Consider the following 56,530-nt stretch of genomic DNA (forward strand, 5'->3'; position numbering starts at 1 on the left):
GGGTGGGCGTGGTGGTCATCGTGCGGCTCCGGTCTCGGGGGTGGGGCTCGGGGTGGCGTCGGCGTCCGGCGCAGTGGTGCCGGAGTCGGCGCCCGGTGTGGAGTCCTGGACGCGGATCGACCCGCCCTCCTGGGCGATGCGGACCACGAACGGCTCGGCCTCGGGATCGCCGAAGGTCTGCGTCCACAGCTGACGGCCGTCGGCGGTGCGGACCTCGCGGGGCGCGTCGATCGCGCCTCCGTCGGCGTCCAGCACGAGGAGCTCGGTGTCCTCCGTGGTCGCCTCGAGGCGGACCGCCGTTCCCGCCATCGTGGCGACGGACACGTGCCCGTAGCCGATCCACAGGTCCAGCGGCTCGCCGGAGGTCTCGTAGCCGGGTGCGACCGTGACGCGCAGGTCGCTCGCCGCGAGCGTCGCGTAGCGGCCGGGAGCGGCGCTCGAGAAGCCGTAGGTGCCGAGCACGGGGAGCAGCTCGCGGTCGGTCGGCAGCACGGCGGCGCAGGCGGCGGTGACCAGCGCGACCGTCGCGAGGGCGATCAGCGCGATCGCGCGCCTCCGGAACAGGCCGGCGAGCACGATCACCACGGCGAGCACGAGTGCGGCCGAGGCGGCTCCGACGACGAGGGCCGTCGGTCCGGAGGCGGTGAGCGAGACCAGTGCGCCGGTCAGGGCGGCGGCGCCCAGGGCGAGCAGCGTGAGGCTCGCCCGCAGCCGGGGGTTCGCGGCGCGTCGGAGGCGCTGGCGCTCCAGGCGCGCGGCGGTGACGGCGGCGGCGGCGAGTCGCGCCTCCTCCGCCCGGGCGCGGGCCGTCTCGCGGGCCGTCGCGCTCTGCTGGGCGCGGAACGCCTCCCGCTCGGCCCGCCACGCCTCCTGGCGCTCGCGCCACTCGGCGACGGCCTCGGGGGACGAGGGGCGCTCGTCCTGCAGGCCGGGGTCGGGTGCGGGGTAGGCCGGAGCGGTGGTCGCGGGATACGGGAGCGTCGCGGAGGGATGTGCGGACGGGGAGGCCTGGGCCGGGTGGGCGGCCTCGTCGTCCGATCGCCGACTCCGCCGCACGATCCAGACCACGAAGGCCACCATCAGCCCGAGCACCACGAGCGACCACAGCGTCCGCCCGGTCGCGGGCGCCCAGGGCATCGCCCCGGTGTACGCGCCGCCGAGCGACCAGAAGCCCTGCGCCACCGGCAGCATCGAGGCGAGCACGAGGACGCCGATCCCGGCGTGCACCCGGTCGAGCGAGCCGCGGAGCAGCCGCTCCACCGGCAGGGCGCCGTCCTGGTCGGGCAGCAGCAGCCAGGCCGCGGCGTAGAGGAGGAGCGCGGGCCCGCCCAGCACCGCGACGACGAGCACGATCCCGCGCACGATCAGCGGGTCGATGCCGAGCCGGTCGGCGATCCCCGCGCAGACGCCGCCGATCCAGCCGGGACGGCGGGGCAGGTCGAGGCCGCGCAGCCAGAGCACGAAGCGGTTCTCGGGCGCGGGGGGCGGATCGGCGGGGCCGGAGGCTTCCGGGCCGGTGCTCTCGGGGCCTGTGCTGTCCGGGCCGGCGCTGTCGGGGCCGGCGGCTCCGGGATCCGTCCCGATCGGCGTCGTCGCTGTGCTCGCCGCCTCCGTGCCGTCCGGCTCCGCGGAGCTCGGCGGGGTCGTGCTCTGTCCTGTCATGCTGCGAGTCTCCCGTGCGCTCCACGGCCCGGACCATCGGGGGAACCCCTGATCCGACCCCGAGAGCACCCCCGATCGTGCGGCCGACCTGTTTGGATGCAGGGGTGAGCACAGTCCCCGGCACCGCCGTCCGCCCCCCGCTGCAGCGGCCGCGGACGATGCTGCTCGGCGGAGTGTGCACCGCGGTCGCCGACCACCTCGGCTGGAGCGAGCGGAGGACCCGCCTCCTGGCCGTCCTCACGACCGCGCTCGGTGGGGGCGGCGCGCTCCTCTACCTCTGGCTCTGGGCGCTGGTGCCCCTCGCGCCGCTCGAGTCGCGCGACGCGGATCCGGCTGTCCGCCGCTCCGCTCCCGTGGCCGGCCTGCTGACCCTCGCCGCCGCCGTCGCGGCGCTCGCCGTGCTGATCACCGTCGACAGCGGCGACGACGCCGACATCACGCGCGCGCTCGTCGCCGTCGGCCTGCTCGCGGGAGGAGCCGTCGGCTGGAGCCTCGGGCTCGACCGCGGCGACGCCGTCCGCCCCGCCCGGTACGGCTCCGCAGTGCGTCTCGCCTCCTGCGCGCTGCTGGTGCTCGCCGGAGCGGCCGTGCTCACCGGCCGCCCGAGCGCCCTCAACGCGGTCCTCGCCGTGGGCGTGCTGCTGATCGCCGCCGGTGTGCTGGCCGCGCCCCGGGTGGTGACCCTCTGGTCCGAGCTGATGGGCGAGCGCGCCGCCCGCGTGCGCGAGGAGCAGCGGGCCGAGATCGCCGCGCACCTGCACGACTCCGTGCTGCAGACCCTCGCGCTCATCCAGAACCGCGCCGGAGCCTCGAGCGAGGTCGCCCGCATCGCCCGCGCCCAGGAGCGGGAGCTGCGCGACTGGCTGTTCGAGCGCGACGTCCCGGTCGCCAACGACCTGGCCGCCGAGGTCCGGGCGATCGCCGCCGCCGTCGAGCTCGACTACCCCGTGCACCTCGAGGTGGTGGCCGTCGGAGCGTCCGTCCCCGGCGCCGCCGCGCTCCTCGCCGCGACCCGCGAGGCCGTGCTCAACGCGGCCCGGCACGCGGGCGGCGACGTCTCGGTGTACCTCGAGTCCTCCGTGCAGGGCGTCGACGTGTTCGTGCGCGACCGCGGCCCCGGCGTCGTCCTCGACGAGGTGCCCGGCGACCGCCTCGGCATCCGCGAGTCGATCATCGGCCGGATGGCGCGCGCGGGCGGCAGCGCGACCGTGCGTCCCGGGGTCGGCGGCACCGGCACCGAGGTGCATCTGCGGCTCCCCGCGGAGGTCGAGCGGTGACCCGCGTGCTGCTGGTCGACGACCACTCCATCTTCCGCTCCGGCCTGCGGGCCGACCTCGCCCCCGAGCTCGAGGTCGTCGGGGAGGCGGCCGACGTCGACTCCGCCGTCGGCCTGGTCGTCTCGCTCGCGCCCGAGGTGGTGCTGCTCGACGTGCACCTGCCGGGCGGTGCGGGCGGAGGCGGGGCCGAGGTGCTGCGGCGCAGCGCCGGGTCGTCGTCGCGCTTCCTGGCGCTGAGCGTCTCGGACGCCGCGGAGGACGTGGTCGGCGTGATCCGCGCCGGTGCCCGCGGCTACATCACCAAGGCCAGCTCCGGAGCCGAGGTCAGCCGGGCCGTGCTCGCGGTGGCGGGCGGGGACGCCGTGTTCTCGCCGCGCCTGGCCGGCTTCGTGCTCGACGCCTTCGGGGCGCTGGCGGGCGAGCAGGCGGAGTCGGGGGACGAGCTCGACCGGCTCTCGGCCCGCGAGCGCGAGGTGATGCGCCTGATCGCCCGCGGCTACGCCTACAAGGAGGCGGCCGCCGAGCTCTTCATCTCGGTCAAGACGGTCGAGTCCCACGTCTCCGCCGTCCTCCGCAAGCTGCAGCTCTCCTCCCGCTACGAGCTCACCGCCTGGGCCTCCGCGCGCCGCCTGCTCTGAGGCGCGCGCGAGCAGTCAACCCCGTCCCTCCTCCCGCTCCTGCCGTCCGACACTGTCGGGACACGACAGGAAAGGACGACCCGATGGTGACCACCACCCCCGCTCTCCCGACCCTGGCCGAGCTCCTCCGCGACTCCCGGCCCGTGTCGCAGCTCTACGTCGACCTCGCGATCGACTCCGGGGATCCGCCGGACATCTCGCTCGAGCGCGCCACGTCCCTCGGAGACGAGCTCGCCCGCCAGGGTGCGCCCCAGGCCGACATCCAGGCCCTCACCGCTCTGCTCGAGGGAGCCGGGCGCCCCCAGGGCGGCTGCTGCCTCTTCGCGGTCGCCGTGGACGGGAGGGTCGTGCTGAACGAGGTGCTGCCGGGTCGGCCGGTCGCGCCCGAGGGCGTCTCCTACAGCCCGCTCCCCGACATCGTGCCGCTGCTGCAGCACCGGCCCGACCTGCGCGTCCTCGTCGTCGAGACCTCGCGGGACGGCGGCGAGATCCGCCTGCACCGCCTGGGCGCGCAGCGACCCGAGGCCGAGCAGGCCGTGCAGGGCCGCACCGACACCCTCCACAAGGCGCAGGCCGGCGGCTGGCGGCACGACCGGTTCCACCACCACGCGGAGGAGATCTGGCGGCGCACGCAGGCCGAGCTCGCCGCCGCGGTGGACGAGCTCGTGCGCGTGCACCGGCCCTGCCTGCTGGTCGTGGCGGGGGACATCCACGCCCGGCAGCTGCTCGCGCAGCAGCTCTCGCCGAGCAGCGCCGCGATCCTGGCCGTCGAGCCCGTGAACACGCGGGCCGCCGGCAGCGAGGAGGGGGCGCTGGAGCGGTTCGTCGACGAGCAGCTCGACCGCATCCTGCTGCGCGAGAAGGAGGACGTGCTCGACGCCCTGCGCACCGGGGAGCCGCGCCGCACCGTCGAGTACTCGCTCGGCGCGATCGTCACGGCGCTGGCCTCGGCACAGGTCGAGACGCTGGTGCTCGACCCCGGCCGGCTGCGCGAGCGCGCTCTGCTGGCCCTCGCCGCGGAGCCGTGGGTCGCGTCGGCCCCGGAGGAGGCGCTGGGCGCCGAAGTGATCGACTCCGTCGACGCCGCCCTCGCGCTGGCCCGCGCCGCCGTGCTCACGGACGCGCGCGTGCTCGTCACCGACTCCCGCACCGCTCCGGAGGGGGTCGACGTGGTGACGCTGCCGCACGACGCCGACGCCGCGGCGATCCTCCGCTGGCGCACCGGCCCGCCGGTCCCGGGGGCCTGAGCGGCGGGTCCCCGAGCGTGGCAGGGCCCGGGCCCCGATCCTGTGATCGGTCCCGGGCCCTGTCCGGCCTCACGCCTGCTGGTCGTCCTCGCCCTCGGCGGCCGCGCGGCGGCGCGCTCCGAGTCCGAGCGCGGTGGCGCCCGCGGCCAGGAGCGCGGTGGCGCCCGCGATCAGGCCGACGCTCTCGACTCCGGTCGAGGCCAGCCCGCCGCCCGAGCCGCCGACGGGCAGCGGGGTGGGAGTGCCGGTCGGCGCGGTCGTGGGCATCGGGGACGGAGCAACGGTGGGCGCCGCGGTCGGCCCGGCGGTCGGTGCCGTGGTGGGAGTCGCCGTGGGCGCGGTGGTCGGCGGGGTCGTCGGTCCCGTGGTCGGCCCGGCGGTCGGCGTCGGAGTCGGCGCCACCACCTGCGACGCCGGCAGGATCTGCACGATGGTCGGACGCGGTGCCGCCACCGCTCCCGCCGCCGTCGATCCGTAGTCCGGGAAGAACGAGGTCGGCGCCTCGAAGGTGCCCTCCTCGCCCGGGTGCTGCACCGCCACGAACACGTGCTGGTCGAGGTCGTGGACGATCGGTCCGCAGGTCTCGGCGTCGCGGGGCACCGAGAGGAACTGCTCCACCCTGCCGCGCGTCGCGCCCTCGAGCGCGACCTTGAAGAGCCCGTCGTTGTAGCCGATGCCGCTCGGGGCGCCGTCGGTCGAGATCCAGAGGTTCCCGACCGAGTCGAAGGCCAGGTTGTCCGGGCACGAGATCGGCGAGACCTGGTCCGCCGGGAAGCCGGAGAAGTAGACGACGTCGCCCTGCGCCTGGTCGCCGCAGAGCATCAGCAGGTTCCAGGTGAAGGTGCGGCCGGTCTGGTCGCCGCCGTCCTCGATGATCTCGACGATGTGGCCGTCGCGGTTCTCGGTGCGCGGGTTGACCTCGGTCGCTCCCTCCTTGGCGCCCTCGGTGCCGCGGGCGGAGTTGTTGGTGCAGGCCACGTAGATCCGGCCGCTGACCAGGCTGGGCTGCACGTCCTCGCAGCGGTCCATCTTGGTCGCGCCCGCGGCGTCCGCCGCCTGGCGGGTGTGGACGAGCACCTCGGCGACGCTCATCCCGGCGATCGTCGAGGCGCCGTTCAGCACCAGGGGCAGCCACTCGCCGATGCCGTCGAAGCCGCCGTCCGAGGGGACCGCCCCGGTGCCGGTGATCTCGGCCACGGGGGAGTCGCCGGTGAAGCGGGCGACGTAGAGGTCGCCCTCCTCCAGCAGGGTCTTGTTGTGGGCGCGGTCGCCCTCGATGTAGCGCTTCGTCGAGACGAACTTGTAGAGGTAGTCGAAGCGCTCGTCGTCCCCCTGGTACGCGACCACGCGGCCGTCCGGGGCGATGATGACGTTCGCGCCCTCGTGCTTGAGCCGGCCGAGCGCCGTGTGCTTCTTCGGCGTGGAGTCGGGGTCGAAGGGGTCGAACTCCACGATCCAGCCGAAGCGGTTCGGCTCGTTCTCGTAGCCCGGGGTGCGGGCGTCGAAGCGGGGGTCGTCGAGCTCCCAGAGGCGCGAGGTCTCGGAGTCGGCGAGGCCGTAGCGCTTCTCGGCGTCGCTCGTGCCGACGGCGCGGAAGTAGCCGTTGAAGTTCTCCTCGCCCGAGAGGATCGTGCCCCACGGCGTCGTGCCTCCGGAGCAGTTGCCGAGCGTGCCGAGCACGGTGCGGCCCTCGGGGTCGGCGACCGTCTTCAGCAGGTCGGTGCCGGCGGCGGCGCCGGTCACCTCGTAGGGGGTGTCGAGCAGGTAGCGGCGGTTGCGCTCGCCCCCGCGGACGTAGGCCCACGGGCGGTCGACCGCGGTGCGGACCAGCTCGACGACGCTGAGGCCGTGGGCGGCGCGGCCGACGGCGCGCACGCGCTCCGGCTCCGCCTCGAGCTGCGCGGCCGGGAACATGATGCTCTCGTTCGTGTACTCGTGGTTCACGACGAGCAGGGCGCGGAGGCGCTTCGAGCCCGGGATCTCGACGATGTCGGTGTAGTCGTTGTTGTAGCCGAACTGCGCGGCCTGGGCGGCCTCCGTCTGGTCGGCGATGTCGAAGGCGGGGCTGTCGGCGAAGAGCGGGTCGCCCCAGCGGATGATCGGCTGCCAGGCGAAGCCCTCGGGGACGGTGAACCGGTCGACCGTGTACGGCACCGGAGCGATCGGAGTGAAGGCGAGCGGCGAGCCGTCGGCCGCGGTCGCCACGGCCGCCTCGGCGGTGGGCGCTCCTCCGGCGGAGGCGACGGCGACGGTGACCGCGCCGGCCAGGCCGAGGCCGAGGGCACTGCGGCGGGAGAGCTGCGACGAGACGATGTCGCGGAAGTAGCTGTTGTGCGACGTGTTGCAGGTCGCGGTGGAGCAGGCGTTGGCGCACTTCAGCGCGCAGGTGACGGGGCTGCGCTTGCCGCGCACGTGGCCGGCCATCGGGAGGAGGAGCGGGCGGCGGGCGGTGTCTGACATGGAGGTCCTTCGATCGCGAGCAGGAGACGCGATCGAGGCAAGCAGGGGGAGGGGGCGCCGATGCCGCCGGGTGGAGGCTCCTCCCTGAACGGAACGTGAACGTTCTCACAAGAAGGTGAGGCTCACCTTCCCTCCCGGCGGCCCTCCGAGCGCGCCTCCAGGACCGCCCCGACGTTCCCCGCGATCCATTCGACGACCGGCAGCAGACGCTCCGCCAGCTCCGCTCCCAGCGGCGTCAGCCGGTACTCGACGTGCGGCGGGACGACCGGCCGCGCCTCGCGGTGCACGAAGCCGTCCTCCTCCAGGATCCGCAGCGTCTGGGCGAGCATCTTCTCGCTGATCCCGCCGATCCGGCGCCGCAGAGCGCCCCAGCGCAGCGTGCCCGGAGCGAGCGCCGCGAGCACCAGGACGCCCCACTTGCTGGTGACGTGCCCGAAGACCTCGCGGCTCGGGCAGTCGGCGGAGTAGACGTCCCCGGCGAGCAGGGGGGAGTCGGCGATCGTCATGGGCGCTCCTCGAAACAGGGGTGATGACAGTACTAACGAAATAGTGGGTACTGCATTCCGGGAAGCAGGAGGAGGATGCGCCGGTTGCACCCTCCTGGCGGCGGACCCCGCCCGCCCCACCCGTCAGGAAGGACCCCTCATGACCCTCGTCGTCACCGGAGCCACCGGCCACCTCGGCCGTCTCGCCGTCGAGCACCTGCTCGCCCGCGGCACCGCCGCCTCCGACATCGTCGCCACCGGCCGCGACGCCGCGAAGCTCGAGGCGCTCGCCGCCGACCTCGGCGTCCGCACCGCCGTCGCGGACTTCGACGACCCCGCCTCGCTCGACGCCGCCTTCTCCGGCGCCGAGGCCGTCCTCCTCGTCTCGGGCTCCGAGGTCGGCAGGCGCGTCGCGCAGCACACCGCCGCGATCGACGCCGCCGTCCGCGCCGGCGCGCGCCTGGTCTACACGAGCGCCCCGAAGGCGACCACGAGCGCGCTCATCCTCGCCCCCGAGCACAAGGCCACGGAGGAGGCGATCGCCGCCAGCGGCGTCCCCGCCGTCGTCCTCCGCAACGGCTGGTACAACGAGAACTACGAGCAGACCGTCGCCGAGCTCGCCTCCACCGGCAGCACCCTCTCGAGCGCCGGCGAGGGCCGCGTCGCCAGCGCCGCGCGCACCGACTACGCCGAGGCCGCAGCGGTCGCCCTGACCGACCCGTCCCTGGTCGGCACCGTGCACGAGCTCTCCGGCGACACCGCCTGGAGCTTCGACGAGCTGGCCGCGATCGTCGCCGAGGTCGCCGGACGCGACGCCGCGATCAGCCACGTCTCCTCGGACGAGCACGCCCGCGTCCTCACCGGCGCCGGCGTCCCCGAGGGCGGAGTCGGCTTCGTCGTCGGCCTCGACGCGAACATCGCCGACGGCCTCCTCGGCGGGACCGACGGCTCGCTCGCCCGCCTGATCGGGCGGCCGACCACGCCGATCCGCGCGTACGTCGAGGAGCAGCTCGGGCGCTGACGCTCCGGCGTCCCCGTCGGCCGGGTCCGGCTCGCAGGAGCACCCCGCTCCCGCGAGCCGGACGGTGGCGCGCCCGGCCTCCCGCGGCGCCGCGCCGGTCACTCCCTTCCGCGGCTCCGCGCCCGCCCTCCGCGGCTCCGCGCCCGACCCGCCGCACCTCGCGCCCGACCCGCCGCACCTCGCGCCACCGTGTCGGCGCCCCGACGTAGGCTGTCCGCCATGACCTCGACGACGCCTCGCTCCGGTATCGACCGCTCCGAACTCGACCCCGCGACGCGCCCGCAGGACGACCTCTACCGGCACGTCAACGGGCTCTGGATCGACCGCACCGAGATCCCCGCCGACAAGGCGCGCTACGGCTCCTTCCACGTGCTCCAGGAGGAGGCGGAGAAGGCCGTGCGCGACATCATCGTCGAGGCGCAGACCGCGCAGCACGGCACCGAGGAGCGACTGTTCGGCGACCTCTACGCCTCCTTCATGGACGAGGAGCGGGCCGAGGAGCTCGGCGCCGCCCCGATCGCCGACGACCTCGCCGCCGTGCAGCGGGTCGACTCGATCCCCGGCCTGCTCCGCGCGGTCGGCGCCTTCGAGCGCACCGGCGTCCCGGGGCTCTTCGGCCTCTTCGTCGACAACGACCCGGGCAGCCCCGAGCGCTACCTCGTCTTCGTCAATCAGGGCGGCCTCGGCCTGCCGGACGAGAGCTACTACCGCGAGGAGGAGTTCGCCTCCGTCCGCGAGGCCTACACGCCGTTCGTCGCGCGGATGCTGGCCCTGGCCGGCATCGACGCCGCCGAGGCCCGCGCCGAGCGCATCGTCGCCCTCGAGACCGACCTGGCCGCCGCGCACTGGGACAAGGTCCGCAGCCGCGACAGCCAGGCGACCTACAACCTCCGCTCCTGGTCCGAGGTCGAGGAGCTCGCCGCGGGCGTCGACCTCGGCGTCTGGCTCACCGCGATGGGCGCTCCGGGGGGGGCGCTCGCCGAGGTGGTCGTCCGCCAGCCGAGCTTCCTCCAGGGTCTCGCGGGCCTGCTCACCGAGGACCGGCTCCCGGCCTGGCGCGACTGGCTGTCCTGGCAGGTGATCCGCGGAGCCGCGGCCTACCTGTCCAGCGGCTTCGTCGACGCCAACTTCGACTTCTACGGCCGCACCCTCACCGGCACCCCGCAGAAGCGGGAGCGCTGGAAGCGCGCCGTCTCGCTCGTCGAGGGGTCGCTCGGCGAGGCGGTCGGCCGCACCTACGTCGCCCGCCACTTCCCCGAGACGGCGAAGGCCGCGATGGACGTGCTGGTCGCGAACCTCATCGAGGCGTACCGCCGCTCCATCGTCGACCTGGAGTGGATGAGCCCCGCCACCCGCGAGCGCGCGCTCGAGAAGCTCGCGAAGTTCACGCCCAAGATCGGCTACCCGGTGCGCTGGCGCGACTACTCTGCCCTCTCGATCGACCCGGCCGACCTGCTCGGCAACGCCCGCCGCGTGGCCGAGTTCGAGTTCGCCCGCGAGCTCGGCAAGATCGGCCGCCCGCTCGACCGCGACGAGTGGTTCATGACCCCGCAGACGATCAACGCGTACTACAACCCGGGCTTCAACGAGATCGTCTTCCCGGCCGCGATCCTGCAGTTCCCCTTCTTCGACGAGGCCCGCGACCCCGCCGCGAACTACGGAGCGATCGGCGCCGTCATCGGTCACGAGATCGGCCACGGCTTCGACGACCAGGGCTCGCGCTTCGACGGCGACGGCCGCCTCACCGACTGGTGGACCGAGGAGGACCGGGCCGCGTTCGAGGAGCGGACGAAGGCGCTCATCGCGCAGTACGACGCGCTCGCTCCCGCGACCACGCCCGGGCACCACGTGAACGGCGCCCTGACCATCGGCGAGAACATCGGCGACCTCGGCGGTCTCGGCATCGCCTGGAAGGCATACCTGCTCTCGCTGGACGGCGAGGAGCCGCCCGTCGTGGACGGCCTGACCGGCGCCGAGCGCTTCTTCCTCTCCTGGGCGCAGGCCTGGCAGCAGAAGTCGCGCGACGAGGAGACGATCCGCCTCCTCGCCATCGATCCGCACGCTCCGGCCGAGTTCCGCTGCAACCAGATCGTCCGGAACATCGACGAGTTCTACGCTACTTTTGACGTCTCCGAAGGCGACGCCCTCTGGCTCTCCCCGAGCGAGCGCGTCACCATCTGGTAGTCGCCGACGACCACCTCCGCACCACGGACGAGGAGCCCCGGGCATCGAGAGCCGACCGATGCCGCGGGGTCGTCCGCCGATCGCGCGTCCTGCCGGCGCGTGAGGACCCAGGTCCCCCCTCCGCACGACCGCACTCCCGACCCGTAGAGGGGCCGTACCCGTGGTGATCCCCACCAGCGAGACCCGCCGTGAGAGCCGACGCAACCGCCGGGGGCGCCACAAGGGCGGCGGCGACCGCGAGAACTTCCAGCGCGGCTTCGACGCCCTCGGCCGTCTCGCGATCGACGGGGTCGTCGTCTCGGCGCGCGCCGTCGACCTGGCGACCGGCCGCACCCTGTTCGCGGTCGACGACTCCGTCTCGATGCCCACCGCCTCCCTCGGCACCGTCGTGCTGCTGATCGAGGTCGCCGCCCGGCTGGCGAACGAGCCGCAGGAGAACCTGCGCCTGGTCGACCGGACCGCGGCGGACGCGGTCTCGGGCTCAGGGCTCTGGCAGCACCTCCAGGTGCCGTCGATGCCGATCGCCGACCTCGCCGCCCTCGTCGGGGCCTCCAGCGACAACCTCGCGACCAACGTCCTGCTGCGCCGCGTCGGCCTCGACGCCGTGCGCGAGCGGGCGGAGGCGCTCGGCCTCTCCCGCACCGCCCTGCTCGACGTCGTGCGCGACGAGCGCGGCCCGGACGACGCGCCGCAGCTCTCGATCGGCTCCGCGCGCGAGCTGACCTGGCTGCTCGCCACCCTCGCGAACGGCGAGATCGTCGACGCCGCCGTGAGCTCGCGGGTGATCGGCTGGCTCTCGCTCGGCACCGACCTCTCGATGGTCGCCGCCTCGTTCGGGCTCGACCCGCTCGCGCACCGCCACCCCGACCACGGCGTCCTGCTCGTCAACGCGACCGGCACCGACGTCGGCGTCCGCGCCGAGGCGGGCGTCCTCCGCGGCCCGCGCGCCGGAGTCGCCTACGCGGTCGCCACGCAGTTCGACGACACGACCCTGCACTACCGCCTCGCGGTGCTGGAGGGCATGCGCACCCTCGGAGCCGACCTGCTCGAGTACGTGCACTGACGGCTGCCGGGACGGAGGCTCCTCCGGAGCAGGCCGATCCCGCGGGGCCCCTCGGGTGCCCCGTCAAGTCCGTGACCGCCTCCGGGGGCGCGACCTAGGCTGCCCGCAGCGGCGCCGCCTCCCGGGCGCACCGCGGAGAGGAAACCATGAGCAGCTTCGGCTTCGACGCCCCCGAGGACGTCACCGACACCACCCGCCCCGACGGCGACTCCCTGCCGGTCCCGCCGGAGGACCCGGCCGAGATCGACGACCCCGAGTCGATCGACGAGGCGCTCGACCAGGGCGCCGACGCCCGCCTCGGCGACGACCAGGACCCGCCGGAGCACCCCTTCATCCCGTCGCCCAGCTGATCGGTCGGCCGGGCACCCCAGCGGCGCCCGGCCTCCTCCGACCTGGCTTCTCCTCCGAGCCGATTACTCCTTCGACCCCGGCTTCAGGCGGTGCGCGAGGCGCTTGATCGGGTGGGCGGGCTCGCGCTCCGCCGGATCCTCGACCTCGAGGCCGTAGAACGTGCCGATGTCGCCGACGAACGCCTTGCGGCGAGCCTTGTCGTACGCGCGGATCTCGCGGCGGAAGGCGATCACCGTCGCGACGCACATCAGGATCATCACGACGCTGAACGGCAGGGCCGAGAGGATCGCCGCGGTCTGCAGGGCGTCGAGGCCGCCGGCGACCAGGAGCGACAGGGCGAGCAGCGCGGTCGCGACGGCGAAGAACACGCGGATGCGGTTGCGCGGCTCCGGCTCGCCGCCGGTCGCGATCATCGACATCACCAGCGCTCCGGAGTCGGCGGAGGTCACGAAGAAGACGCCGATCAGGAGGATCGCGCCGATCGTCAGCACCGAGCCCGCGGGCAGTCCCTGCAGCATCGAGAAGAGCGCCAGGTTGGTGTCGACCGAGCCGTCGGCGCCGACGAGGCCGCCGTCGCCGTAGAGCTCGCGGTAGATGGCGGTGCCGCCGAGGACGCTGAACCAGAGGAAGGTCATGATCGTCGGCACGAGCAGCACGCCGCCGACGAACTCGCGGACCGTCCGGCCCTTCGAGACGCGGGCGATGAAGATGCCGACGAACGGCGCCCACGACATCCACCAGCCCCAGTAGAACGTGGTCCACGAGGCCTGCCACTGCTCGCCCTCGCGGCCGGCGTAGGCGCTGACCGTGAAGGTCAGGCCGATGAAGTTCTGCAGGTAGTTGCCGAGCGACTGCACGAACTCGCGGAGGAGGAACTGGGTCGGGCCGGCGACGAGCACGAAGACGAGGAGCGCGGCGGCGAGCAGCAGGTTGCCGGTCGAGAGCCACTTCATGCCCTTGCCCACGCCCGAGATCAGCGAGAAGACGGTCAGGCCCGTGACCACGGCGATGACCACGATCTGCACGGTGAGCGACGACTCCACGATGCCGCTCGCCTCCAGGCCCGCCGAGATCTGGGTGACGCCCAGGCCGAGCGAGGTCGCGACTCCGAACATGGTGCCGACCAGGGCGACCACGTCGATCGCGTTGCCCCAGCCGCCGCGGACCCGGCGGCCCAGCAGCGGCTCCAGTGCCCAGCGGATCGACACCGGCCGCTTGCGGCGGTGGATCGCGTACGCGAGGGCGAGGCCGACCACCACGTAGATGGACCAGGCGTGGACGCCCCAGTGCAGGTAGGTCTGCGAGATCGCGCTCTGCGCGAGCTGCGTCTCGGTGCCGGTGACGCCCGGGCGCGGAGTGGCGAAGTGGGTGAGCGGCTCCGCGACGCCGTAGAAGACGAGGCCGATGCCCATGCCGGCGGCGAAGAGGAGCGAGATCCAGGCGAGCATCGAGAACTCGGGCTCGTCGTCGTCGGCGCCGAGCTTGATGTCGCCGAAGCGGCTCACGCCCATCCAGATGGCGAAGGCCACGAAGACCGCGGCGATCAGCACGTAGTACCAGCTGAACGTGTTGACGACGGTGGTCTGCAGCGTCGAGAACACGGAGGTCGCGGCGTCGGGCGCGAGGATCGCGAAGGCCGCGATCGACAGCGTCAGGACGGCGGCGGGCCAGAAGACCCACCGCGCGAGGCGGTGCGGAGGGGCGGTCGTGCCCGCGGTGGCGGGGGCGGTGTCCGGGGAGGACGGGTGCTCGGACATGGGGTCCTCTCGTCGGCGGCAACCGTCCACGGTACACGGGGGCCCGTCGGCGGCCCCGGCCGGGGGAGCCGGGCTGGCATGATCCGGCCCCGGTGCGGGAGGCTGGACCCGTGCAGTTCAGAGTCTTCACCGAACCCCAGCAGGGCGCGAGCTACGAGGACCTCCTCGCCGTCGCGCAGGCCGCCGAGAGCCTCGGCTACGACGGCTTCTTCCGCTCCGACCACTACCTCCGGATGGGAGACGGCGACCCCGGTGTGGGCCCGTCCGACGCGTGGACGACGCTCGCCGGCCTCGCCCGCGAGACCGAGCGGATCGCGCTCGGCACCCTCGTCTCCTCCGTCACCTACCGGCCGCCGGGGATCCTCGCGATCCAGGTCGCCCAGGTCGACGCGATGTCCGGGGGCCGTGCCGAGCTCGGCCTCGGCACCGGCTGGTTCGAGGAGGAGCACGCCGCGTACGGCATCCCCTTCCCTCCGCGCCGCTTCGACCTCCTCGAGGAGCAGCTCGAGATCGTGACCGGCCTGTGGTCGACGCCGGTCGGCGAGCGCTACTCCTTCGCCGGCGAGCACTACACGCTGACCGACTCCCCGGCCCTGCCCAAGCCCGCCCGCCTGCCGCTGCCGGTGATCGTCGGTGGCGGCGGCCCCAAGCGGACCCCGGCGCTCGCGGCGCGGTTCGCGAGCGAGTTCAACCTGCCCTTCCCCGAGTTCGACGCGATCCCGGGGGCCTTCGAGCGCGTCGACGAGGCGTGCCGGGCGATCGGGCGCGAGCCCTCGTCGCTCGTGCACTCGGTCGCGCTGATCGCGGTCGGCGGAGGCGACGAGGCGGAGTTCATGCGCCGTGCCGCGACGATCGGCCGCGAGCCCGCCGAGCTGCGCGAGCACGGAGTGGCCGGCGGCGTCGACGAGGCGGTCGACCGCCTCGAGTCCCTCCGCGAGGCCGGCTGCGAGCGCGTCTACCTGCAGTTCATGGACCTGCAGGACCTCGACCACCTCGACTTCTTCGCCCGGGAGGTCCTGCCGCGCCTGTCGGCCTAGTGGGCGCCGCTGCTGCAGCCGAATCAGCGACGACTCCTGGCTTCTCGCGGTCCCCGTCCTCGTGCCCCCGCGCCGAGTGCGACGACTCCTGGGCACTCGCGGGCTGCGGGCAGCACGCTCCGGCCCGCGCGCCCGGGCGTCCGTCCGCGCTGCGGCCTACGCTGGAGGGATGGCGGACACGATCGAGCGCGCGGACGAGCGCCTGGCGACCCGCTCGGCGGCCGAGGTCCCGTGGATCGTGCTGGTCTGGGACGATCCGGTCAACCTGATGTCGTACGTCTCGTACGTCTTCCGCAGCTACTTCGGCTTCGGCCGGGCCGAGGCGGAGCGGCTGATGCTGCAGGTGCACACAGAGGGGCGCGCGGTCGTCGCGACCGGCAACCGCGAGGAGATGGAGCGGCACGTGGAGGCGATGCACGGCTACGGCCTGTGGGCGACGCTGCAGAAGGCCGACGCGTGAGCGCCCCGCTGCGTCCCGCGGCCGCCGAGACCGGAGAGCACCCCGCTCGCGGCATCCGAGGACTCGGCTGATGCGCGCGTTCCGCCGCGACTCCTCCGGAGCGGCCGTCGCCCGCTTCGACCGCGAGGAGGCCGGGATCCTCCGCCACCTGGCCGGCGAGATGCTCGAGCTGCTCGATCGCGGGGCGTCCTCGGAGGAGGCCCGCTCCGATCCGGCGCTCGCCCGCCTCCTGCCCGACGCCTACCGCGACGACGCCGAGGCGGCCGACGAGTTCCGCCGCTTCACCGCTCCGGACCTCGCCGCCCGCAAGATGGACGACGCCCGCGCCGTCACGGCGGCCCTCGACGCCGGCGACGGCACGAGTCACGGCCGGATCTTCGAGGGGCTGGGCGAGGTCGCGGTCCGTCTCGAGGAGCCGCAGGCGATCGCCTGGCTCCGCGCACTGACCGACATGCGGCTCGCTCTGGCCGTGCGGCTCGGCATCGACGACACCGACGACGTCGTCCCGGAGGAGGGGAGCGCGGCCGCGATCCGCAGCGTCTACGACTGGCTGGGAGGCGTGCAGGACGGACTCGTCCGCGCCGTCGACGTGTGATCCACTCGTCCCTCCAGCGATTCCACAGCTGTGGACAACCCTGTGGAAAGGTGTGGAGAACCGGCTCCGGGAGCACCTCCGAACGGCGGAGCGCCGGGCGCGGGGGTGTGGAAACGCGTAGCGTCCACCCTGTGAACACTCCGAGCACCGCCGACGCCCAGCGCACCGCCGACGACATCCAGGACTCGCGGGCGGTGCGGACCCTCGCCCGCGGCGGCTTCGCGGCGAACGGCCTCGTCCACCTCCTGATCGGAGTGATCGCGCTCGGCGTGGCCCGCGGCGGCGGAGGCGAGGCCGACCAGAGCGGTGCTCTCGGCGCCCTCGCGGCGCAGCCCGGCGGTCTGGTGATCCTGTGGATCTGCACGGTCGGCCTCTTCGGCCTGGCGCTGTGGGGGCTGCTCGAGGCGTTCCTCGTCCGCCCGCGCGAGAGCGCCCTGAAGACCTGGGGCAGCCGGCTCAAGGAGGCGGGCAAGGCCGTCGTCTACGGCGCCCTCGGCGTGACGGCGCTGAAGTTCGCGACGGGCGGCGGGTCGAGCTCGTCCGAGTCGTCCGAGAGCGCGAGCGCGCAGGTGCTCTCGGCGCCGGGCGGAGTCGTGCTGCTCGTGATCGCGGGACTGGCCGTCCTCGCGGTCGGCGGCGTCTTCGTGTACCGCGGAGCGAGTAGGAAGTTCCTCGAGAACGTCGCGGAGCCGGGCGGCACGGCGGGCACCGTCGTCACCGTGCTCGGCGTCGCCGGCTACGTCGCCAAGGGCGTGGTCCTCGGCGCTCTCGGCGTGCTGCTGATCGTCGCCGCCGTCACTCACGATCCGGAGCAGGCGGGCGGGCTCGACGAGGCGCTGAAGTCGCTCGTGGAGCTGCCGGCGGGCGTGCTCCTCCTCGGCTTCGTCGCGGTCGGGCTCATCGCCTACGGGCTCTTCTGCTTCGCCCGCGCGCGCTGGCCGCGCCTCTGATGTCGGATAGCGGATCCGCTCTATACCTGTCACCCCCCTTCCGCGCAACTGGTCCCGCCGTCACGGAGTCGGTGACACGCTGGGGCCCGTGATTGCTGGAGGCGAGGACGCGACCGGTGGACGGGTGCGTCCGCCGCTGACGCAGGACGCCGCCCGTCTGCTGACCCGCTCCGCCACGGGGGACGCCTCCGCTCTGGGAGAGCTCGTCGACCGCTTCGGCGGCCTCGTCTCGGCGTGCGTCGGCACGGTCCAGGCCGACCCGGCCGGACGCGACCGGCTCTGCACCGACGTCTTCACCGCCGTCTGGCGCCGCTCCCGCGAGGGCGCCCGCTCGCCGGAGCCCGTGCTCTGGGTGCTCGAGGTCCTCTGCGAGACCCTCGGGTCCGCGCACGAGCTCGCCCGGCGTCCGCTCGGCAGCGGCCTGCTCGCCCTCGACTGCCCGGACCGCGAGCTCCTGCTGCTGGCTGCGGCCGGCGGCTTCTCGCAGGCCGAGATCTCGGCGCTGACCGGGATCGACGAGTTCCGGCTGCGCTCGATCCTCCGGAACGCGCTCGAGGCGCTCCAGGGTCGCGACAGCGATCTTCTGACGGCCTGACCGCCGGAGCCGTCGCGGGAGTAAAGTTGAGTCCGTCGAACTCAACTTTCGAGCCACGGAGGAGACCACCATCATGCAGGCCGGTCGGATGCCCCAGCAGGACGAGAAGTCCGCACTCGAGCAGTACGGCGTCAACCTGACCGCCATCGCGGCGAGCGGCAAGCTCGACCCGGTGATCGGGAGGGACGCCGAGATCCGGCGCGTCAGCCAGGTGCTCACGCGCCGCACCAAGAACAACCCCGTCCTCATCGGCGAGCCCGGCGTCGGCAAGACCGCCGTCGTCGAGGGGCTCGCCCAGCGGATCGTCGCGGGCGACGTCGCCGAGAGCCTCAAGGGCAAGCAGCTCGTCAGCCTCGACCTCTCGGCCCTGATCGCCGGAGCGAAGTACCGCGGCGAGTTCGAGGAGCGGCTGAAGGCCGTGCTCCAGGAGATCGAGGAGTCCGACGGCCGGATCATCACCTTCATCGACGAGCTGCACACGCTGATGGGCGCGGGCGGCGGCGAGGGATCGGTGGCGGCCGCGAACATGCTCAAGCCCATGCTGGCGCGCGGCGAGCTGCGGATGATCGGCGCGACGACGCTCGACGAGTACCGCCAGTACATCGAGAAGGACGCCGCTCTCGAGCGCCGCTTCCAGCAGGTCTTCGTCGGCGAGCCGACCGTCGAGGACACCGTGGCGATCCTCCGCGGGCTGAAGGAGCGCTACGAGGCGCACCACAAGGTGGCGATCGCCGACTCCGCCCTGGTCGCCGCCGCGTCGCTCTCGAACCGCTACATCACCTCCCGCCAGCTGCCGGACAAGGCGATCGACCTGATCGACGAGGCCGCGTCGCGGCTGCGCATGGAGATCGACTCCGCTCCCGTCGAGATCGACGAGCTGCGCCGTTCCGTGGACCGGCTGAGGCTCGAGGAGCTGGCGCTGAAGAAGGAGAAGGACGAGGCCTCGAAGGCGCGGCTGGAGAAGCTGCGCGAGGACCTGGCCCGCCGCGGCGCCCAGCTCGAGGAGCTGCAGGAGCGCTGGGAGCGCGAGCGCGCCTCCCTCAACCGCGTCGGCGAGCTCAAGAACCGGCTCGACGCCCTGCGGATCGCCGCCGAGCGCGCGCAGCGCGAGGGGAAGCTCGAGCGCGCGTCGAAGCTGCTCTACGGCGACATCCCGGTGATCGAGCGCGAGCTCGCGGCCGCCGAGGCGGAGGAGGAGCCGGCCGAGGGCCGCATGGTCAACGAGCAGGTGACGGCCGACGACATCGCCGCGGTGATCGCCGCCTGGACGGGGATCCCCGTCGGGCGTCTCCTGCAGGGCGAGACCGAGAAGCTGCTGCACCTCGAGACCGAGCTGCACCGCCGACTGATCGGCCAGGACGAGGCGGTGTCGGCCGTCGCGGACGCGGTGCGCCGCACCCGCGCGGGCATCTCCGACCCCGACCGGCCGACCGGCTCCTTCCTCTTCCTCGGGCCGACCGGCGTCGGCAAGACCGAGCTGGCGAAGGCACTCGCCGACCACCTCTTCGACGACGAGAAGGCGATGGTCCGCATCGACATGTCGGAGTACGGCGAGAAGTTCGCCGTCTCGCGGCTGGTCGGCGCCCCTCCCGGCTACATCGGCTACGAGCAGGGCGGCCAGCTCACGGAGGCGGTCCGCCGCCGCCCGTACTCGGTGGTGCTCCTCGACGAGATCGAGAAGGCGCACCCCGAGGTGTTCGATGTCCTGCTGCAGGTGCTCGACGACGGCCGGCTCACCGACGGCCAGGGGCGGACGGTCGACTTCCGCAACACGATCCTCATCCTCACCTCCAACCTGGGGTCGCAGTTCCTCGTGGACCCGGCGCTGTCGCGGCCGCAGAAGGAGGAGGCGGTCCAGCAGATGGTGCGCCAGGCCTTCAAGCCCGAGTTCGTGAACCGGCTCGACGACATCGTGATCTTCGACGCGCTCGACCGCACCGAGCTCGGCGAGATCGTGTCGCTGTACGTCGACCGGCTGTCGAGGAGGCTCTCGGAGCGACGGCTCGACCTGGCGGTGACGCCCGCGGCCCGCGGGTGGCTGGCCGAGCGCGGCTACGACCCGCAGTACGGCGCGCGGCCGCTGCGCCGGCTGATGCAGCGGGCGATCGACGACCAGCTGGCGACGGCGCTGCTCGGCGGCACGGTGCGCGACGGGGACGTGGTGCTGGTGGACGTGGCGCCGGACGGCGAGAGCCTGTCGGTGACGGCGGGGATGCCCGCGTCGGACTGACCGGGGTGCTCGACCCCTGTCGCGAGTCCGACTTCTGCGTACTCGCAGGGGAGAGGAGCGCGCGGGTGGCGACGGAAGTTCCCTCCACAGGGCGCGCGAGGGCGGGAGTCGTCCACAGCCGCGGGATCCGCGGCGCGCCCGTCCGGCGGGCTCCGTAGCGTCGGCGGCATGTCCTTTGAAACGCCCGGCCCCCGGATGGCCGACCTCCCTCCCGAGGAGAGGCCGAGGGAGCGCCTCCGCGCCTACGGACCGGAGGCGCTCACCGACGCCGAGACCCTCGCCGTGCTCATCGGGGCCGGCGTCCGCGGCGCCAACGCGACCGTCGTCGCGCAGCGCCTCCTCGCGCGCTTCGGCGGCATCGACGCCGTCGCCCGGGCCGGGGTGGCCGATCTGATGCGGCACCGCGGAGTCGGCGAGGTCGCCGCCTGCCGCCTGGTCGCCTCCTTCGAGCTGCGGCGGAGGATGAACCGCGCCTCGCGCGCCGCCCGCGTGACCGACGCCGCCGGCCTGGCCGGGCTCGTCGCTCCGCTGCTGGCCGCCCGGCCGGTCGAGACCGTGCTGGCGGTGGCGCTCGCCGAGTCCGGAGCCGTCCGCGACGTCCTCACGCTGGCCGACGGAGCCCCGGCGCACGCCGAGATCCCCGTCGCCGCCGTGCTCGCCGAGGTGCTGGCGCGCGGCGCGGCGGGCATCGGCCTGGCGCACAGCCACGCGGGCGAGGCCGTGGTGCTCCCCTCCGACCGTGCGGCGACGCGGGCGATCGCCGACGGGGCAGAGGCGTGCGGCCTGCGGTTCCTCGCGCACGTCGTGATCGGGCGCGACGGCTGGGCGGAGGCGCAGCCGTGACGCGGCGCAGGGCTGCTGCGGGGCCCCTCCGTTCCGGCAGGACGCCTCCCGCCCGGCGCCGGACCGCCCCCGGCCGCGCCCCGGCTCTCCACCTGGGCCGCGTCGGCGCGCGTTCGTGCAAGCCCCCGCCTCTCCGGCGCCCGCGGCCGGTCGCGGGCGTACCGTGGACGCCGACCCCATCCCCCTCCCGACCAGGAGCACCCATGCGAGCAACACTCATCCACGGCGAGCGCGACATCCGACTCGAGGAGGTCCCCGACCCGCAGCTCTCGACGGGGCGCGACGCGATCGTCCGCGTCACCGCGGCCTGCGTCTGCGGCTCGGACCTCTGGCCCTACCGCGGCGTCACGCCCACCAAGGAGGCGCACCGCATCGGCCACGAGTTCGTCGGCGTCGTCGAGGAGATCGGCGACGACGTGCACGACGTCGCGGTCGGCGACTTCGTGATCGCCCCGTTCTACGTCTGCGACGGCACCTGCGCGAACTGCGCCAACGGCGTCTCCACCTCGTGCCTCACCGGCGGCTGGTGGGGCGCCGAGGTCCGCGAGGAGGGCTTCGCGGACGGCGCCCAGGGCGAGAAGGTGCGCGTGCCCCTCGCCGACGGCACGCTCTTCCGCGTGGGCATCGATCCGGACCCGGCGCTCATCCCCAGCCTGCTCACCCTCGCCGACGTGATGGGGACCGGCCACCACGCCGCGGTCTCGGCCGGCGTCACCGCTGGCTCGACCGTCGCGGTCGTCGGCGACGGCGCGGTCGGCCTCTGCGCCGTCCTGGCGGCCAAGCGCCTCGGCGCGACCACGATCATCGCGATGTCGCGGCACGAGTCGCGGCAGAACCTCGCCCGACGCTTCGGGGCGACCCACATCGTCGAGACCCGCGGCGACGAGGGCGTCGCGCGCGTCCGCGAGCTGACCGGCGGGATCGGCGCCGACTGCGTGCTCGAGTGCGTCGGCACCAAGGAGTCGATGCAGCAGGCCCTCGACTCCGCCCGCCCCGGCGGCATGGTCGGCTACGTCGGCGTCCCCAACGGAGGCCCCGAGCTGCCCGTCCGCCAGATGTTCGGCTCGAACGTGGGCGTCAACGGCGGAGTCGCGCCGGTCCGCGGCTACATGGCCGAGCTGCTGCCGGACGTGCTCAGCGGCGCGATCGAGCCCGGTCTGGTCTTCGACCTCGAGCTGCCCCTCGAGGAGATCGCCGAGGCGTACGCCGCCATGGACGAGCGCCGCGCGATCAAGACCCTCGTGCGTCCGTAATCCCGCGGAGGGGCGCCGGCACGGCCGCGAGGAGTAGCCTCCCGCGCATGACCGCGTCAGCCCGCACCGCCGCGACGGCGCCCCTCTTCCACCCCGACCTCGCGCTCGGCCGCTTCCTCCCGCCGATCGTCCTCGGCCCGCGACTGCTGCGCCTCGCCACGCGACGCGCCGCCGAGGGAGGCGAGGCCCCGCCCGACATCGTGGTCGACGACGTCGAGATCCCCGTCGCCGGAGCCGCTCCCGTCCGGGCCCGCAGCTACCGGCCGCGCATCCTCCGCGGTACCGCTCCCGCGCTCCTCTGGGTGCACGGCGGCGGCATGGTGCTCGGCAGCCACCTCCAGGACGAGGCGTCCTGCATCGACTTCGCCCGCACCCTGGGCATCACGGTCGTCTCCGTCGACTACCGCCTCGCGCCCGCGCATCCGGCCCCGGCTGCCGTCGAGGACGTGCTGGCCGCGTTCGACTGGCTCGTCGAGCACGCGCAGGAGCGCGGCGTCGACCCGGCGCGCATCGCCGTCGGAGGCGCGAGCGCGGGCGGCGGCATCGCCGCGGGTGCGACCCTCCTCGCCCACGACCGCGGAGGAGCGCAGCCCGCGTTCCAGCTGCTCGTCTACCCGATGCTCGACGACCGCACCGTCACCCGGCCCGGTCCTCCTCCGCGCGGAGTCCGCGTCTGGACCCCGGGCAGCAACCGCTTCGGCTGGACCGCCTACCTCGCAGGCGAGCCCGGCGGCCCCGGCGTCACGGCCTACGCCGCCCCCGCCCGCCGCGACGACCTCACGGGCCTCCCGCCGGCCTGGATCGGCGTCGGCGGCCTCGACCTCTTCCACGACGAGGACGTCCGCTACGCCGAGCGCCTGCGCGCGGCCGGAGTGCCGTGCGGGCTCGAGATCGTGGAGGGCGCCTTCCACGGCTTCGACGCCCTGTTCCGCCGGACCGGTGTGGCGAAGCGCTTCTGGGCGGCGCAGGCCGCGGCGCTCGGCGAGGCCCTCGTCGCCTGACCTCCGCGTCGACGCGCCGGGCCGATTCCGTCTCCGGCGCTCGGCACTGCGAGGCTGAGGGGCGACGGCCGCCGCCCGCGCGTCACCCGTGCCGTGCCTGCCGCGCATCCGTCTCCGCCCGCCGCCCCGCCCCGCCCCGTCTCCCGGAGGACCCATGGACATCGACCGCCTCGCCACCCGCTACGAGATCGCCCTGCCCGCCTGGATCGGTGACGCCCTCCGCGACGTCCCCGAGGTCCTCCCGAGCCTCGAGGACCGGATGGCCCTCGTGCACGCGCTCGCCGACCGCAACTTCCGCGAGGGGAACGGCGGCCCGTTCGCGGCGATCGTCGTCGAGCGCGACTCCGGTCGTCTCGTCTCGGTCGGAGTGAACGTCGTCCTCGGCAGCGGGGTCTCGTCCGGCCACGCCGAGGTGACGGCGCTCGGTCTCGCGCAGACCGCGCTCGGCACGTGGGACCTCGGCGGCGAGGGCCTCCCCGCGCACGACCTGGTCGTCAACTGGCGCCCGTGCGTGCAGTGCTACGGAGCGACGATGTGGTCGGGGGTGCGCCGCCTGGTCGTCGCGGGCTCCGGCCCCGAGCTCGAGGAGATCAGCACCTTCGACGAGGGGCCGATGCGCGAGGACTGGGCCGCGCAGTTCGAGGCCCGCGGCATCGAGGTCGTCGACGGCGTGCTCCGCGACGAGGCCCTCGACGTGTTCCGCGCCTACCGCGCCTCCGTCGACTCCGGCGAGGTGCTCGTCTACAACGCCCGCGCCGACTCCTGATACCGCGGCGGGTCCGGTCCTCGCATCGGTTCCGCGCCGGACGCACGGGAGCCCCGCCTCAGCGGGGCCCCGTGCGGTCCTGAGCTGCCGGCCGCTGGAAGCGGTCAGCGGCGGCTCAGCGCCACCAGTCGTCGAACATCGACAGCGGCACCTGGCGCTTGTGCTCGGTCGCGGCGTACCGCGCCTCGATGGCCTCGGCGACGGCCTGGTCGACCTCGCCGCCCTCGAGGTACGTGTCGAGGTCGGCGTAGGTGAGCCCGAGGTTCGTCTCGTCGGTCTGGCCGGGGTTGTCGTCGAGCAGGTCCGCGGTCGGCGCCTTCTCGTAGAGCCGGGCCGGTGCGTCCAGGTGCTCGAGGAGCGAGCGCCCCTGCCGCTTGGTGAGGCCGGTGAGCGGGAGGACGTCGGCGCCGCCGTCGCCGTACTTCGTGAAGAAGCCGGTGACCGCCTCGGCCGCGTGGTCGGTCCCGACGACGAGCATCCCGGCCTGGCCGGCGATCGCGTACTGCGCGATCATCCGCATCCGCGCCTTCACGTTGCCCTTCACGAAATCGCTGATCGGCTCGTCGACCGCGTCGCCGAATGCTGCGGCCACGCCGTCGACGCCCTGGTGGATGTCGAAGACGACCTGGCGGTCCGGGCGGATGAACGTGAGGGCGAGCTGGGCGTCCTCCTCGTCGGCCTGCACCTTGTACGGCAGGCGGACCGCGATGAAGGAGGCGTCGCCGCCGCCCGCGCGGACCTGCTCGACCGCGAGCTGGCAGAGGCGCCCGGCGAGGCTCGAGTCCTGGCCGCCGCTGATGCCGAGGACGAGGCCCTTCGCGCCGGTGCTGCGGAGGTAGTCGGCGAGGAATCCGCTGCGCCGTTCGACCTCGACGGCCGGATCGACGGCGGGGGAGACGTGGAGCTCGGAGATGATCTGCTGTTGGACGTCGCGCACGGCTTCACGCTACTCCGGATGCTCCCCGGCGGCCCCTCCTCGCCGCGGACGCGCAGGCTCCCGACGCCTCCCCGAAACAGGGTCCGCCCGCCGCGTCCGACTGGCGCGGCGCCTACCCGCGCTCGGCGACGATGCGGGCGATGCGCGCCGGGACGGTGTCGTCCTGGAGGCTCGTCACGTCTCCGAGCGGGCGGCCGTCGCGGATGTCGCCGAGCAGCCGCCGCATGATCTTGCCGGAGCGGGTCTTGGGCAGATCCGGCACCACCACCACGTCGCGCGGCTTGGCGATCGGACCGATCGCGACCGCCACGTGGTCGCGCAGGAGCGCCGAGAGCGTCGTGCCGAGCGCGGCCCAGTAGGCCGGGTCCTCCTCGGCGCGGTCGACGGCCTCGTCGGTGGGGATGACGAACGCCGCGATGGCCTGGCCGGTCGTCGCGTCGGCGACTCCGACGACTCCGGCCTCGCCGACGGCCGGATGGGCGACGAGTGCCGACTCGATCTCGATCGTGGACAGGCGGTGCCCGGAGACGTTGATGACGTCGTCGACGCGGCCGAGCACCCAGACGTCGCCGTCGGCGTCGTACTTCGCGCCGTCCCCGGAGAAGAACCACCCCTGGGACGCGTAGCGGGCCCAGTAGGAGTCGCGGTACCGCTCCGGGTCGCCCCACACGGTGCGGGCGAGCGCCGGCCCGGTCCGGTCGACCACGAGGTAGCCGCCGGAGCCGTTCGGCACCCGCTCGCCGTGCTCGTCCACCACGAGGACGCCGAGCCCGGGCAGGGCTCCGAGAGACGAGCCCGGCTTGAGGGTCGAGACGCCCGGCAGCGGGCACATCACCGCGGCGCCGGTCTCGGACTGCCACCAGGTGTCGACGATCGGGCAGCGTCCGCCGCCGATCGCCTCGTGGAACCAGACCCAGGCCTCGGGGTTGATGGACTCGCCGACGGTGCCGAGCAGGCGCAGGCTCGACAGGTCGTACCGGGCGGGCACGCCCTCGGGGAACCAGGTCATCAGCGTCCGGATCAGCGTCGGCGCCGTGTAGTAGACGGTCACCCCGTACCGCTCGATGATCTCGAAGTGCCGGGCCGTGTGCGGGGTGCTCGGGGTGCCCTCGTAGATCACCTGGGTGAGCCCGTTCGAGAGCGGTCCGTAGATCTCGTAGGTATGCGCGGTGACCCAGGCGAGGTCGGCGGTGCACCAGTGCACGTCGTCCGGCTTCGCGTCGAACACCGCCCAGTGCGTCCACGAGGCCTGCGTGAGGTAGCCGCCGCTGGTGTGCACCAGCCCCTTGGGCTTCCCGGTCGTGCCGGAGGTGTAGATGATGAACAGCGGCGTCTCGGAGTCGAAGGCCTCGGCCTCGTGGACGTCGCTCTGCGCGTCGACCAGCTCGTGCCACCAGACGTCGCGGCCCGGGGTCCACGGGACGTCGGTCTCATCGGTGCGGCGGACGACGAGGACGTGCTCGATCGACGCGACGCCCTCGACCGCCCGGTCGGCGCTCGCCTTGACCGGCACCGCCGCTCCGCGCCGGAACTGCCCGTCCGTGGTGACCAGGAGCTTCGCGCCGGTGTCCTCCACGCGGAACCGCACCGCCTCGGCGGAGAAGCCGCCGAAGACGAGCGAGTGGATCGCTCCGATCCGCGCGATCGCGAGCGTGATGACGATGGTCTCGGGGATCACCGGGAGATAGACGACGACGCGGTCGCCCTTCCCGATCCCGAGCGCAATCAGCGCGTTCGCGGCGCGGGAGACCTCGCGCTGGAGCTCGGCGTAGGTGATCGACCGCCGGTCGCCGCGCTCGCCCTCGAAGTGGAGGGCGGTCTTCGCGCCGCGTCCCGCGTCCACGTGGCGGTCGACGCAATTGACGGCCACGTTCAGCCGTCCACCCTCGAACCAGGTCGTGCGCGGCACCGAGAGCGAGCCGTCGGGCAGCGGAGCGGCAGGCTCCCAGCTGTGGGCGGTGTGCCACGGCTCCGCCCACTCGAGGCGGCGGGCCGCCTCCTCCCAGAACGCGACCGGATCGGCGGCGGCTCGCGAGTACTCCTCCTCGCCCGCGTTCGCCTGGGCGGCGAAGGCCGCGGGCGGGGGGAACCGGCGGTGCTCGTCGAGCAGGTTGGCGATCGTCCCGCTCACGCTCGGAGCTCCCTCCCCGGCGCTCACGCCCACTTCCTCACGGCGTAGCGCTGGAACACGCCGACGACGGCATCGGTGAGCTTGCCCAGCACGGCCAGCAGGACGATCGCCAGGAACACCCGGTCGATCCGGCCGTTGTTCTGGCTGTCGATGAGGCGGAAGCCCAGGCCCATCGAGGAGGCGATGAGCTCGGAGGCGACCAGGAACAGCCACGACTGGGCGAGCGCGAGGCGCAGCCCGGAGATCACGGACGGGATCACCGCGGGCAGCTGCACCGTCGTGAAGAGCCGGACGCCCGAGAGGCCGAAGGCGCGGCCGGCCTCGACGAGGTGCCGGTCGACGTGGCCGAGCGCCGTGGCCACCGTGGTGAAGACGGGGAAGAACGCGCCGATCGTGATCAGGGTGATCTTCGACTCCTCGCCGATGCCCATCCAGAGCAGCAGCAGCGGGACCCAGGCCAGCGACGGGACCGCCCGGATCGCGCCGAGCGTCGGTCCGAGGACGACCTCCCAGACGCGGGAGAGCCCGAAGAGCGCGCCGACCACGAGCCCGAGCGCCGAGCCGAGCGCGAACCCGATGAGCACGCGCTGCGTCGAGATGGCGACGTCCTGGCCGAGGTCGCCGCGCTGGGCGAGGTCGACGCCGGCCGCCCAGACCATCGCGGGCGAGGGGAAGACCGCCACCGAGACCATCCCGGTCGTCGTCGCGATCTGCCAGGCGGCGAGCAGCAGCACGGGCAGGATCGCGCCTCCCGCGACCACGAACCACCGTCGCGTGGTGAGCGGGTGGGAGCGGTCCTCGCGGAGGCGGCGCTGGGAGGCCGCGACCGACGGGCCCGCCGTCACGAGTCCGGGCTCACCCGGCATCGGCGCGGACAGCGCGCTCCGCCGCAGCACATCGGCGTCGGTCGCGGTGTCGTCGTCGCGGATCGTCATCGTCGGTCTCCTCGGATCACGGGGTCGGGGGCGGAGGGCCGGACCCTCAGGCGCCGATGGCGCTCGGGTCGGCCGCCGAGGCGTAGGTGTCGTCGAGCAGCGAGTCGAGCGCGTCGTCGACCTGCTGCTGCGAGGCGACGTCGCCGTTCTCGACGAAGATCGGGCCGATCACGGCGAGCACGTCGGTCTGCGCGGAGCCGGGGACGTTGTCGACGTCGAGGTTGCTGCGCTCGGTGATGACCGTCGTCGCCACCGCCACGTCGAGGCCGGCGACGGAGGCGAGGATGCTCGCCGTCTCGTCCTGGTTCTCGAGCGCCCAGGCGCGGGCGTGCTCGTACGCGTTCACGACGGTCTGCGCGAGGTCCGGCTTCTCGGCGAGGAAGCTCTCGGTCGCGTTGAGCAGGCCGTAGGAGTTGAAGTCGACGTTGCGGTAGAGCAGGGTCGCCCCGGCCGCCTCGGCGCCGGCCATGATCGGGTCCAGGCCCGCCCAGGCGTCGACGGAGCCGTTCTGCAGCGCCGCCCAGCCGTCGGCGTGCTGCAGGTTCTGCACCGTCACGTCGCCGATGCCCAGGCCGGCGGCCTCGAGCGCCTGCACCAGGAAGAAGTACGGGTCGGTGCCCTTGGTGGCCGCGATCTGCTTGCCCTTGAGCTGCTCGACCGACGTGATCGCCGAGCCGGCGGGGACGACGAGGGCCGACCACTCCGGCTGCGAGAAGATGTCGATCGTCCTGATCGGCGAGCCGTTCGAGCGGGCGAGCAGTGCGGCCGAGCCGGCGGTGGAGCCGACGTCGATCGCTCCGGCGCGCAGGGCCTCGTTGGCCTTGTTGGAGCCGGCCGACTGCACCCAGGCGACGGTGACCTGCTGCTCGGCGAGGGCGGCCTCGAGCCAGCCCTTCTCCTTGATGACCAGGCTCAGCGGGTTGTACGTCGCGAAGTCGAGCGTGAGCGTGCCGCCCTGAGTTCCTCCGGAGGCGGCGTCGGCGGTCGCGGCCGCCGCTCCTCCTCCGCCCTCGCCCTGCACGCAGCCCGCGAGGAGCGGGACGGCGGCGGCGGTGAGCAGACCGGCGAGAGCGGTGCGGCGGGTGAGCGGGGAGCTGGTGAACGACATGGGGGCCTCGGCTTCGGGGATGCGGTGACAGCGAGTGTGGACGCTGCAGGGGAGGGGCGGTGCGGGGAGGTGCTCGTGCGGTGGAGAGCGGGAGGAGGAGGCGGCTGGGGAGGGAGGTCGTGCCGCCCGGACCGTGCCGCCCGGCTGGAGGGATGCGGGTCGATCCGCCCGAGGTCAGTGCCGCTCGATGCCCAGCCCCGCGAGGAGCTCGGCCCGGTGCTCGGCGAGCTCCGCCGAGCCGCGGTCGCGCGGCCGCGCTCCGGGGACGGCGACGATCCGCTGGATGCGCGAGACGCCTCCAGGCTCGTCGCGCCCGAGGAGCACGATGCGGTCGGCCAGCTGGAGGGCCTCGTCGACGTCGTGGGTGACGAGCAGGATCGTCGCCGGAGCCGCCGCGTGCACGTCGAGCAGCAGGTCCTGCATCCGCAGGCGGGTCAGCGCGTCGAGCGCCCCGAAGGGCTCGTCCAGGAGGAGCACGCCGGGGTTCCGGGCGAGGGCGCGGGCGAGGGAGGCGCGCTGGGCCATCCCTCCGGACACCTCGCGGGGCCGCGAGCGGGCGTGCGCGGTGAGGCCGACCAGCGAGAGCAGCTCGTCGACGGCGGCGCGGGCGGCCGGGCGCGGGGTGCCGCGCGGCAGGCCGAGCGCGACGTTGTCGGCGATGCTCCGCCAGGGCAGCAGCCGCGGCTCCTGGAACGCCACCGCGCAGCGCGGGTCGATGCCGGAGACGGGGGCGCCGTCGATGAGGACGGACCCCTCGGAGGCGGTGTCCAGGCCCGCCGCGATGCGCAGCAGCGTCGACTTGCCGCAGCCGCTCGGGCCGAGGATCGCGATGACCTCGCCCGCGGCGGCCTCGAGCGTCACGTCCGTCAGTACGGGGGACCCGGGCGCGAAGGTGCGGCCGACCCTCTCGAAGCGCACGGGGAACGCCGACTGGCCGAGCTCGGCGTCGAAGGCCAGGCTCGTGCGGGCGGCGGGGGTGGCGGGCATGTCTCTCCGGGCAGCGGGACGGGCGGGCGGATCGTCCGATCGTACGGAGAGGCTCCCGGCGGCACAGCGGGGACCGACACGGGGAGTAACACAGGGGGTGGGACGCGGAAGGCCTCCCCGGTCCGCGGACGGGGGAGGCCTTCCGCCGGAGGGCTACGCCTGGACGAGCACGAGCTCCTCGAGGGGCAGGCGGGTGCGCGGCGCGGTCTCGCGCTCGCGGAGGGTCTCGTTCGCCAGCGCGTCGGCGTCGGCCGCGACTCCCACCGCGGCGATCGTCACCGGGTCGAAGCGCTCGTCGACGCCGAACGCGGCGCGGACGGCGTCCTTGTCGAAGCCGGCCATCTGGTGCACGTGCAGGCCCTCGTGGTGCGCCTGGACGCTGAGGTGGGCGATCGACTGGCCGAGGTCGTAGACGGCCCAGGGGCGCGGCTTCCCCTCGGAGTCGACGGTCTCGGCGAGCGCGACGACCAGGACGGCGGCGGAGCCGGCCCAGGCGCCGTTGAAGCCGGCGAGCGTCGCGACGATGCGGTCGAACTCGTCGGTTCCGCGGCGGGCGACGATGAAGCGCCACGGCTGCGAGTTGCTGGCGGACGGGGACCAGCGCGCGGCCTCGAGGAGGGACGCGAGGGTCTCGTCGGAGACGGTCGCGGACGCGTCGTAGGAGCGGGGGCTCCAGCGCTCCGCGAGGACGTCGAGGATCGGGGCGCTGGTGCTGGCGGTGCGGGAGGCGGTGGCGGACATCGCGGGGCTTCTTCCGTGCGGGGGACTGGGGGAGGGGCTCCGTCGCCCGTGGAGCCCAACCGTCCCCGCCCCGCGGGCATTCCCGCGCGTGCACGGCAGGCGCCCGTGCGCGCGTTCGCCCACGGAGGAGCGGGCCGCCTCCGAGCCCCGGAACGGTACGGTGGGAGACGGCGTGGTCACCCCGCGCACCACCATCCACGACTCTGGAGGATCATCCATGGCCCAGCACTTCGACGTCGTCGTCCTGGGGGCAGGCCCCGGCGGATACGTGGCCGCGATCCGCGCCGCCCAGCTCGGCAAGTCCGTCGCCGTCGTCGAGAAGCAGTACTGGGGCGGTGTCTGCCTCAACGTCGGCTGCATCCCGTCCAAGGCGCTGCTGCGCAACGCGGAGCTCGCCCACCTCTTCCACACCCAGGCGAAGCAGTTCGGCATCTCGGGCGACGTCTCGTTCGACTTCGGCGCGGCGTTCGACCGCAGCCGCTCGGTCGCGGACGGCCGCACCAAGGGCGTCCACTTCCTGATGAAGAAGAACAAGATCGCCGAGTTCGACGGCGTCGGCTCCTTCACCGGCCCGCAGGGCCTCGACGTGCAGCTGAGCAAGGGCGGCACGGAGTCGCTGACCTTCGACGACGCGATCATCGCGACCGGCGCGAGCGTCCGCCTCCTCCCCGGCGTCGAGCTCTCCGAGAACGTCGTCACCTACGAGACCCAGATCATGACCCGCGAGCTCCCCGACACGATGGCCATCGTGGGCGCGGGCGCGATCGGCATGGAGTTCGCCTACGTCCTCAAGAACTACGGCGTCGACGTGACGATCATCGAGTTCATGGACCGCGCCCTCCCCAACGAGGACCCGGACGTCTCCAAGGAGATCCAGAAGCAGTACAAGAAGCTCGGCGTCGAGATCCTGACCTCGACCAAGGTCGAGTCGGTCGTCGACAAGGACGGCTACGTCACGGTCACCTACACCGCGAAGGACGGCACGCAGTCGACCCTCGAGGTCGACAAGGTGCTCATGTCGATCGGCTGGGTCCCCCGCACCGAGGGCTTCGGCCTCGAGAAGACGGGCGTCGAGCTCACCGAGCGCGGCGCGATCGCGATCGACGACCACATGCGCACCAACGTGCCGCACATCTACGCCATCGGCGACGTCACCGCGAAGCTCCAGCTCGCGCACGTCGCGGAGGCGCAGGGCGTCGTCGCCGCCGAGACCCTCGCCGGCGCCGAGACCCAGACCCTGGGCGACTACCGGATGATGCCGCGCGCGACGTTCTGCCAGCCGCAGATCGCCTCCTTCGGCCTCACCGAGAAGCAGGCGACGGACGAGGGACACGAGATCACCGTCTCGACCTTCCCCTTCATGGCGAACGGCAAGGCCCACGGCCTCGGCGAGCCCACCGGCTTCGTGAAGCTCGTCGCGAGCAAGAAGTACGGCGAGCTCCTCGGCGCCCACATGATCGGCCCGGACGTCTCGGAGCTGCTCCCCGAGCTCACGCTCGCCCAGAAGTGGGACCTCACCGCGACCGAGCTGGCCCGCAACGTGCACACCCACCCGACGCTGTCGGAGGCGCTGCAGGAGGGCTTCCACGGCCTCAAGGGGCACATGATCAACATGTAGGGCTCGTCCCTCCACGGCCTCCGGCCCGCAGGATCCCGCTCGGCTCGTCCGCGGCGGATCCGGCGGGCCTGAGCCGTCTCCGGGGGTGCCCGCCGGGCTCCGGCGCCGCTCCCGCTACCGTGGGCCGATGGATCCGCGCCTGCTCGACCGCCTCGCCGCCGACGCCTGGCCCGCGCTCGTGCGGCGCCCCCTCGGCGCGTGGGAGCTGCGCGCCTCCGCAGGAGTCACCAAGCGCGCGAACTCGGTGCTCGCGTCCGGCGACGTCGTCGACCAGGAGGCGGCCCTCGACACGGCGGAGGCGTTCGCCCGCGAGCACGGGATCGCACCCCTCGTGCAGATCGGCCCGCCGAGCCCCGCCGGTCTGACCGGGCTGCTCGCCGAGCGGGGCGCCGCGCCGATCGACCGGACGCTCGTGCTGACCGGATCGGTGCAGGAGGCGCTCGCCGCCCTGCCCGCGACGTCGAGGCCCGCGCCGCCGATATCCGCGCCGCGGCCTCGCGTCCGGCTCGCCCCGGCTCCCGACGAGGACTGGCTCGCCCTCTGGTGGTCGGTGGACGGTCGGGGTGGAGCGGAGGAGCGTGCGGTCGCCGAGCGCATCCTCGCGGGCTGCCCCTCCTCCTACGCTCTCGCCGTCGACGGCGACGGCCCGGCCGCGACCGGCCGCCTCGCGGTCGTCACGGCGCCGGACGGCGAGCTCTGGGGCGGCCTCTTCGCCCTGGCGACCCGGCCGGACGCCCGGCGCCGCGGGCTCGCCTCCGCCGTGATCCGCGCCCTCCTCGAGGACGCGTCCGGCCGGGGTGTCGCGCGCTTCTGGCTCCAGGTGCTCGCCGAGAACGCCTGCGCCCGCCGCCTCTACGCGTCCCTCGGCTGCCGCGAGTCGTCCTGGTACGAGTACTGGCGCTGACCCGCTCGTGGAGGAGGAGAGAGGCGCCGCGGGTCAGGCGTTCGCGAGCACGGCGCGGGCGACGGCCTCGGCCTTCGCCGCGTCGCCGGTGACGGTCACGCGCCACCACACGTCGTCGGCCAGCGCGTCGATCTCGCAGACGCCCGCCGCGCAGCCGGTGAGGGCCTTCTCGCCGAAGCCGTCGAGCGGCTCGAGCGGGATCGCCAGGCCCGAGGTCAGCGAGAGGTTCCGCCAGCCGTCGTCGCCGTTCGGGAGCGCGTCGACCGTCACGCCCGAGTAGGCGGCGCTGGAGGCGTCGCTCCAGCTGCAGGAGGCGTATCCGGCCCGGGCGGCGGCAGCGGCCGACGCGGTGGTCGGCGTCCCGGTCCCCGTCCCCGCGGTCGCCTGCGCGAGACCGGCGGCACCGGACAGCTGCTCGGCCGTCAGGACCTCGGTGCAGACGGGCGCCGTCGCGGTGACCGGCTCGTCGAGGGTGCCGAGCGCGGCGGAGACGGTGCCGGTCGCCAGCGCGGCGAGGTCGACGGCCGCGGGGGCGCCGCGCAGCTGCAGCGTCACCCAGGTGGCGCCGGCGAGCAGGTCCAGGTCGCAGCTGCCGTCGGTGCAGGAGCCGTAGGCCTCGACGGCGGTCTCGAGGCGCGGGCCCGGACGGCCGGCGAACGCCGCGGCGGCGGCGTCGACCGCCGCCGCGGTGATCGAGGCGTCCTCGTCGTACCAGGCGCAGCGGAGCACTCCGCCGTTCTCCTCCGCGGCCTCGCGGATCAACTCGCCCGAGGAGCGCGTCGTCACCTCGCGGCTGCCCTCGAGAGCGCTGCGGGAGACCCCCAGCGCCGAGGCCGCCCGTGTGGCGGGGAGGAGGGAGTCGCAGCCCAGGCGGGTCGAGGCCGTGGGCGAGGGCGTCGGAGTCGCGGAGGGAGTCGGAGCGGCGGTCTCGGACGCCGACGGGGTGGCCGCGACGTCCGAGCGCTCGGCCGTCGTGCAGCCCGTCAGCGCGACGAGAACGGCGAGCGCGGCGCCGACTGTCGCCAGGCGCGGGAGGCGGGCCCTCACGCGGCCAGCTCGCGCTCGATCGCGGCCGTGAACGCGTCGATGTCGTCCTCCGTCGTGTCGAAGGAGCAGACCCAGCGGACCTCGCCGGTCGCCGGGTTCCAGTCGTAGAAGCGGTAGGCGGTGCGGAGCCGGTCCGCGACTCCGGGCGGCAGCGTCGCGAACACCGCGTTGGCCTGGGTCTGCTGCGTGAACTCGAGCCCGGTGATCCGGCCGGCGGCGATCGCCTCCTCGAGCCCCGAGCGCAGGCGCGCCGCCATGGCGTTCGCGTGCCGGGCCGAGCGGAGCCACAGGGGCTCCTCCTCGCCGCCGTCGCCGAGCAGGGCGAGCAGCTGCGCCGAGATGAAGCGCATCTTGGAGGAGAGCTGCATGTTGGTCTTGCGGAGGAAGGTCAGCCCGGTCGAGGCCGCGGGGTCGAGCACGACGATCGCCTCGCCGAGCAGGATGCCGTTCTTGGTGCCGCCGAACGAGAGCACGTCGACGCCCGCGTCGGTCGTGAAGGAGCGCAGGGGCAGGCCGAGGGCGGCCGCGGCGTTCGCGATGCGCGCCCCGTCCATGTGCAGCCGCATGCCGAGGCCGTGCGCGTGGTCAGCGAGCGCGCGCACCTCCTCGGGGGTGTAGACGGTGCCGAGCTCGGAGGACTGGGTGATCGAGACCACGAGCGGCTGGGCGCGGTGCTCGTCGCCGAAGCCCCACGCCTCCTGGTCGACCAGCGCCGGGGTCAGCTTGCCGTCGGGCGTGGGGACCGTGAGGATCTTGATCCCGCCGACCTTCTCCGGCGCTCCGCCCTCGTCGGAGGTGATGTGCGCGGTGCCCGCCGAGACGACGGCGCCCCACCGCGGCAGCATCGACTGCAGGCCGGTGACGTTGGCGCCCGTGCCGTTGAAGACGGGGAAGGCCTGGGCCTGCTCGCCGAACTCGCGGCGGAACGCCTCCTGCAGACGCTCGGTGTAGACGTCCTCGCCGTAGGCGATCTGGTGCGCTCCGTTGGCCGCGGCGATCGCGGCGAGGACCTCGTCGTGCACTCCGGAGTAGTTGTCGGAGGCGAAGCCGCGGACGTCGGGATCGTGCAGAGCGCTCATCCCTCCATCTTCGCAGCCCGCCACCCGGAGGAGCCCCGGAGGCGCCCTCCGAGACACCCCTCCTGCCTCCCGCATGTTTCGGGCAGGTGAACGGACGACGACCCGAAAGCCGATCTCCGTCAAGAAGTTGGTATCGGCTGGGAGGCAGGCCACTCTTGACGTATGCGCATGGACACGACGGGAGCCGTCCGCGACATGCCCGCCCCTCCCGGGGTGGACGAGATCGCGGCTCGCTTCGGCGATCCCGTCCTCGCGTTCGCGCCCCAGCCGAGGCTGGAGGAGTTCGCCGCGGCGCAGACGATGGCGCTCGGCCGCTTCGTCGAGATCTCGCTCTCGTACTCGTTCTACAAGAACCCGCGCAACCGCGCCGACCCCGTCAACCACGTCCCGCTGACCCCCGAGCAGAAGCGCGCGATCGAGCGCGCCGAGAACGACCACCTGCCGCCGTGGATGGTCGACCAGGTGACGCGGATGCGGTACCCGGTGCTCTGGGAGGCGGTCCGCACCTCCGTGCCGATCCCGGCCGAGCGCAGCCGGCCCCTGGAGTCCCGCCTCGCGGCCCACATGGGCGACGTGCTCCGCAACACCTTCCCGGGCCGTGTGCGCAGCCGCCGCGGCGGGATGCCGGTGGTCGCGGCCGCTCTCCGCGACGAGGACGTCGTGCGCGGCGTGCCGGTGATCGTCGACGGGGAGGCGCTGCGCGGCTACCGGGTGGACACCGACCCGGACGTGGTCGCGATCGGCGCCCGCGTCGACGGCCGCTACATGACGGTCGTGCTCGACCGGAAGATCGTGCCGGAGATCCGGATGGAGTTCGTCCGCCGCACCCCGCCGCGCCCGGCCTCGAGCCAGCCCCGGCGCTGACCGCCCGGCCGACCACTCAGGGGCGCCCCGGTACCGCGATCCCGTGCTCGTAGGCGAACACGACCGCCTGGATCCGGTCGCGCACGCCGAGCTTCATCAGGATCTTCGAGACGTGCGTCTTCACGGTCGCCTCGCCCACGAACAGCTCGGCCGCGATCTCGGCGTTCGACCAGCCCCGCGCCAGGTGCACGAGCACCTCCCGCTCGCGGTCCGTCAGGTCGGCCACTCCGGAGTGCTCGGCCGCGGCCGGCGTGTGCTCGGGCACGGACGCGAACCGCTCGATCACGCGCCGGGTGACGTCGGGGGCGAGCATCGCGTCGCCGCGGGCGACCACCTGCACGGCCTCGACCAGCTCCTCCGGCGACGCGTTCTTGAGCAGGAACCCGCTGGCGCCGGCCGAGAGCGCCTCGAAGAGGTAGTCGTCGCGGTCGAAGGTGGTGAGGATGAGCACCCGCGAGCACAGGCGCGGGTCGGCCACGATCTCGCGGGTCGCGGCCAGGCCGTCGAGGCCGGGCATCTGCACGTCCATGCAGATCACGTCGGGGCGCAGCTCGGAGGCGCGCTGCAGGGCCTCGAGCCCGGTGCGGGCCTCGCCGACCACCTCGATCCCGGGCTCCGACTCGAGGATGATGCGGAAGCCCACGCGGACGAGCTCCTGGTCGTCGACGAGCAGCACGCGCACGTGCTCGGTCATGGGCGGCCCCCGCTCGCTCGCTCCTGACGCCCCCGCGACGTCTCCGACGACGGTACCGGGTCGCCGGCGTCCGGCACGCTCGCCCGGACGGGGGACAGCGGCACCCGGGCGTGCACGAGGTAGCCTCCGCCCCTCGGCCCCATCTCGATCCAGCCGCCGACCGCGGCCGCGCGCTCGCTCATGCCGGTGTGCCCCAGTCCGCAGGAGGCGGGAGCGCTCGGGTGCGGGCCGGACCCGCCGTCGTCGGCGATCTCGAGCTCGACCGCGTCGGGGGCGTAGCGGAGGCGCACCTCGGCGTGCGCGCCGCGCCCTGCGTGCTTGCGGACGTTCGTAAGCGACTCCTGCGCGATGCGGTAGAGGCTGAGCCCCACCGTCGCGGGGATCTCGCGGGGCGTGCCGAGGGTGAGGAAGACGGTGGGCAGGCCCGACCCGCTGGACGCCGCGACCAGCTCCTCGAGCTGGGCCACGCCGCGGGTGGACGCGGCGTCGGTGAGCGGATTCGGGACCGCGTCCTCGGCGCGCAGCGCGACCAGGATGCGGTGCAGCTCCTCGATCGCCGAGCGCGCGTCGCCCTCGATGGCGCTGAGCGATGCCGCCGCCCGCTCCGGATCCCGCGCCAGCACCCGCCGCGCCGCTCCCGCCTGCACGCCCATCACGCTGACGTGGTGCGCGACCACGTCGTGCAGCTCGCGCGCGATCCGCAGCCGCTCGGAGGACACGGCCTGCCGCGAGGAGCGCTCCCGCTCGTCGTCGAGCTCGGCCGTGCGCGTCTCGAGCGCCTCCAGCCGGCGGGCCGACTGCCACGACGCCTCGCCGAAGACGTAGGCGCTGCCGAAGTAGAGCAGGTTCGACACGACCGCGAGGGCCGACTCCGCCGCGTAGGGCGAGAGCAGCCCGGGGGAGTCGTCGACCGGCACGGAGCTGCCGAAGTACTCGCCCGTGGCGAGGGTGGTGAGCAGCCAGCCCAGCATCCCGACCGCGATCGCCACTCGGACGACGAGCGCCGTGCGCCGGTTCCGGCCCCACGCGCCGACCGTGTAGAGCGCGAGGAACAGGCAGATCTGGCCGAAGAGCGACTCCGGAACCTGGAGCACGATCCCGAGCGCGTAGACGACGGAGAGCCCGGCCGCCACGCTCGCGGGGAACCGGCGGCGCAGCGCGAGGGGAAGGGTCATCAGGACGGCCCAGTGGGCGCTGACGACGGGGTGCGCCGCGTCCGGGAAGCCCGCCGAGGAGTACAGCGCGACGGAGACGATCGTCGCCACCAGCAGGATCCCCGCGGTGACCGCATCGCGCACGTATCCGGCCCGGCTCGGCGCTCGCCGGATCCAGCCCGCGTCGAGCGGGTCCGCGGCTCCGTCACCTGAGGGCATGCGCCCCACGCTAACCGACGCCGGTCGGACGGGGCCCCGGGAGGCGGAGGAGCGCACCCCGCCGCCTCCCGGGCGCGACGTCAGTCCCGGCCGGTGATGCCCCGGGTCGAGGCGATGACGTCGCCCATCTTCTTCCCGAGGGCCTCGTAGAACATCGACAGCGGGAACTCGTCGTCCAGCACCGCGTCGGTGAGGCCGCGCGGGGCGCCGAGCAGCACCTCGTCCGGGAGCCCGCGGGCCCAGGCGGAGGCGGGGTGCGGAGTGAGAGTGGCCGCGATCAGCTCGTGCGCGGCCAGCCAGTGCGCCGTCTTCGGCCGGTCGATCGAGCGCCAGTAGAGCTCGTCGATCGCGTCCGAGAGAGCGACGACCACGTCGGCGACGCCGTCCCACTCGAACGCCAGCCGGGTGTCGGTCCAGTGCAGGACGCCGTGCTGGTGCAGCCAGGCGAAGAGCAGCTGGCCGCCGAGGCCGTCGTAGTTGCGCACCCGCGACCCGGTGAGCGGGAAGCGGAAGAGCCGGTCGAACAGGATCGCGTACTGCACGAAGCGCGAGCGCTCGGCCAGCGCCTCCTCCTCGTCGTCGCGGCGGTCGAGCGCGCCGAGGCGGCGCTCGATGGCGACGGCCTCGCGGAAGGCGGTGAGATCGCACCGCAGCTCCTCCAGCGAGTAGAGGAAGAAGGGCATCCGCTGCTTGATCATGAACGGGTCGAACGGCAGGTCGCCGCGCATGTGGGTGCGGTCGTGGATGAGGTCCCACATCACGAAGGACTCCTCCGCCAGGCGCTGGTCGGCCAGCAGGCGCTGCGCGTCCTCCGGGAGCTCGAGACGGGTGATCCGGGCCGCCTCCGTGACGACGCGGCGGAACCGGGCCGCCTCGCGGTCGGCGAAGATCGCGCCCCAGGTGAAGGACGGGACGGAGCGCATCGCGACCGTCTCGGGGAACAGCACGGCGCTGTCGGTGTCGTAGCCGGCGGTGAAGTCGACGAAGCGCACGGGCACGAAGAGGGCGTTGGAGTAGTCGCCCGCCTCCAGCTCGGCGACGAACCGCGGCCAGACGACCTCGACGAGGACGGCCTCGACGTGGCGGTCGCGGCTGCCGTTCTGGGTGTACATGGGGAAGACGACGAGGTGGCGGCGGCCGTCGACGCGCTCGAGCTGCGGCTGGAACGCGGTGAGCGAATCGAGGAAGTCGGGCAGGCCGAGGCCGCCGGCGCTCCAGCGCTCGAGGTCGACGACCAGCGCGTCGAGGTACGCGGCGTCGTGCGGGAACGCGGGGGCGAGGGTGCGGACGCCGGCGACGATCCGCTCGACGAGGGTGCGCGCCTCCTCGAGCCTCTCGGGCTCGGCGAGCGAGCCGTCCTGGGACTGGAGCGGCTGCAGCTCGGCGGCGGCCGCCTTCAGGTCGAGCCAGGCGGCGGAGTCCTCCACGCGGTCCTCGACGACCTCGGGTTCTCCGACGACGGTGCTCTGCACGGCTTGCGACATGGTGATCCTCCTCACGCTGGTGATACGGGGCTGCAGGAGCGGAACGCGCTCCGACTCCGAGCGTATGGGCTCGTGCGCGCGCTTTTCTTGCGTCTCGACGGAGCGAAGCGGCGATCTCGCGGGGGCGGACGCACGTCTCCGCCGCCCCTCGGAGGCCCCGCGGTCAGCGGTTGCCCAGGTGTTGTGCAGGTGCCACCCCCCGTCCGGGGCTAGATTCCTCACCGCTTCCGTTTCCCTCCCCTGATCGGGTCGAAGATGGGGCGACACCGTGTCCGCATCCCGAGTGCGGAGACATCCGATCGGACAGGCGCGCCGAACACCCTGGCGGCGCGCTCGATCGGCGAGCCATCCTGAGAGAGAGGATCGGAGCGCGTGACGGGACCCGAACCCGGAAGCGACCAGAGAACAGCCAGCATCGACCACCACCCCGAGAACCTCCGCCTGCTCCCCTGGCCGCAGGCGGACGCCTCCGTCCTGCGCGACACCCTCGCGCACGCGGGCGGCGGACTCGAGAGCGAGAGCGAGATCCTCGCGCGCCACGACCGCTACCTGCGCGGTTGGGCGGACGGCGACGCGTTCTTCTACGTGGTCGAGCTGGACGGACTCTCCGTCGGCTCCATCGGCTATTGGTACGGCTGCTCGCGCGGCGTCGTCGCCTACGAGGCGGCATGGAGCATCGCTCCGCACGCCCGCGGCATCACCGCGGACTCCGTGCGGATGCTGCTCGAGGAGGCGGCGGCGTTCCCCGTGCCACGCTTCGTGCACGCCTTCGTGGCGGAGAGCGACCTGGACGCCGGCGCGACCTGCGTCGAGGCCGGCTTCGACCGGATCGACCTCGTCGAGCAGGGCGAGCCGCCGGAGCTCTACGTGGACTGGGCGTTCGACCTGGCCGCCGTGGCCTGATCAGATCCCGTGGCGCTCCAGCCACGGCCGCAGCACCGCGAGGAACTCCTCCGGGTGCTCGAGGCCGGGCAGGTGCGCCGCGTCCTCGAGCACGTGCAGCTCGGCACCGCTCACCTCGGCGGCGAGGTGCTCGCACACCGGCAGCGACTCCGACAGGTCGTGCGCGCCCGCCACGACGAGGGTCGGCACGGCGATCTCCCCGAGCCGCTCGCCCGCCGGCCCGGAGGGCTCGATCGGGCGGGGGGCCTCCTCCTCGTGGCCGACGCCCGTGAGCGCGAGCTCCCGGACCCGCGCGAGGAACTCCGGAGCGACGTCGTCCGCGGAGCGGTCGGGACCCACGGCCCAGAGCTCCGCCTCGACGATCGCCGCGGCCTCCCGCTCGCCCGCGAGCTCCAGCGCCTCGACCTCCCCGAAGCGGCGCTCCTCCTCCGCCGTCAGCGCGGGGTAGTCGAAGCCCGCCAGGCCCGGCGCGATCACGACCAGGCCGGTCACCCGCTCCGGATGCTCGAGCGCCAGGTCGAGCGCGAGCGTTCCGCCCCGCGAGCAGCCGATGACCACCGCGCGCTCGACGCCGAGGTGGTCGAGCACGTCCAGGGCGTCCCGGCGCGGGTCGTACTCCACGTCCTCCGTGCTCGTTCCGCCCGCGCCGCGGACGTCGTAGCGGACCACCAGCCGGTCGCGCGAGAGGTCGGGGACGAGCGGGTCCCACATCCGCAGGTCGGCGATCCCCGCGTGCACGAGCAGCAGGGCGGGAGCGGAGACGTGGCCGTCCGCCTCCCAGTGGAGGCTCGCGCCGGGGACCTCGAGATGCGGCATGCCGCACACCGTAGGCGCGTCGCGCCGGCGCTGCAACGCCCGGCCACTGCCTAGGGTGGAGGCGCGACAGCGGACGGGCCGCGGCGGGGAGGCGGCGGCGTGGAGGGCGTGCTCACCGGCTTCTCGATCATCGGGGTCGTCATCGCGGTCGGCTACCTGATCGCTCGGTTCCGGATCGTCCCGCCCGAGAGCCGGCTGATCCTGTCGCGGATCGCCTTCTTCGTCACGACGCCGGCGCTGCTGTTCACCGTGCTGTCACGGGCCGACGTCTCCGTCCTCTTCTCCTCGTTCCTGCTCGTCTCGCTCCTGACGGTGCTGACCGTCGCCCTGCTCTACGTGCTGGCCTCGCGGCTGCTCTTCCCCCGCCCGCTGCCGGAGACGGTGATCGGGACCGCGGCCTCCTCCTACGTCAACGCCAACAACATCGGACTGCCGGTCGCCATCTACGTGCTGGGCGATCCGCAGTGGGTGGCCCCGACGCTCCTCCTGCAGCTGATCGTCCTCGCGCCGACGATCCTGACGCTGCTCGACGTCTCGACGAGCGGGCGGACCTCGGTCGGCGCGATCCTCACGCAGCCGCTGCGGAACCCGATGATCATCGCCTCCGCCCTCGGCCTCGTCGTCGCCCTCACCGGCGTGGAGCTTCCCGCGCCCGTGCTGCAGCCGTTCTCGATCATCGGCAACGCGTCGATCCCGCTGGTGCTGATCGCCTTCGGGATGTCGCTGCGCGGGCAGCGGCCGCTGGAGGCGGGGCCGGCGCGGGTCGAGGTGGTCGTCGCCTCCGTGCTCAAGTCGCTGGTGATGCCGGCGGTCGCGCTGCTGCTGGGGCGCTTCGCGTTCCACCTCGACTCCGAGCACCTCTTCGTGGTGACGGTGACCGCCGCGCTGCCGACCGCGCAGAACATCTTCACCTTCGCCTCGCGCTACGACCGGGGCGTCGCCGTCGCCCGCGACACGGCCCTCGTGACCACGGTCGCCGCGGTGCCCGTGCTCATCGGGGTGTCCCTCCTGCTGGGCTGAGCGGAGCAGCATCCCCGCCTCCCGCTCGGTCCCGGCGGAGGCGCCGGACGGCCCGCGCATCCGCGTCGCGTGTCCCTCGTCCTGGGACGGGGCCGGTGGCGCGGGCCCGGTCGCACTCCGCCGACCGTCGCTTAGGCTCTCTCGAATGAGCACCACCACGTCCGCCGACCGCTCCGCCCGCGGCAGGCCGCGCCGCCGTCGCGGCCTCTGGATCACGCTGATCGTCCTCCTGGTCCTGCTGATCGGCGCCGTCGTCGCGGTGCTCCTCGGCGTGCGCACCTACGACAAGGCGATGACCGTCCGCGACAAGCTGACCGAGGCGATCCCGCTGGTGTCGCAGGTGACGGACAGGCTGACGACGTTCGACACCTCCGGTGCGGAGGAGACCGCGGGCCGGATCGCGACCCTCACCGGCGAGGCGCGCGATGAGACCGAGGACCCGGTGTGGCGGGTGATGGAGGTGGTGCCCGTCCTCGGGCCGAACCTGTCCGCGGTCCGCGCCGCGACCGAGATCGCCGACGACGTCTCCGGCCGGATCGTCACGCCGCTCTCCACGACCTCGCTCGACATCCTCAAGCCCGTCGACGGCAGGGTCGACCTCGCGGCGATCACCGAGCTGTCGCAGAAGATCACCGTCGCCAAGGAGGTCGTCGACGCGGCGCAGACCCGCGTCGAGGGCATCGACCGCGGCCCGCTGGTGCCGCAGGTCGCCTCCGCGCTCGACTCCTTCACTCCGCAGCTGGCCACCGCGACCGCGGCGATGGAGCAGGTCGAGCCGCTCACCGCGATCCTCCCCGACTCCCTCGGAGCGTCCGGTCCGCGCCACTATCTGGTGATGTTCCAGAACCTGGCGGAGTCGCAGGCTCTGGGCGGCGGCGCGTCGTCGGTGATGCAGCTCGACGTCGACGGCGGCGCGATCTCGATCGGCCGTCAGCTGGGCAGCGGCGACTTCCGCGGTCTGGCTCCCGTCACCGTCGACCAGAGCGCGCTCGACACCATCGGCGAGAACATGGCGACGACCTTCAACGTCTCGACCAGCCGCCCCGACTTCCCGACGGCCGCCTCGATCGCCTCGCAGTTCTGGGCGCAGAAGTTCCCCGAGCAGAGGATCGACGGCGTCCTCGCGATCGACCCCGTCGCCCTCTCCTACCTCCTCGGCTCGACCGGGCCGGTGACCCTCACCGACGGCACGGTCCTCACGAGCGAGAACACCGTCTCGACCCTGCTCAACGAGGTCTACTTCCGCTACCCGGAGTCGGTCGTGGCCGAGCGCACCGACGAGTTCTTCTCGGAGGCGAGCGCGACGGTCCTGGGCAAGATCCTCGGCGGGGAGATGGAGCCGACGAAGATGCTCCCGGCGATCGTGAAGGCGGTCGACGAGAGCCGCATCCTCGCCTACAGCTCCGACGCCGACGAGCAGGCGCTCCTCGCGCCCACGCCGATCGCGGGGGTCCTGCCGCAGACGACGACCGACGGCACGACCACCGGGGTGTTCTTCCAGGACGCCTCGGGCGGCTCGAAGATGGACTACTACCTGAGCACGGCGGTCACGCAGTCGAGCGCGGGCCGGTGCGCCGCCTCCGGCGCGGTCTTCACCACCTCCGTCACCGTGACCAACACGATCTCGAAGGCGGTCGCTCGGACGCTGCCCGGCTACGTCGCCGCGGCCGGCGGGCGCGGTGCGTACCCTCTGGGCGACTTCGTCACCAACATCTACGTCTACGGCCCTCCCGGGACCACGGTGTCGAGCGCGGCCTGGGCCGACGGCACGGGCTACGGACCCGAGAGCCTCGACGACCTCGGCCGTCCCGTCTCGAAGGTCGCGGTGCAGCTCTCGCCCGGCCAGTCCGAGACGTTCGACGTGCAGTTCAGCGCCGGCGACGCCTCCGGCTTCGGAGACCAGGCCGTGCGGGTGACCCCGATGATCAACCCCACCGCGGTGACGCTGAACGACGAGCCCGCCTGCGGCTGACCTCGCCGGCGGTCGGCGCCCCGGGTCGGTGCTGGACCAGCGCCGACCGCTCCGACCGCTGACGCGCCCCCGGGTCGGTGCTGGACCAGCGCCGACCGCTCCGACCGCTGACGCGCCCCCCGGGTAAGTGCTAGACCAGCGCCGAACCGGGGATCGAGCTCGTCACGAGCGAGGAGGCGAGGAACGCGGTGGCGATGCAGAGCACGAACCCGATGACCGGCACGAGGAACGCGCGTCGGCCCACGAGGTAGCGCACGACCGTCACGGCTACGGCGATCAGCGTCAGCGCGGGCGGCCCGATCAGCGCGATCGAGACGCCCCAGTCGATCCGGTCGAAGTCGCAGGCGAAGTTCTGGCCCTCGCACTGCGCGGGGAAGACCGAGAGGATCGCGGCGAGGTAGCCGAGCACGATCGTGAGCAGGCCGAGGGCGAGGCAGCCGAGGATCGAGAGCACGAGGTCCCAGCGGCGCCGGCGCGGCTTCCCGGCGGCGATGATCTCGCCCACCGAGCGGTAGGCGTCGGACCGGAACTCGTCGTGCGCGGCTCCGGGACGGGCGGTCGCGGGGCGGGCGGTCGCAGGGCGGGCCGTCGCGGGTCGGGCGGCGGGTCGGGAGGCGCCGGCCGAGGCGGCCTGGGCCCGCGCGCGCTTCTTCTTCGACGAGGCCATGCTCAGAAGATCATCGGGCGGTCGTCGTCGAGGGTCGTCTCCAGGTCGAGGTCGACCACCACCGGGACGTGGTCGCTCGGGGCGTCGCCCTTGCGCTCGTCGCGGTGGATCGAGGCGCCGGTGACGAGCTCGCCGAACGCGGGGGAGCCGAGCACGAAGTCGATCCGCAGCCCCTCGTTGCGCGGGAAGCGGAGCTGCTTGTAGTCCCAGTAGGTGTAGCCCTCGGGCACGAGCGGGCGGACGACGTCGCGCAGGCCCGCGTCCTCGAAGGCGGCGAAGGCGGCGCGCTCGGGGATCGAGACGTGCGTGGATCCGGGGCCGAGGCTCGGGTCGCCCACGTCGCTGTCGAGCGGCGCGACGTTCCAGTCGCCGACCAGGGCGAGCGGCAGGTCGGGCTCGGCGGCCAGCCACTCGCGGGTGCTCGCCTCGAGGGCCGCGAGCCACTCGAGCTTGTAGAGGTAGTGCGGGTCGTCGACCGCGCGGCCGTTCGGGACGTAGAGGCTCCAGACGCGCACGCCGTCGACCGTGGCGCCGATCGCGCGGGCCTCGAGCGGGTAGGAGCCGTCGGCCGCCGCCTCCTTCGCGAAGCCGGGCATGCCCGGGAAGCCGACCTGCACGTCGTCCATCGGCAGGCGCGAGGCGATGCCTACGCCGTTCCACTGGCTGAGCCCGACCATCTCGACGTGGTAGCCGGCGTCGGCGAAGGCCTCGTGCGGGAACTGCTCGGGCTTGCACTTGAGCTCCTGCATGGCGAGGACGTCCACGTCCTCGCGCACGAGCCAGTCGACGACGCGGCCGGTGCGGGCCCGGATGGAGTTCACGTTCCAGGTGGCGATGCGCATCCTGGAAGTGTAGGAGCCGCCGCCGACACGTCTCCTGCGCGTCCTCCGCGCGTCCCGGCGGCCGCGGGCCGGGGGAGTCATCCCCTCGGCGGATTGCGGAACCGGTGTCGGTGGTCGATGGTTGTCTAGCGCCGTACCGACCGGCCGTTCGTCGCGCCGTCCGGACGCCGCCGTCGCCCGCGCCGTGCGGGCCCGACGGGCTCCCCGGCGCTCCGCGCTCCCCAGCCCGGTCCCCTCCCCTCCCGCTCCTGCTCCGCCCCTCCGGAGGACCCATGATCCTGCTCCGCCTCGCCTCCGCCTACGCGAAGCCCTACGCGCGCTGGGTGGCCGCCGTCGTCGTGCTGCAGCTCGTCGCGACGCTCGCCGCGCTCTACCTCCCGAGCCTCAACGCCGAGATCATCGACCAGGGCATCGGCCGCGGCGACACCGACTTCATCTGGGGAACCGGCATGACCATGCTCGGCGTCTGCGTCGTGCAGGTCGCCGCGGCGATCGGAGCCGTCTACTTCGGCGCCCGCACCGCCATGTCCGTCGGCCGCGACCTGCGCCGCGACGTCTACCGCCGCGTCGACTCCCTCAGCGGGCTCGAGGTCGGCGGCTTCGGCACGGCCACCCTGATCACCCGCGGCACGAACGACGTGCAGCAGGTGCAGATGCTCGTGCTGATGACCCTCAACTTCATGGTGTCCGCGCCGATCATGTGCGTCGGCGGCATCGTCTTCGCCCTGCGCGAGGACGCCGGCCTCTCCTGGCTGGTCTGGGTGTCGGTGCCGCTGCTGTTCGTCGTGGTCGGCTTCCTGGTGTTCCTGCTGCTGCCGCTGTTCCGCCTCATGCAGGACCGGATCGACGGGATCAACAGCGTGCTGCGCGAGCAGATCACGGGCATCCGCGTGGTGCGCGCCTTCGTGCGCGAGCCGTTCGAGTCCGAGCGGTACCGCAAGGCCAACGCGGCGATCACCGAGGTGTCGATCAAGGTCGGCAACATCTTCGTGCTGATGTTCCCCGCGATCATGATGATCCTGCACCTGGCCACCGCGGCCGTGCTGTGGTTCGGCGGGCAGCGGGTCGACGCCGGTCAGATGCAGGTGGGCTCGCTCACCGCGTTCCTGCAGTACCTCCTCCAGATCCTCACCGCCGTGATGATGGGCGTCTTCATGGTGATGATGATCCCGCGCGCGGTCGTCTGCGCCGAGCGGATCCAGCAGGTGCTCGACGCCCGCACCAGCCTCACCACACCCGTGGGCGGAGTCCCGACCCCCGCGCGCGGCCGCGTCGAGTTCTCCGGGGTCGTCTTCGGCTACCCGGGCGCCGAGCGCCCCGTGCTCTCGGGCATCGACATCGTCGCGGAGCCGGGCCGCACCACGGCCGTCGTCGGCTCCACCGGCGCCGGCAAGACGACCCTGCTCGGCCTCGTGCCGCGCCTGTTCGACCCGCAGGAGGGCACCGTCACGATCGACGGCGTGCCCGTCTCCTCCCTCGACCGGGCGCAGCTCGCCGAGGTGATCGGGCTCGTGCCCCAGCGCCCCTACCTCTTCTCGGGGACGATCGCCTCGAACCTGCGCTTCGGCCGCCCCGACGCGACGGACGCCGAGCTGTGGGAGGCGCTGCGCATCGCCCAGGGCGAGGACTTCGTGCGGAGCAAGGAGCACGGGCTCGACGAGCCGGTCTCGCAGGGCGGCACCAACGTCTCCGGCGGGCAGCGCCAGCGGCTCTGCATCGCGCGCGCCCTCGTCGCGAAGCCGCGGGTCTACCTGTTCGACGACTCGTTCTCGGCGCTCGACGTCGCGACCGATGCGCGGCTGCGGGAGTCGCTGGCCGACGCCACCACCGACGCGACCGTGATCATCGTGGCCCAGCGTGTGTCGACCATCCGCCACGCCGACCAGATCGTCGTGCTCGACGCGGGCCGCGTCGTCGGCCGCGGCACGCACGACGAGCTCCTCGAGACGAACGCGACCTACCGCGAGATCGTCGAATCCCAGCTGAGCGTCGAAGGAGTGTCCTGAGATGGCGCGCACACGCGACACCACCGCCCCCGAGGAGACGACGTCCCCCGAGCCCGAGTTCGAGCCCGGCGAGGGCGACGGCGGCATGTTCGGGGACGGGCCGCCCGCCCGCAAGGCGCAGAACTTCTGGCCCTCGGCCAAGCGCCTCTTCTCGCTGCTCGGCCCCGAGCGCGCCCGGATGGTCCTCGTGGTCGCCCTGGTCTCGCTGTCGGTCGTCCTCACCGTCATCGCGCCCAAGATCCTCGGGCAGGCGATGGACACGATCTTCAACGGCGTGATCGGCTCCCAGCTCCCCGCCGGCGTCCCGCTCGAGCAGATCATCGAGCAGCAGCGCGCCTCGGGCAACGGCACCTTCGCCGACATGCTGGCCAAGACCGACATCGTGCCCGGCGCGGGCATCGACTTCGTGGTCCTCGGCCGCCTGATCATCATCGTGCTGCTGATGTACGTCGTCGCGTCGGTGCTCATGTGGGCGCAGGGCTACATCCTCAACGGCCTCGTGATGCGGGTGGTCTTCGGCCTCCGCCAGGACATCGAGGCGAAGCTCAACCGCCTCCCGCTGCGCTTCTTCGACACCCGGCAGCGCGGCGACGTGATGTCGCGCGTCACGAACGACGTCGACAACATCCAGACGGCGCTGCAGCAGGCCTTCTCGCAGCTGGTGCAGTCGGTGCTCACCATCATCGGCATCGCCGCGATGATGTTCATCGTCTCGTGGCAGCTCGCGCTGATCGCGCTGATCTCGATCCCGCTCTCGGGCGTGATCGCGGGCGTGATCGGCGCCCGCTCCCAGAAGCTCTTCGCCGCCCAGTGGAAGAACACGGGCGCGCTCAACGGCCACATCGAGGAGACCTTCTCCGGGCTCGAGATCGTCCGCGCCTTCGGCCGCGACCGCGAGATGCTCGAGGAGTTCGACCGCCGCAACGACAGCCTCTACACCGCCTCGTTCGGCGCCCAGTTCGTCTCGGGCATGATCATGCCCGCGATGACCTTCGTCTCCTACCTCTCCTACGTGCTCATCGCCGTGGTCGGCGGCCTGCGGGTCGCCTCAGGTCAGCTGACGCTCGGCGACGCGACCGCGTTCATCCAGTACTCGCGCGAGTTCACCCAGCCGGTGACCCAGCTGGCGAGCATGGCGAACATGCTGCAGTCCGGCGTCGCCTCGGCCGAGCGCACGTTCGAGCTGCTCGACGCCGAGGAGCAGGAGCCGGAGACGGCGACCGCGTCGCTCCCGCAGCGCACCGACGGCCACGTGGAGTTCGAGGGCGTCTCGTTCTCGTACGACCCGGAGCAGCCGCTGATCGAGGACCTGACCTTCTCGGCGCAGCCCGGGCAGACGGTCGCCATCGTCGGTCCGACCGGGGCGGGGAAGACCACGCTGGTCAACCTGGTCATGCGCTTCTACGAGCTCACCGGAGGGCGCATCCTGCTCGACGGCGTCGACATCACGAGCCTCGCGCGCGGCGATCTGCGCTCGCGCGTGGGCATGGTGCTGCAGGACGCGTGGCTCTTCCAGGGCACCATCCGCGAGAACATCCGCTACGGGCGCCTGGAGGCGACCGACGAGGAGATCGTCGACGCGGCGAAGGCCACCATGGTCGACCGCTTCGTGCGCCAGCTGCCCGACGGCTACGACACGGTGCTGGACGCCGACGGCGGCAGCGTCTCGGCGGGCGAGCGGCAGCTGATCACGATCGCGCGCGCGTTCCTCGCGAACCCGTCGCTGCTGATCCTCGACGAGGCCACCTCCTCGGTCGACACCCGCACGGAGCTGCTCGTGCAGCACGCGATGAACGCGCTCCGCACCGACCGGACCTCGTTCGTCATCGCGCACCGGCTCTCCACGATCCGCGACGCCGACACCATCCTGGTGATGGAGTCGGGCCGGATCGTCGAGCAGGGCGCGCACGAAGCGCTGCTGAAGCAGCACGGTGCCTACTACGAGCTCTACATGACGCAGTTCCGCGGAGGAGGCGACGAGGCGGGCGAGCACGCCGCAGCGGGCGCGCTCCCGAGCGGGGGAGGGGTCGCCCCGTAGAGTAGGCGCGTGACCGACGCACGCCAGCAGCTCATCGAGTACATCGGCTCCGACGCCGTCTTCCACGGGGACTTCACCCTCACGAGCGGCAAGAAGGCGTCGTACTACGTCGACCTGCGCCGCGTGAGCCTCGACCACCGCGTCGCGCCGCTGATCGGGCAGGTCATGCTCGACCTCATCGCGCCGATCGAGCGCGTCGACGCCGTCGGCGGCCTCACCATGGGCGCCGACCCGATCGCCGCCGCGATCCTCCACCAGGGCGCCGCCCGCGGTCTCGCCTACGACGCGTTCGTCGTGCGCAAGGAGCCCAAGGACCACGGCCGCGGCCGGCAGGTCGAGGGCCCCGACCTCGAGGGCAAGCGCGTCGTCGTCGTCGAGGACACGTCCACCACCGGCGGCTCGCCGCTGAAGGCGATCGAGGCCCTGCTGAAGGTCGGCGCCGAGATCGCAGGAGTCGCCGTCGTCGTCGACCGCGCGACCGGGGCCCGCGAGATCATCGAGGACGCCGGCTACCCGTACTTCGCCGCGATCGGTCTGGCCGACCTCGGCCTGAGCTGATGGTCGACGAGGGGGGACGCGGCGGGGGCCCGGGAGGCGGCGACCACCCGGAGCCGGAGCGCCGCGGGTCCGAGGGCCGCGAGCCGGAGGGCCGCGAGCCCGAGCTTGCCGGATCGGAGACCTCCGAGCCGGAGCGTGCCGAGCCGGAGCGACCCGAGCCGGAGCGTCCCGTCGGCAGCAGCGAGTGGCTGCTCCAGCAGCTCAGCGGCGGCCGCCTGAAGAGCATCTTCGATTCGCCCCGCCCCGTCCCTCCCGTGGAGGAGTCGCGCGCGGAGCGGACGTCCGGTCCTGCTGAGTCCGCAGCCGACGAGGCCCACGTGTCAGCGGAGGAGCGGAGCGTTGCGAGCGAGTCGGCCTCCTCCGCCGACGCGGCCGGACCGTCGTCGAGCGCCCGCGACCGCGACAGCAACAGCGACAGCGACAGCAACTCCGACGCGGCGCCGCGCCGTGCCCCTGCCGCTCCGGTCGGCCTGTGGCCGGGGGAGCCCGTGCTGAGTGCGACGCCCGCCGCCGAGGAGGCCGGCGGCGACCTCCCGAACCCCGCGGACGACTCCGCTCCGGTGGGGGAGCAGGACGCCGACGCCGACCGCGGAACGGTCGCGGAGCCGGAGCGCTCCTCCGGCCGCGACGGCGTCCCCGCCGAGGGACGGAGCTCTCCGGGCCCTGACACGGGAGCCCCCGACACGGGAGCCCGCGCCATGGGAGCGCCCGAGACGGGTGCCCGTGAGGCGAGTGCCCGCGAGACGGGTGCCGGTGGGACGACTGCCCGCGAGACGAGTGCCTCCGACGAGGACGACTCCGACGAGGACGCCTTCGACGCGTTCTTCGCCCCCCTCCGCGACGACGACGCGGAGGGCTCCGACGCCTCCGCCGGCGCCGGCCGCACCGAGGTGCACCGCCGCGGGGCGGACTCCGTGCGCCCGGTCCTGCCGCACACCGACCCTCCCGCCGACCTGCCGACCGCCCCCGCCGGACTCCGCAGCGCCCACCGGCCGGACGACGAGCCCGATGCCGGATCCTCGACCGACGTCGACCCGGCGGGCCGCTCCGGCGTCCCCTCCCCCGCCGACGGACGCCCGGTCGGCGCGACCCCGCCGACTCCGCGCGAGCCGACTCCGCCCGCCGTCTACGAGTGGCCCGACCCGCGCGGGGACTGGGACCAGCCGCCCGTGTGGGAGCAGGTCGTCGCTCCGCAGGACGAGCCCGACGAGGACGGCGGCGACGAGGAGCTGTGGCGCGAGACCGCCGGCGCCTACTCGTGGAACCTCGAGCCGGCCGCCGAGCCCGCCGACCGCGCCGAGCCCGCGCCCTTCCGCACCGCTCCCGCGGTCGCCCACGTCAACGCCGCTCCGCCGCGGAAGCGCCGCTCCGCCCGGTCCCGACCCGAGAGACGCGAGCGCGACTCGGCGCCCGCCGCAGCACCCGCGTGGCGCACGCTCAGCCGACGCCGGCTCCTGATCGGCCTGATCGCGGCGGGTGCGGTGATCCTCCTCGCCGGGCTCTTCGCGATCGGCATCGCCGTCGGGAGCGCCGGCGGCCGAGCAGAGCCGCAGGCCGCCCCGGTCGTCAGCGAGACGCCCACGGCGGAGCCGACCCCCTCGCCCACGCCGACCGCGACCCTCCCGACCGTCGGACCGCTGCCCGTCGGCACCTGGGCCTGGAGCGCGCTCCTCGGCGGCGAGTGCGTCGAGCCCTTCGACTCCGTCTGGGCGGAGGAGTTCACCGTCGTGGACTGCGCGGGGGCCCACTCCGCCCAGCTCGTCTCCACCGCGGAGCTGACCGACGCGGCGTTCCCCGGCCAGGACGCCCTGGCCGTCACCGTCTCCTCGCTCTGCCAGGCGCAGGGCGTCGTGGACGTCGCCGCGGCCGAGACCTACGGCGACGTGCAGGTCGCCGGTGCGTTCCCCGTCACCCAGGAGCAGTGGGACGCGGGCGAGCGCAACTACTACTGCTTCGTCGACCGGGCGGGCGGCGGCGAGCTGACCGGCTCCCTCGCCGGCACCCCCGCGGCCTGACGCGCGCCGTCACTCGGACCTCGGAGGATGCCGCCGGGCACCGGCCCGGTGCACCCGGCCGAGCCGCGGAGCGCCCAGTAGGATCGCTCGTCGTGCAGGAGAACGAGGCGACCCCCGCGACCGGACCCACCGCCTCCGTGGAGCTCACCACGAACGGCGTCGGCCCCTGGCAGGGGGAGTGGCCCGAGGACGACCGCCTCGACCCGGAGCTGCTGGAGCGCGGCGACGCGCGCAACGTGGTCGACCGCTTCCGCTACTGGCGGATGGACGCGATCGTCGCGGAGCTCGACCGCACGCGGCACCCGTTCCACGTCGCGATCGAGAACTGGCAGCACGACATGAACATCGGCTCGATCGTCCGCAGCGCCAATGCGTTCGGCGCGGAAGGCGTCCACATCGTCGGCCGGCGGCGCTGGAACAAGCGCGGCGCGATGGTCACCGACCGCTACCAGCACGTCCAGCACCACGAGACGGTGGCCGACCTCGTGCAGTGGGCCGCGGAGGCGGACGTGCCCCTCCTCGCCGTCGACAACGTCCCCGGCTGCGTGCCGCTCGAGACCTACCGGCTCCCCGAGCGCTGCCTCCTGCTGTTCGGGCAGGAGGGACCCGGCCTCTCGGAGGAGGCGATCGCCGCCTCGGAGGCCGTGCTCGAGATCACGCAGTTCGGCTCGACCCGGTCGATCAACGCCTCGGCGGCGGCAGCCGTCGCGATGCACGCCTGGGTGCTGCAGCACGTCCGCTTCTGACCCCCGCGAGCCGCGGTGCCGTGTCAGGAACCGGCGCCCGGCCCGCTGCCGGGCCGCCGGGACTCAGACCGCTGAATCCGGCGGGAACTCCGACTCCAGCGGCTCCGACGACAGGAGCTCGTGCACCCCGCTCAGCACCTCGTCCGGGCGGAACGGATAGCGCTCGATCTCGGCCTCGTCGCTGATCCCCGTCAGCACCAGCACGGTGTGCAGGCCCGCCTCGATGCCCGCGACGATGTCGGTGTCCATCCGGTCGCCGATCATCCCGGTGTTCTCGCTGTGCGCGCCGATCTTGTTCATCGCCGAGCGGAACATCATCGGGTTCGGCTTGCCGACCACGTACGGATCCTTGCCCGTCGCCTTCGTGATGAGCGCCGCGATCGCCCCCGTCGCCGGGAGCACGCCCTCGGCGCTCGGCCCCGTCGCATCGGGATTGGTGACGATGAAGCGCGCACCCGCGACGATCAGGCGGATCGCCTTCGTGATCGCCTCGAAGCTGTAATTGCGGGTCTCGCCCACGACCACGTAGTCCGGCGCCGTCTCCGTCATGATGAAGCCCGCCTCGTGCAGCGCGGTGGTGATCCCCGCCTCGCCGATCACGAACGCGCTCCCGCCCGGCTTCTGCGACGCGCAGAAGTCCGCCGTCGCCAGAGCGCTCGTCCAGATCCGCTCCTCCGGCACGTGCAGCCCCGACCCGCGCAGCCGCGCCGCCAGATCCCGCGGCGTGAAGATCGAGTTGTTCGTCAGCACCAGGAACGGCGTGCCCGAATCGGTCCACTCCTGGATCAGCTCGGGCGCGCCGGGGAGCGCCTTGTTCTCGTGCACCAGCACGCCGTCCATGTCCGTGAGCCAGGCCTCGACTTCACTGCGGTTCGTCGCCATGGGTCGATGCTATCGGCGGCACCCCCGCGCACGACGGCGACGACCGGCGAACCGCCCGGCTCCCTCCGCTGACGCCCCTGTGGAGGGACGACCGTCGTGCGCCGGACGGCCGGACCCCGGACCCGCACAGCCCCGAGCGGGATAGCCTGGGAGGCATGAGTGGCGAGAACCTGCTGGGCCCCGAACCGACCCTCCTCCCCGACGAGCCCGCGGTCACCGCGGCCCTCGCGAAGCACGCGAACCCGGGAGCCGTCGAATTCGCCGCCCTCGCCGCCGCCCACCCGCGCTCCCCGCTGGCCTGGGCACTGCTCGCCGACAGCGTCTGGGGCATCGACGCGGCCCTCCCCTCCTACGCCTACGCCCGCGTCGGCTACCACCGCGGCCTCGACCTCCTCCGCGGAGCCGGCTGGCGCGGCCAGGGCCCCATCCCCTGGCGCCACGGACCCAACCGCGGATTCCTGCTCTCCCTCTACGCCCTCCGCCGCGCCGCCGACTCCCTCGGCGAGACCGAGGAGGTCACCCGCCTCACCCAGTTCCTCCAGCAGGCCGACCCGATCGCCATCGAGGAGATCGAGCGGTACCACGAGGACGCGTTACCCCCTACCGCCGCCATCATCATCCTCGGCAACGACTAGGCGCCGCCCGGGTGCAGTTCTGGCTGCGTTGTCGTCGGGCGCCGTAGCGCCGCTACGGCTTCCTCCTCCGCCTTGCCAGAACCGCACCCGGACGCCGCCTAGCCCTGTGCTGGTGGGGTGGGCGCCGTGCCTGCGGCACGAGCGCGGGGCGCCGTGCCGGGGGCACGAGCGGCCGCGGGGGGCTGGAGCGGGGGGCCGTGCCGGCGGCACGAGCCTGCTCGCGCGGGAGTGTGGGGGCCGTGCCTGCGGCGCGAGCCTGGTCGGGGGGAGTACGGGGGCCGCGCCTGCGGCGCGAGCCGGGTCGGGGTGGAGGAGTCGGGCCGTGGTTGCGGCACGAGCGTGGTGCGGGTGCTGGAGGGTCGGGCCGTGCCTTCGGCACGAGCCGCCTCGGGCGCTGGGGTGTCGGACGTGCGTTCGGCGCGAGGCCGGCCTCGGGTGGCGGGTGATCTAGGCGGCGCGAGAGGGCTGCGGCAGGATGGGGGGATGGACGGCGGGGCGGTGGAGCGGCTTCTCGAAGGGCTTCCGGGAGCGGAGGCGGGGTTCCCGTTCGGGGAGGGGATCCGGGTGTGGAAGGTCGCGGGGAAGGTCTTCGCGCTCGAGTCGGAGCGGTTCGGGCGGCCGGTCGTGAGCGTGAAGGCGCTGCCCGAGAACGTGGTGCACCTGGTCGCGGGGGTCGACGGGATCGAGCCCGGCTACCACTTGAACAAGAAGCACTGGGTCACCGTCGACGCCGGCGGGACCGTCGAGCCCGAGCTGGTGCTCGAGCTCATCGAGGAGTCGCACGCGATCGTGGTCGCGAACCTGCCGAAACGGCTCCGCCTCGCCCTCGACGGCACGGCGTCCGGATCGCTGAACGAGGACGTCTGACAGCGGCCGGGACGCGCAGGGCCCGGACGCGCAGATCCCGAACCGGCCGAGCCTGGACGCGCTGTGCCCGAGGCCCCGACGGAGCACCGGACGCCTGACGGTGCCCGCGCGCGCAGTGCCTGGACGCGCGGGTGCACAGGACCCGCGAGGGAGCTCCGACGCCTGACTGCAGCTGGACGCGCACCGCCCACGACGTCCAGCGCCCGGGGCGTACGACGACCCCTGGATGCACGGAATCCCCCGCCGCAGCAGGGGATCCCGGAACGTCTCGCGCGCGGAGCGGCTACAGGCCGTAGGAGCGGAGGTACGCGGCGGTGTCGTGCCAGCCCTCGACGGCGAAGCACTCGACGCCCATCGCCTTGACGGGGTAGTCGTTGCCGTCCGGGTCGAGGCGGTCGCCGACGAAGATCATGTCGTCGAGAGGGATGCCCGTCAGCTCGGTGAGCTTGTTCATCCCGTACGCCTTGTCGATGCCCTTGCGGGTGATATCGACCGACGTCGAGCCGCCGGAGCGCACCTCGAGGTCGGGGAGCACGGCCTGCACGGCCTCGCGGAGGGTGTTCTTCTTCTCGCCGTCCGGGTCCCAGGCCTGCTTGACCTCGACGGGCGCGGACTGGCCGAGGGCCGAGAAGGTGATCTGCGAGTCGCGGTCCTCGAGGATCGGGCCCCAGGTCTCGGACTCCCAGTAGCCGAGCTCCTTCGCCTTCTCCTCGACGGCGGCGAGCGCGCGCGACTTCTCGTCCTCGGTGAGGTTCTCGGCGTAGATCTGCGCCCAGTCGCCGTTCT

Annotated in this window: 49 protein-coding genes and 1 pseudogene (1 of these 50 cut by a window edge); 30 read left to right on the plus strand and 20 right to left on the minus strand. The window is 73.5% G+C overall.

Translation table 11 applies throughout. The annotated features are described in order from the left end of the window. Positions 1-15: 15 nt before the first annotated feature. Positions 16-1,662 carry a PspC domain-containing protein gene (locus C5C49_RS09085; RefSeq protein ID WP_104346003.1) on the minus strand — a complete coding sequence of 549 codons (1,647 nt, stop codon included), beginning with the start codon at positions 1,660-1,662 and terminating at the stop codon, positions 16-18. Positions 1,663-1,766: 104 nt separating this feature from the next. Here C5C49_RS09085 and C5C49_RS09090 point away from each other — a divergent pair, with 104 nt between their 5' ends. The 3 genes from C5C49_RS09090 (at position 1,767) to C5C49_RS09100 (ending at position 4,824) form a co-directional block, all read left to right on the plus strand. After that, positions 1,767-2,939, plus strand: coding sequence for a sensor histidine kinase (locus tag C5C49_RS09090; RefSeq protein WP_104346004.1), 1,173 nt, complete (start codon positions 1,767-1,769; stop codon positions 2,937-2,939). Next, positions 2,936-3,577: a response regulator transcription factor gene (locus C5C49_RS09095; RefSeq protein WP_104346005.1), complete on the plus strand. Its 642-nt coding sequence runs from the start codon at positions 2,936-2,938 to the stop codon at positions 3,575-3,577. Before C5C49_RS09090 ends, C5C49_RS09095 begins: the two co-directional genes overlap by 4 nt. Before the next feature lie 83 nt (positions 3,578-3,660). Next, positions 3,661-4,824: a Vms1/Ankzf1 family peptidyl-tRNA hydrolase gene (locus tag C5C49_RS09100; protein WP_104346006.1), complete on the plus strand. Its 1,164-nt coding sequence runs from the start codon at positions 3,661-3,663 to the stop codon at positions 4,822-4,824. A gap of 420 nt (positions 4,825-5,244) precedes the next feature. Here C5C49_RS09100 and C5C49_RS09105 read toward each other — a convergent pair. After that, positions 5,245-7,284, minus strand: a pseudogene (locus C5C49_RS09105) (PhoX family phosphatase); the annotation flags it as partial. A gap of 122 nt (positions 7,285-7,406) precedes the next feature. Beyond that, a complete protein-coding gene (locus tag C5C49_RS09110) occupies positions 7,407-7,790 on the minus strand; it encodes a helix-turn-helix domain-containing protein (protein ID WP_104256663.1) in 384 nt (127 codons plus the stop codon). A gap of 139 nt (positions 7,791-7,929) precedes the next feature. Here C5C49_RS09110 and C5C49_RS09115 point away from each other — a divergent pair, with 139 nt between their 5' ends. The 4 genes from C5C49_RS09115 (at position 7,930) to C5C49_RS09130 (ending at position 12,387) form a co-directional block, all read left to right on the plus strand. After that, positions 7,930-8,790, plus strand: a complete 861-nt coding sequence (locus C5C49_RS09115) for an NmrA family NAD(P)-binding protein (protein WP_104250704.1) — start codon at positions 7,930-7,932, stop codon at positions 8,788-8,790. A gap of 219 nt (positions 8,791-9,009) precedes the next feature. Continuing rightward, a complete protein-coding gene (locus C5C49_RS09120) occupies positions 9,010-10,974 on the plus strand; it encodes a M13 family metallopeptidase (protein WP_104346008.1) in 1,965 nt (654 codons plus the stop codon). 160 nt (positions 10,975-11,134) lie between these two features. Continuing rightward, positions 11,135-12,037 carry a serine hydrolase gene (locus C5C49_RS09125; RefSeq protein ID WP_104222833.1) on the plus strand — a complete coding sequence of 301 codons (903 nt, stop codon included), beginning with the start codon at positions 11,135-11,137 and terminating at the stop codon, positions 12,035-12,037. 146 nt (positions 12,038-12,183) lie between these two features. Further along, positions 12,184-12,387: a hypothetical protein gene (locus tag C5C49_RS09130; RefSeq protein WP_104222832.1), complete on the plus strand. Its 204-nt coding sequence runs from the start codon at positions 12,184-12,186 to the stop codon at positions 12,385-12,387. Positions 12,388-12,450: 63 nt separating this feature from the next. On the opposite strand, the gene C5C49_RS09135 is transcribed toward C5C49_RS09130, so the two are convergent. Further along, positions 12,451-14,145, minus strand: a complete 1,695-nt coding sequence (locus tag C5C49_RS09135) for a BCCT family transporter (protein ID WP_104239473.1) — start codon at positions 14,143-14,145, stop codon at positions 12,451-12,453. Positions 14,146-14,255: 110 nt separating this feature from the next. Between C5C49_RS09135 and C5C49_RS09140 the strand changes: the two genes are divergently transcribed. The 10 genes from C5C49_RS09140 to C5C49_RS09185 all read left to right on the plus strand — a co-directional run bounded on the left by C5C49_RS09140 (position 14,256) and on the right by C5C49_RS09185 (position 23,875). Next, positions 14,256-15,182: an LLM class F420-dependent oxidoreductase gene (locus tag C5C49_RS09140; protein WP_104346009.1), complete on the plus strand. Its 927-nt coding sequence runs from the start codon at positions 14,256-14,258 to the stop codon at positions 15,180-15,182. A gap of 169 nt (positions 15,183-15,351) precedes the next feature. Beyond that, positions 15,352-15,642 carry an ATP-dependent Clp protease adapter ClpS gene (gene clpS / locus C5C49_RS09145; RefSeq protein ID WP_104222829.1) on the plus strand — a complete coding sequence of 97 codons (291 nt, stop codon included), beginning with the start codon at positions 15,352-15,354 and terminating at the stop codon, positions 15,640-15,642. A gap of 70 nt (positions 15,643-15,712) precedes the next feature. Beyond that, positions 15,713-16,237 (plus strand): DUF2017 domain-containing protein, encoded by a 525-nt coding sequence (locus C5C49_RS09150; protein WP_104225742.1) that lies wholly within the window; start codon positions 15,713-15,715, stop codon positions 16,235-16,237. Between the two features lie 131 nt (positions 16,238-16,368). Continuing rightward, positions 16,369-17,187, plus strand: a complete 819-nt coding sequence (locus C5C49_RS09155) for a DUF1206 domain-containing protein (RefSeq protein ID WP_104225741.1) — start codon at positions 16,369-16,371, stop codon at positions 17,185-17,187. Between the two features lie 88 nt (positions 17,188-17,275). Continuing rightward, entirely contained in the window at positions 17,276-17,782 is a 507-nt protein-coding gene (locus tag C5C49_RS09160) for an RNA polymerase sigma factor (RefSeq protein WP_146084872.1), read from the plus strand. Positions 17,783-17,870: 88 nt separating this feature from the next. After that, positions 17,871-20,012 (plus strand): ATP-dependent Clp protease ATP-binding subunit, encoded by a 2,142-nt coding sequence (locus tag C5C49_RS09165; protein ID WP_374952925.1) that lies wholly within the window; start codon positions 17,871-17,873, stop codon positions 20,010-20,012. 168 nt (positions 20,013-20,180) lie between these two features. Next, the gene (locus tag C5C49_RS09170) at positions 20,181-20,855 is read left to right on the plus strand and encodes a RadC family protein (protein WP_104250698.1); all 675 of its coding nucleotides are present in this window, start codon (positions 20,181-20,183) and stop codon (positions 20,853-20,855) included. A gap of 203 nt (positions 20,856-21,058) precedes the next feature. After that, complete coding sequence (locus C5C49_RS09175) at positions 21,059-22,108, plus strand: zinc-dependent alcohol dehydrogenase family protein (RefSeq protein ID WP_104222823.1); 1,050 nt, start codon at positions 21,059-21,061, stop codon at positions 22,106-22,108. Positions 22,109-22,155: 47 nt separating this feature from the next. Next, a complete protein-coding gene (locus C5C49_RS09180; protein WP_104346011.1) occupies positions 22,156-23,109 on the plus strand; it encodes an alpha/beta hydrolase in 954 nt (317 codons plus the stop codon). Positions 23,110-23,263: 154 nt separating this feature from the next. Beyond that, positions 23,264-23,875, plus strand: coding sequence for a nucleoside deaminase (locus C5C49_RS09185; RefSeq protein WP_181027247.1), 612 nt, complete (start codon positions 23,264-23,266; stop codon positions 23,873-23,875). Between the two features lie 115 nt (positions 23,876-23,990). Here C5C49_RS09185 and nadE read toward each other — a convergent pair whose 3' ends face one another. From nadE to C5C49_RS09215, 6 genes are all read right to left on the minus strand, one after another. Then, the gene (gene nadE, locus C5C49_RS09190) at positions 23,991-24,812 is read right to left on the minus strand and encodes an ammonia-dependent NAD(+) synthetase (RefSeq protein ID WP_104346012.1); all 822 of its coding nucleotides are present in this window, start codon (positions 24,810-24,812) and stop codon (positions 23,991-23,993) included. 112 nt (positions 24,813-24,924) lie between these two features. Next, positions 24,925-26,943 (minus strand): acetate--CoA ligase, encoded by a 2,019-nt coding sequence (gene acs, locus C5C49_RS09195; RefSeq protein WP_104346046.1) that lies wholly within the window; start codon positions 26,941-26,943, stop codon positions 24,925-24,927. A 23-nt stretch (positions 26,944-26,966) separates the two neighbouring features. Continuing rightward, a complete protein-coding gene (locus C5C49_RS09200) occupies positions 26,967-27,878 on the minus strand; it encodes an ABC transporter permease (RefSeq protein WP_244229541.1) in 912 nt (303 codons plus the stop codon). Positions 27,879-27,924: 46 nt separating this feature from the next. Continuing rightward, on the minus strand, positions 27,925-28,986 hold the full coding sequence (locus C5C49_RS09205) for an aliphatic sulfonate ABC transporter substrate-binding protein (protein ID WP_104250694.1): 1,062 nt from the start codon (positions 28,984-28,986) through the stop codon (positions 27,925-27,927). A 174-nt stretch (positions 28,987-29,160) separates the two neighbouring features. Beyond that, entirely contained in the window at positions 29,161-29,973 is an 813-nt protein-coding gene (locus tag C5C49_RS09210) for an ABC transporter ATP-binding protein (protein WP_104346013.1), read from the minus strand. Positions 29,974-30,126: 153 nt separating this feature from the next. After that, positions 30,127-30,714 carry a nitroreductase family protein gene (locus C5C49_RS09215; RefSeq protein ID WP_104222819.1) on the minus strand — a complete coding sequence of 196 codons (588 nt, stop codon included), beginning with the start codon at positions 30,712-30,714 and terminating at the stop codon, positions 30,127-30,129. Positions 30,715-30,931: 217 nt separating this feature from the next. On the opposite strand from C5C49_RS09215, the gene lpdA reads away from it, so the two are divergent. After that, the gene (lpdA, locus tag C5C49_RS09220; protein WP_104346014.1) at positions 30,932-32,332 is read left to right on the plus strand and encodes a dihydrolipoyl dehydrogenase; all 1,401 of its coding nucleotides are present in this window, start codon (positions 30,932-30,934) and stop codon (positions 32,330-32,332) included. Positions 32,333-32,459: 127 nt separating this feature from the next. Then, positions 32,460-33,236 (plus strand): GNAT family N-acetyltransferase, encoded by a 777-nt coding sequence (locus tag C5C49_RS09225; RefSeq protein ID WP_104346047.1) that lies wholly within the window; start codon positions 32,460-32,462, stop codon positions 33,234-33,236. A gap of 33 nt (positions 33,237-33,269) precedes the next feature. On the opposite strand, the gene C5C49_RS09230 is transcribed toward C5C49_RS09225, so the two are convergent. Both C5C49_RS09230 and C5C49_RS09235 read right to left on the minus strand, forming a co-directional pair. Next, entirely contained in the window at positions 33,270-34,283 is a 1,014-nt protein-coding gene (locus tag C5C49_RS09230; protein ID WP_104346015.1) for a hypothetical protein, read from the minus strand. Further along, a complete protein-coding gene (locus C5C49_RS09235) occupies positions 34,280-35,362 on the minus strand; it encodes a low specificity L-threonine aldolase (RefSeq protein WP_104256598.1) in 1,083 nt (360 codons plus the stop codon). The genes C5C49_RS09230 and C5C49_RS09235 overlap by 4 nt, the downstream gene beginning before the upstream one ends. A 168-nt stretch (positions 35,363-35,530) precedes the next feature. On the opposite strand from C5C49_RS09235, the gene C5C49_RS09240 reads away from it, so the two are divergent. Next, positions 35,531-36,226: a hypothetical protein gene (locus C5C49_RS09240; protein WP_104239200.1), complete on the plus strand. Its 696-nt coding sequence runs from the start codon at positions 35,531-35,533 to the stop codon at positions 36,224-36,226. A 16-nt stretch (positions 36,227-36,242) separates the two neighbouring features. Here the strand turns inward: C5C49_RS09240 and C5C49_RS09245 are convergent, their stop codons facing one another. From C5C49_RS09245 to C5C49_RS09255, 3 genes are all read right to left on the minus strand, one after another. Continuing rightward, positions 36,243-36,920, minus strand: a complete 678-nt coding sequence (locus C5C49_RS09245; RefSeq protein ID WP_104250690.1) for a response regulator transcription factor — start codon at positions 36,918-36,920, stop codon at positions 36,243-36,245. Further along, on the minus strand, positions 36,917-38,293 hold the full coding sequence (locus C5C49_RS09250; protein ID WP_104346016.1) for a sensor histidine kinase: 1,377 nt from the start codon (positions 38,291-38,293) through the stop codon (positions 36,917-36,919). Before C5C49_RS09250 ends, C5C49_RS09245 begins: the two co-directional genes overlap by 4 nt. Before the next feature lie 80 nt (positions 38,294-38,373). Beyond that, a complete protein-coding gene (locus tag C5C49_RS09255; RefSeq protein WP_104346017.1) occupies positions 38,374-39,777 on the minus strand; it encodes a DUF6421 family protein in 1,404 nt (467 codons plus the stop codon). 372 nt (positions 39,778-40,149) lie between these two features. Between C5C49_RS09255 and C5C49_RS09260 the strand changes: the two genes are divergently transcribed. Beyond that, on the plus strand, positions 40,150-40,680 hold the full coding sequence (locus C5C49_RS09260) for a GNAT family N-acetyltransferase (protein ID WP_104346018.1): 531 nt from the start codon (positions 40,150-40,152) through the stop codon (positions 40,678-40,680). Here C5C49_RS09260 and C5C49_RS09265 read toward each other — a convergent pair whose 3' ends face one another. Beyond that, a complete protein-coding gene (locus C5C49_RS09265) occupies positions 40,681-41,496 on the minus strand; it encodes an alpha/beta fold hydrolase (RefSeq protein WP_104346019.1) in 816 nt (271 codons plus the stop codon). Between the two features lie 99 nt (positions 41,497-41,595). On the opposite strand from C5C49_RS09265, the gene C5C49_RS09270 reads away from it, so the two are divergent. Then, positions 41,596-42,516 (plus strand): AEC family transporter, encoded by a 921-nt coding sequence (locus C5C49_RS09270; RefSeq protein WP_104222809.1) that lies wholly within the window; start codon positions 41,596-41,598, stop codon positions 42,514-42,516. Between the two features lie 145 nt (positions 42,517-42,661). Beyond that, positions 42,662-44,488, plus strand: a complete 1,827-nt coding sequence (locus C5C49_RS09275; protein ID WP_104247973.1) for a DUF4012 domain-containing protein — start codon at positions 42,662-42,664, stop codon at positions 44,486-44,488. Positions 44,489-44,618: 130 nt separating this feature from the next. Here C5C49_RS09275 and C5C49_RS09280 read toward each other — a convergent pair whose 3' ends face one another. Together C5C49_RS09280 and C5C49_RS09285 are read right to left on the minus strand one after the other, a co-directional pair. Then, positions 44,619-45,155, minus strand: coding sequence for a hypothetical protein (locus C5C49_RS09280; RefSeq protein WP_104225727.1), 537 nt, complete (start codon positions 45,153-45,155; stop codon positions 44,619-44,621). A 2-nt stretch (positions 45,156-45,157) separates the two neighbouring features. After that, on the minus strand, positions 45,158-45,997 hold the full coding sequence (locus C5C49_RS09285) for an exodeoxyribonuclease III (RefSeq protein ID WP_104346020.1): 840 nt from the start codon (positions 45,995-45,997) through the stop codon (positions 45,158-45,160). 272 nt (positions 45,998-46,269) lie between these two features. Here C5C49_RS09285 and C5C49_RS09290 point away from each other — a divergent pair, with 272 nt between their 5' ends. The 5 genes from C5C49_RS09290 to C5C49_RS09310 all read left to right on the plus strand — a co-directional run bounded on the left by C5C49_RS09290 (position 46,270) and on the right by C5C49_RS09310 (position 53,360). Next, positions 46,270-48,003: an ABC transporter ATP-binding protein gene (locus C5C49_RS09290; protein WP_104346021.1), complete on the plus strand. Its 1,734-nt coding sequence runs from the start codon at positions 46,270-46,272 to the stop codon at positions 48,001-48,003. Position 48,004: 1 nt separating this feature from the next. After that, positions 48,005-50,041: an ABC transporter ATP-binding protein gene (locus C5C49_RS09295; protein ID WP_104346022.1), complete on the plus strand. Its 2,037-nt coding sequence runs from the start codon at positions 48,005-48,007 to the stop codon at positions 50,039-50,041. Positions 50,042-50,050: 9 nt separating this feature from the next. Next, entirely contained in the window at positions 50,051-50,599 is a 549-nt protein-coding gene (gene pyrE, locus C5C49_RS09300) for an orotate phosphoribosyltransferase (protein ID WP_104222804.1), read from the plus strand. Further along, a complete protein-coding gene (locus tag C5C49_RS17450; RefSeq protein ID WP_104346023.1) occupies positions 50,599-52,614 on the plus strand; it encodes a septum formation family protein in 2,016 nt (671 codons plus the stop codon). Before pyrE ends, C5C49_RS17450 begins: the two co-directional genes overlap by 1 nt. A gap of 92 nt (positions 52,615-52,706) precedes the next feature. Further along, positions 52,707-53,360, plus strand: coding sequence for a TrmH family RNA methyltransferase (locus C5C49_RS09310; protein WP_104282714.1), 654 nt, complete (start codon positions 52,707-52,709; stop codon positions 53,358-53,360). A 63-nt stretch (positions 53,361-53,423) separates the two neighbouring features. Here C5C49_RS09310 and C5C49_RS09315 read toward each other — a convergent pair whose 3' ends face one another. Further along, positions 53,424-54,242, minus strand: coding sequence for an HAD-IIA family hydrolase (locus C5C49_RS09315; protein ID WP_104225721.1), 819 nt, complete (start codon positions 54,240-54,242; stop codon positions 53,424-53,426). 155 nt (positions 54,243-54,397) lie between these two features. Between C5C49_RS09315 and C5C49_RS09320 the strand changes: the two genes are divergently transcribed. Next, positions 54,398-54,877, plus strand: a complete 480-nt coding sequence (locus tag C5C49_RS09320) for a DUF3151 domain-containing protein (protein WP_104256003.1) — start codon at positions 54,398-54,400, stop codon at positions 54,875-54,877. A gap of 483 nt (positions 54,878-55,360) precedes the next feature. Then, on the plus strand, positions 55,361-55,744 hold the full coding sequence (locus tag C5C49_RS09325) for an MmcQ/YjbR family DNA-binding protein (RefSeq protein ID WP_104258040.1): 384 nt from the start codon (positions 55,361-55,363) through the stop codon (positions 55,742-55,744). Between the two features lie 283 nt (positions 55,745-56,027). Here the strand turns inward: C5C49_RS09325 and C5C49_RS09330 are convergent, their stop codons facing one another. Next, positions 56,028-56,530 carry the 3' portion of an HAD-IIB family hydrolase gene (locus C5C49_RS09330; protein WP_104222786.1) on the minus strand. The gene runs 250 nt beyond the window's last position, so only the last 503 of its 753 coding nucleotides appear in the window; its start codon lies off the right edge, out of view — the gene reads right to left on this strand; its stop codon occupies positions 56,028-56,030.

The sequence above is a fragment of the Rathayibacter sp. AY1E2 genome (assembly GCF_002932325.1).
In the GTDB taxonomy this organism is placed as follows: Bacteria; Actinomycetota; Actinomycetes; order Actinomycetales; family Microbacteriaceae; genus Rathayibacter.

Bases quoted from the DNA above. Each gene is read 5' to 3' on its own strand.
- C5C49_RS09085 (WP_104346003.1), bottom strand. From the start codon at position 1,662: ATGACAGGACAGAGCACGACCCCGCCGAGCTCCGCGGAGCCGGACGGC.
- C5C49_RS09100 (WP_104346006.1), top strand. From the start codon at position 3,661: ATGGTGACCACCACCCCCGCTCTCCCGACCCTGGCCGAGCTCCTCCGC.
- C5C49_RS09110 (WP_104256663.1), bottom strand. From the start codon at position 7,790: ATGACGATCGCCGACTCCCCCCTGCTCGCCGGGGACGTCTACTCCGCC.
- C5C49_RS09115 (WP_104250704.1), top strand. From the start codon at position 7,930: ATGACCCTCGTCGTCACCGGAGCCACCGGCCACCTCGGCCGTCTCGCC.
- C5C49_RS09120 (WP_104346008.1), top strand. From the start codon at position 9,010: ATGACCTCGACGACGCCTCGCTCCGGTATCGACCGCTCCGAACTCGAC.
- C5C49_RS09130 (WP_104222832.1), top strand. From the start codon at position 12,184: ATGAGCAGCTTCGGCTTCGACGCCCCCGAGGACGTCACCGACACCACC.
- C5C49_RS09135 (WP_104239473.1), bottom strand. From the start codon at position 14,145: ATGTCCGAGCACCCGTCCTCCCCGGACACCGCCCCCGCCACCGCGGGC.
- clpS (WP_104222829.1), top strand. From the start codon at position 15,352: ATGGCGGACACGATCGAGCGCGCGGACGAGCGCCTGGCGACCCGCTCG.
- C5C49_RS09150 (WP_104225742.1), top strand. From the start codon at position 15,713: ATGCGCGCGTTCCGCCGCGACTCCTCCGGAGCGGCCGTCGCCCGCTTC.
- C5C49_RS09165 (WP_374952925.1), top strand. From the start codon at position 17,871: ATGCCCCAGCAGGACGAGAAGTCCGCACTCGAGCAGTACGGCGTCAAC.
- C5C49_RS09170 (WP_104250698.1), top strand. From the start codon at position 20,181: ATGTCCTTTGAAACGCCCGGCCCCCGGATGGCCGACCTCCCTCCCGAG.
- C5C49_RS09175 (WP_104222823.1), top strand. From the start codon at position 21,059: ATGCGAGCAACACTCATCCACGGCGAGCGCGACATCCGACTCGAGGAG.
- C5C49_RS09180 (WP_104346011.1), top strand. From the start codon at position 22,156: ATGACCGCGTCAGCCCGCACCGCCGCGACGGCGCCCCTCTTCCACCCC.
- C5C49_RS09185 (WP_181027247.1), top strand. From the start codon at position 23,264: ATGGACATCGACCGCCTCGCCACCCGCTACGAGATCGCCCTGCCCGCC.
- C5C49_RS09200 (WP_244229541.1), bottom strand. From the start codon at position 27,878: ATGACGATCCGCGACGACGACACCGCGACCGACGCCGATGTGCTGCGG.
- C5C49_RS09205 (WP_104250694.1), bottom strand. From the start codon at position 28,986: ATGTCGTTCACCAGCTCCCCGCTCACCCGCCGCACCGCTCTCGCCGGT.
- C5C49_RS09210 (WP_104346013.1), bottom strand. From the start codon at position 29,973: ATGCCCGCCACCCCCGCCGCCCGCACGAGCCTGGCCTTCGACGCCGAG.
- C5C49_RS09215 (WP_104222819.1), bottom strand. From the start codon at position 30,714: ATGTCCGCCACCGCCTCCCGCACCGCCAGCACCAGCGCCCCGATCCTC.
- lpdA (WP_104346014.1), top strand. From the start codon at position 30,932: ATGGCCCAGCACTTCGACGTCGTCGTCCTGGGGGCAGGCCCCGGCGGA.
- C5C49_RS09225 (WP_104346047.1), top strand. From the start codon at position 32,460: ATGGATCCGCGCCTGCTCGACCGCCTCGCCGCCGACGCCTGGCCCGCG.
- C5C49_RS09235 (WP_104256598.1), bottom strand. From the start codon at position 35,362: ATGAGCGCTCTGCACGATCCCGACGTCCGCGGCTTCGCCTCCGACAAC.
- C5C49_RS09240 (WP_104239200.1), top strand. From the start codon at position 35,531: ATGGACACGACGGGAGCCGTCCGCGACATGCCCGCCCCTCCCGGGGTG.
- C5C49_RS09245 (WP_104250690.1), bottom strand. From the start codon at position 36,920: ATGACCGAGCACGTGCGCGTGCTGCTCGTCGACGACCAGGAGCTCGTC.
- C5C49_RS09250 (WP_104346016.1), bottom strand. From the start codon at position 38,293: ATGCCCTCAGGTGACGGAGCCGCGGACCCGCTCGACGCGGGCTGGATC.
- C5C49_RS09255 (WP_104346017.1), bottom strand. From the start codon at position 39,777: ATGTCGCAAGCCGTGCAGAGCACCGTCGTCGGAGAACCCGAGGTCGTC.
- C5C49_RS09265 (WP_104346019.1), bottom strand. From the start codon at position 41,496: ATGCCGCATCTCGAGGTCCCCGGCGCGAGCCTCCACTGGGAGGCGGAC.
- C5C49_RS09275 (WP_104247973.1), top strand. From the start codon at position 42,662: ATGAGCACCACCACGTCCGCCGACCGCTCCGCCCGCGGCAGGCCGCGC.
- C5C49_RS09280 (WP_104225727.1), bottom strand. From the start codon at position 45,155: ATGGCCTCGTCGAAGAAGAAGCGCGCGCGGGCCCAGGCCGCCTCGGCC.
- C5C49_RS09285 (WP_104346020.1), bottom strand. From the start codon at position 45,997: ATGCGCATCGCCACCTGGAACGTGAACTCCATCCGGGCCCGCACCGGC.
- C5C49_RS09290 (WP_104346021.1), top strand. From the start codon at position 46,270: ATGATCCTGCTCCGCCTCGCCTCCGCCTACGCGAAGCCCTACGCGCGC.
- C5C49_RS09295 (WP_104346022.1), top strand. From the start codon at position 48,005: ATGGCGCGCACACGCGACACCACCGCCCCCGAGGAGACGACGTCCCCC.
- C5C49_RS17450 (WP_104346023.1), top strand. From the start codon at position 50,599: ATGGTCGACGAGGGGGGACGCGGCGGGGGCCCGGGAGGCGGCGACCAC.
- C5C49_RS09315 (WP_104225721.1), bottom strand. From the start codon at position 54,242: ATGGCGACGAACCGCAGTGAAGTCGAGGCCTGGCTCACGGACATGGAC.
- C5C49_RS09320 (WP_104256003.1), top strand. From the start codon at position 54,398: ATGAGTGGCGAGAACCTGCTGGGCCCCGAACCGACCCTCCTCCCCGAC.
- C5C49_RS09325 (WP_104258040.1), top strand. From the start codon at position 55,361: ATGGACGGCGGGGCGGTGGAGCGGCTTCTCGAAGGGCTTCCGGGAGCG.